We start from the raw sequence: 55232 nt of genomic DNA, 5'->3' as shown, positions 1-55232 counted from the left end.
TGATTTACGGTCACGAACCCACGGGTGTGGTGCTCGTACGCGGCGAATCCCGCGGCGTGGTCCCGATCGGCCAGGGAACCGGCGAGCATGTACGCGCCGACGAGCGCGAGGCTGGTGCCCTGCCCGGTGAGGAACGAGGGTGCGTACGCGGCGTCGCCCACCAGTGCGACCCTGCCGTCGGACCAACGGGGCATGCGGATCTGACTGACGACGTCGAAGAACACATCCTCCGCGTCGCGCAGGGCGGCCAGCATGCCCGGGATCTCCCATCCCGCGTCGGCGAAGACCGAGGCGACCAGGTCCCGTTGGGCCCGCGGGTTCCGGAACGCGTCGAACGGCGCTGCCGTGCGGGCGAAGTTCAAGAAGGCGTGCACGTCGTCGTTGTCCCCCACGGCGTAGAGCGCCGCGGCCCTGCCCGGGGTGTTCCACATGACGGTCTCGTGGGAGAGCCCGAAGGTGTTGCGCATGGTGAAGCCGGCGAAGCAGTAGCCGAGATAGCGGTGGAACCGCTCTTCGGGGCCGAACAGGAGCTCGCGGGTGCGCGAGTGCAGTCCGTCCGCGCCGAACACCATGTCGTACGTACGTCCGCCGCCCCCGCGGAAGGTGACGTCGACCCCGTGGCCGGACTGGTCGAGAGTGTCGATGGAGTCGCCGAACAAGAACTCCACGTCGTCGCGGACCGCCGTGTGGAGCGCGTCGGTCAGATCCCCGCGCCGCACCTCCAGGTCCTGTCCCCCGACACCGCCGGTGAGGTTGTGCGGGTGGACCGAGGCCACCTCTTTGCCGTCGCCGTCGAGGAAGGTCAGCCTGCGCAGATCGATGTGCGCGTCCCGCAGTCGCGGCAGGATTCCCATCCTGCGCACGACCTCAAGTGCGGTGCCGCGTACGTCGATGGGGTAGCCGCCGCAGCGCAACGCGTCCGCCTTCTCGACCACCGTCACCTCGAATCCGTAGCGGTTCAGCCAGAACGCGAGGGCGGGTCCCGCGACACCGGCCCCGGATATCAGGACCTTGCGCCTAGGCGCGGTGCGGGTGGCGCTCAACAGACCGGTGCGGTTCATGCGTTGACTCCTTTGCTCATGGTGCGGGTGACGAGCAGGGACAGTGCCGTGACGGCGCCGGCCACGACGAAGCCGGTGACGAAGGCCGATTCGGCCGGGATCTCCGATCCGGCGGACGTCCCGGCGGCGAGGAGCGCGCCACCGACCTGCGCGCCGACGGCGTAGCCGACCACGCGCGTCACCAGGACCAGGCTGGTGGCGATGCCGGTGTCGCCCGGGTCGACGGAGGTGGCGGTGCTGGTCACCATCGCCGTGACGCACAGGCCGTTGGCGAGTGAGATCGCCGCCTTGCCGATGACGAGGTGCCAGATCTCGGAGTGCGCGGCCGCCAGGGCGATCAGGGCGGCGGCCATGAGGAGGACCCCGGTGGTGACCACCGCGCGCGAGCCGAAGCGCCGCGCCCCCATTCCGCCGATCGGCCCGGCCAGCGACGCGGCCACGGCGCCCGGCAGCAGGAAGAAGCCGATCTCGGTGGCGCTGGCCCCGAATCCGTACGCGTCGGCGGAGACCGAGAAGAGCTGCGGGACGAGAAAGACCGCCACCGAGGTGCCGACGCAGATCACGAACGTCAGCACGCAGGACTTCCAGATCGCGGGCCGTGCCAGCATGCGCAGGTCGACCATGGGTGAGGCCGCGCGGCGCTCGACGGCGATCCAGCCGGTCGCGAAGGCGGCCAGGAGCACGATGAGGGCGCCGAGTACGAGTGGCGCCGAGCCGAGGTCGGGCGCGAGGCTGAGCACGAGCATGAGCGTGACCAGCGTCCCGCTCAACAGGACCAGGCCCGGCCAGTCGATCCTGGTGTCGTCCGAGCGGCCCGGCGGGTCACGCGGCATCAGCCTGTTCACCAGGACGGTCGCCCCGATGACCGCGATCGTCGGCAGCGCGAACATCCAGTGCCGGGACAGACCTTCCGCGACGGGGCCCGCTGACAGGGTGCCCGCCATGCCGCCGCCCACGAACAGCCCGCTGACCGTGCCGATGGCCACCTTCGACTCGCCCGCGGGGAGGTGTGCGCGCACCAGGATGAACGACAGGGGCAGCGCGCCCACCATCGCTCCCTGCAGCACCTGACCTAGCAGCAGCATCGGCAGGCTCGGCGCCACGGAGGACACCAGACCACCGACCGAGACCACCGCCATCAGCCGGATCAGGATCCGCTTCCCGCCGTAGCGGTCGCCCAACTTGCCTGCGACCGGCGTGACGAGGGCGCCGGTGACGAGGAGCACGATGCTGAGCAACGCCCCTTCGCTCGTGCTCATGCCCAGCTCGCGTTGCAGGAGCGGCAGCGTCGGCGTCACCACCGACTCCAGGGCGCCGGTGGCGACTGCCAGCAGGCCGAGGGCCACGACAGCGGCCTTTCCGACGCGGGCCGGTGGAGCCAGAGTTGCGGTCATGGACGTCCTTCCGTCATTGCCGGCGGTTCGTCATGGACAGGTCCGAGTCCGTGCCGCGGGGTGAACGCGGGGCATCCGCAGCCGAGTTGGCGCAGGCACGGCTCCGCCGGGCGGACGGGGTGCACGAGTTGGGCACCCTCCGAGCCAGTATTACACTACACCGTGCAGTGTAGGACGGTTAGGATGTGCCCATGCCGACCACGAAGACGCCGACCACCAAGACGCCGACCACCAAGACACTGCGCGAGGGGTCCACGCCGAAGCGGGCCGCGATCCTCTCGGCGGCCCGGGAACTGTTCCTCACCGACGGCTTCGACCGGTCCAGCGTCGACGCGGTCGCCGCCCGGGCCGGGGTGTCCAAGCGGACGGTTTACGACTACTTCGGCGATAAGCAGACGCTGTTGCGGGCCGTCGTGGACGCCGTCGGCCAGTCGCTGGTCACCTCGATCCAGCGCACGCTCGACGACACCCTCAGCGACGTCACCGAGGGCGCCGAACTCGAGGACGCCCTGGTCGCGTTCTCGATGCGCATCGCGACCGACATGCTCGGCTCGGCCGAGTACGCGACGCTGCAACGACTGGTCCGGGCGGAGTCCGGTCACCTGCCGCACCGGGACTACAACTCCATGGCCGACGCCCCCGACGAGGCGATCGCCGAGCGGTTCGCCGCCTTCGCCGCGGCCGGGCTGCTCGAGGTGCCCGACCCCCGGCTCGCCGCCGACCAGTTCATCGCGCTGACCTTCGGCGTCGCGCTGGACAGGCTCGGTTCCGCGAACGCCGCGGAGGACCCCCGCGTCCGGCCGCTCGTCGTCGAGGGCGTGCGGACGTTCCTGCGGGCGTACCGCACCGCGTAGGCCGGGGACGGCACGAACGAACAGGGCGTATGTCGCACCGAGTTCGGCACCGCCGCGGCCTGGCGAGATCTCGACGTGAACTGTCAGGCTGCGGCCAGGCGTCGAACGTCCGGCAGTCGGCGTCCGTATGACGGGGTGAGTTCGTGACCGCATCCCCGTCGTCCGGCGGGGCCGACCGCGGAAAGGCAGGGATCGACGATGCTTCGAGCAACCAGGTGGACGGCCCGGGGCGGTCTCCTCGCGGCCGGGACGGTCGCCGCCCTGCTGGCCGTGACCGCGCCCGCGGCCGCGAGCACGGCAGCGCTGTACTGCGGCGCCGGACGCGGGCTGACGGCCGAGAGCGCGATCCAGGGAGCGGTCGACGACGCCCGGAACTCGGCGAGCGGGGACGGCAGGTTCCAGTGCGAACTCGTCGGTGAACCGCAGGTCTTCGAGGTCTTCGACGACCCGTACTTCGGCCACATCTTCCGGGCCAGCGTGAACATGTCCTGCGAGTGACTCGCCGAGAGCCCGCTCTCGGCCGGCTTCGCGCAGGGCGGGCGCGATCGCTAGACGACCGCGCCCGCCGCACCACGTCGGTCACCGGCGAGTGGGGCGAGCCCGGTCACAGAACCTGCGCACCGCCGAGCGCCCGCAGTGCGGCGGTGGCCAGCGCGCTGTCGTCCTCCTCGGCGCTCGCCCAGACGACGTGCCCGTCGGGGCGGACCAGGGCGGCGCTCACCTGGGCCCAGGCGGCCGGGGCCCGGTACAGGGTTCCGGTGCGTACGGCGAGTCCGGGCCGCTCCAGGCCGGCGAGTCCGCTGCCCTCCGCCAGGGCGAGCAGGACGTGGGCATCGGTGCGCAGCACGGTGAACAGGCTGCCCTCGGAGTCGGTGAAGGCCAGATCGGGGGCGCGGGTGCCGGTGAGCCGATGGGCCGTCGGATCCGCCGGAGGGTAGGTGACGCCGAGTCCGGTGAGGCGTTCGGACAGGGCCAGGTTGAACTCGGGCTGGTCGGCGACCATGTCGCTCAGCAGCGAGCGCAGGTCCAGGTTCTCCGGCGTGAAGGCGGACATGAGGGCGGTCTGGGCGCGGCTGTGCTCCGCCAACTGGGCGCCGACGGGATGGCGTTCGGTGTGGTAGGTGTCCAGGAGCCCGTCGGCGGCCCGGCCGCCCAGCGTGGCGGCGAGCTTCCAGCCGAGGTTGTGGGCGTCCTGGATGCCCACGTTCATGCCGACGCCCCCCGCGGGGAAGTGCTGGTGGGCCGCGTCGCCCGCGAGCAGCACGCGCCCGCGTCGGTACTCCGAGGCCAGCCGGGTTGCGTTGCCGAAGCGGGAGAGCCACTCGGGATCCCGCATGCCGAAGTCCCCTCCGGCGATGGCGACGGTCTTGGCCCGCAGTTCCTCCAGGGTGAGGTCGCCGGGCCATGCGGTGGTGAGGCTGTCGGGGCTGACGCCGACCACGCGGTGTCGTCCGCCGGGCAGCGGTGCGAGCATCAGCCCGCCCCGGGGGCCGAAGGCACCGAAGCCCGGCCGCGGCGGGTCGTCGAGGAGGACGTCGCCGAGCCAGCCGAGCACGGTGGACGGGGTGCCGGGGAAGTCGATGCCGGCGGCGGTGCGGACGGTGCTGCGGGTGCCGTCGCAACCGACGACGTACGCGGCCCGGAGGTCGAACCGCCCCTCCTCCCCCGCCACTTGCACGGTCACCGAATCCGCGCGCTCGGTGAAACCGGTGACACGGTGCCCGCGCAGGATCCGTGCACCGAGCGCGAGCGCGTGCGCCTCCAGGAGTTCCTCGGTCCGGGCCTGGGGCAGGGCGAGGGTGTACGGGAAGGGGGTGCCCAGGCCCCGGAAGTCGAGCCGCTGGTCGAGCATGGCGAAGTGGCCGTTCGGGATCCGCACCCCCTCGTCGAGGAAGGCCCGATGCACGCCGCGCGATGCCAGCACCTCGATGGTGCGCGGGTGGATGGTGAGCGCCTTGGAGCGCCGATCGATCTCCGGACGCTCCTCGACGACTGTGACGGTCGCGCCGCCCCGCCGCAGTTCCGCGGCGAGCCAGAGGCCGACCGGCCCTCCCCCGGCGATGACAACTTGCTGCTCCATGAAGCCTCCCGAGCTCATTCTTGGTCACTGACCAATGCGTGTCGTCCGTAGTAAACTAGGTCAATGACCAAGAGGCAAGCGAGCGAGGACCGCGGGGCGCGTCTCGCCCCCGACACAGTGATCCGTACGGCACTGGAGCTGCTGGACGAGAAGGGCCTTGACACCCTGTCCACCCGGGCCGTCGCGGACCGGCTCGGCGTGCGGATGAACACCGTGCTGTGGCATGTGAAGACCAAGGCCCGGATGCTGGAACTGATGGCGGACGCCGTGGTCGGCGAGATCCCGCTCGACGCCCTGCCGGACCCCTGGGACGAGCGCGTCCGCGAACTGGCCCGCCGCTACCGAAGCGCCCTGCTCGCCCACCGCGACGGAGCCGCGCTGGTCGTCGGCACCAACGCCGCCGAACCGCACACCCTGCGCTTCGCCGATGCCCTGGTCGGTGCGCTGTTGGACGGCGGCCTCGACGACCGGGAGGCCGCCTGGACCACGTGGACGATCACGTACTTCGCCCTGGGGCTGACCCAAGAGGAACAGGCCACCGCCCAACAGTCCCTCGAGGGACGCCTGTCAGCCGCGGTCTCCGAAGCCGCCCACCCGGCCCTCCACCGCGTGCTCGCGCACTTGGGTGCGGAATCCTTCGGCGAACGCTTCGAGTTCGGGCTGTCCGCGATCCTCGCGAGGGCGTGAACGACGGTGAGCCGGCCGGCCGTTCACCGGACACCGGCGAAGTACCGCGTGTACGTCCCGGACATCGGCTCCGTGATCAGTTCATCGCGCGGTCGGCGGAGAGCCCGGCGCGTTCGCGTCGGCGCAACAGCGGCAGCACACGGGTGTAGAAGATCCGCATCTCCTCCCGGGTCGGCCAGCCCGAGAAGATGAACTCGCTGATCCCGGCCACCTTGTACTCGTAGAGATACGCCGCGACTTCCTCATAGCTGCCCACCACGCACAGGGCCGGTCCGCCGCGATAGGCCACGGCACCGGAGAACAGCATGGGAGAAAGCCAGTCGGATTCAGTGGACTCGGCCAGCCGGAAGGAAGTGTTCACCGCCACGGAGTCCGAGGCGGCCACGGCATCCGCGATCCGCTTGCGGTGTTCTTCGTCGGGATCGCGCATCATCTCGGCGAGGTCCGCCAACGCCTCCTCACGGGTTTCCCTCGCCAGCACATGCATGCGAGTTCCCACCCGGCCGCCCTGCGCCAGGACGGGCTTCGCCGCCGCGGCCAGCCCCTCGGGAGTGTCGCCGTACCGCAGCCAGCAGTCGCCGTGGTCCATGGCGGTCTGCTGTGCCACGTCGGATGCCCCGCTGACGTATATCTCGGGGCGGCCTCCGCCCTTGTATCCCAGGCCGATCTGCGCGTCCTTGACGCGATAGTGCTCGCCCTCGTAGGACAGCGGGGTCTCACCGCGCCAGAAGCGATGGAGAATGTCCAGGAACTCGTTGGAGCGTGCGTACCGCTCGTCGTGGGCGAGGAAGTCCCCGTAATACGCCTGCTCGGCCGGGGAGGTACCGGCGACCAGGTTGAGGGATATCCGCCCGTCCGACATCCACGAGACCGTGTTGACCACCTGGGCGAAGAGTGTCGGCGGGAGCAGCCCGGGACGGTAGGCCAGGAGGAACTTGACGCGTCGGGTCTCGCGGACCAGGGCGCCGAGCATCGGAAGCGGGTCGGGCATGTGGAAGCCGATCCCCATGAGGAGCGAGTCGACGCCCAGGCGGTCCGCTTCCTGCGCGAAGTCGACGATCCCATCGAAGTCGAGCCGGCCGATCCGGTATTTCCCCGACGCCTTCTGCTGCCCGCTGAGCGGCGAGTTCCAGTGCACCCTCAGCTCATTGGAGTCTGACTGCGGTTGGCGTGACAAGCCGCTGACGACCACGTTCTCACCTTCCGATCCCTCAAAGTCCGATGGTCCTGCTCCGTCAGCACCCGTGCGGTGCCGCCGAGTTCGACGCGCAGGTCCGGTCCCGCCGTGGCGGTGATCGTGGCGTGGCCGCCGAGGGCGTCGCCCATGTCGACGGCGATCCGGTGGACGCCCCGACCGGCCAGGTGCGCGGCGAGACAGGCCGTGCTGTTGGCGTTGGCGATGTCTTCCGGAACGCCGATCGAAGGGGCGAACATCCGGGCCGCGAGCGTGCCCTCGGGCGAAGGATCCGAGTGGACGTACGCGCCGAGGAGGCCGAACCGGTCGCAGGCCGTCCTGAGGCGGTCGAGGTCCGGGCGCAGCGCGGCGAGCGCGGCCCGGGTCGGGACCGGCGCCAGAAGGCGTTCGCGGCCAACGCCGGCGATCCGGACGTTCGGCCCGGCCTCGTCCGGCGCCAGACCGAGGGCCCGAAGGACGAGATCGCGCTCCTCTGCGGTGGGTTCGCGCAGGTCAACGGGCCCGGGGTCGAAGGCGGCGGTGATCAGCTCGCCGTCTCGCTCGGCCCGCCCGGCGAAGACGCGCCCACCGGCACGCAGGGTGGCCCGGTAGGGCCCCGCACCGCCGTGCAGTGCCGCGAGGAGGGCGAGGGCGGCGACCGTGCCGTGACCGCAGGCGGGCAGTTCCCCTTCCGCGGTGAAGAAGCGCAGCTCGGTCGTGCCGCCGGTGCGTCGTACGTACACGGCGTGCGAGGCCCCGTGGGCGGCGGGGATCCGGCGCCGTGCTTCGTCGCCCGGCGCCGGGCCGTCCACGTCGTCCTCCAGGACGACGGCCGTGGGGCTGCCGCCCGCGCCGCTCCGCAGGCAGGCGCGGACGACCGTCACGTTCGGCGTGCTCATAGAGCTCTCACTTCGCCTCCTCCAGCGTGGCGTACCCGGTGGCCGCCGCGGTCGCGCTCTTGTCGGCACCCTCCTGGAGCTGGAAGAGCGAGCCGAAGGGGCGCTCCGCGAGCGGAAGGCGCCAGGCCCCGGCCTCCACCCGTGCCGTGTCCGACACGCTGCCCCGCAGCAGTTTCACCCCGGGCTCGTTGTGGCCGGCGTGCGAGCCGAAGTGGATCGGGTAGGCGTCGGCAGCCCGGTAGGCCGGCAGGAAGGCGCGGCGGTACCGGTCGGAGCGGTTCGGCGACGAGTAGTGCAGGAGCAGGCAGTGGATGAAGACGACGCTGCCGGCGGGCGCCTCGATGGGCACGGCGAGCGCCGGGTCGGGGGCGTCGGCACCCGCCACCTTGCCGCGGAAGTAGCCGTCGACGTAGTGGTCGGCGAGGCCGCGCCGATGAGAGCCGGGGACGGCCTGGAGCGCGGAGTTCTCGGTGGTGGTGTCGTCCAGGTAGACGAGGGCCGTCACCAGGTCGGTGTTGGTGTGGGGGTAGTAGGCGAAGTCCTGGTGCCACTCCACGACACTGCCCACCTGCGGGGCCTTGAGGTGGAGCTTGCTGTAGTGGAACAGGATGTCGGGGCCGATGAGTGCCTCGACGTGGTCGAGCAGTTCGGGGTGGGCGGCGGCCCGCTCGAACGCGGAGTGCTGTTTGGTGGGCGACCAGATCCTGCGGGCCATGCCGTTGTCGCCCGGCTCCACTTCGGCGACGGAGCCGATGTCGGGGACGTCCAGGATCTCCGTGATGGCGGTGTTGAGCTCGGCGACCTCGCTCGGGTCGAAGAGCCGCTCGGCGACCGCGAAGCCGTTCTCGCGGTACTCCTTGACGAGCGCGTCTGTGTGGGGTGCGGACATTCGCGGGGTTCCTCTCTGCTGGGCGGCGGGAGTCCCGCCGCCGGCGCGGGTCCGGGACGTGCGGTCAGACAGCGGCTTCCGCGTGCTTGGCGACGGTGTCCTCGTAGATCTCACGGAAGAACATCGCGAGGATCTCCTGGACGTCGTCGATGTACTTGAACACCTGCTGGAAGTCCTCCTCGCTGAAGATCAGCTGGTGGAGGATGTCCCACATCTCCTGGGAGTGGTCTTCGGTCGCGTCGACGTGGAGGTGCGCGGCCTGGCCCTTGACGTTCTCCTTGCCGAGCCGCTTCTGGAGGTTGTCGACGATGGCCGGCTGGAGCTTGATCTGGGTGTACTCCACCAGGTAGTTGGAGACGACCGGGGCAAGGGCCGACTCGTGCTCCAGGGTGTAGTAGAAGAAGCCCTCGAAAAGGCGGGTGGAGAGGTAGGGCTCGGTGGCCTGGATCTCTTCCTCGGTGACACCGGCGGCCAGGGCGTCGCTGATGTACAGCTTGTCGTGGAGCATCTCGTCGGCCTGGTACTGCGCGTAGTCGCGCGCGGCCCTGGGCGCGACCTGGGCGATCTTGTAGATGGCCTTGGACTGGCTGACCCGGGAGAGGCGGATCCGCCACACGTGCTCGATGAGGGTGCGGCGGTAGTACGCCTGGTGGAGCTCGGGCTCGGTCAGGTGGGAGGCGAAGGGGACGGTGGCCTTCCACTCCGCCATCTTCTTGTCCAGGTAGCGGTCGAGCTCGGCCTTCTTCAGACGGCTCTGCTCCTCGTTGTAGAACGGCTTGGGGTGGGTGATCCCGGTGTTCTGTACGCGGTTCATCGCGTTCTCCTTCAAGAGAGGGTGCACGGAAGGACGTTCAAGGTCAGCGGTAGCGGACATGGAAATGCTCCGTCGCGTGTCGGTCGAGGAAGGCGGTCTCGGCGTCGAGCCGGTCGGCCGCCACGTCCCACAGGGCGTCCATCAGGCAGATCCCCCGGTCGGACGCCTCGAGTTCGGTTCCCTCCGTCACGTGGACGCGCAGGATCCGGGGCGGCCGGGTGGGCGGCTCGAAGCGGATCGCGTCCACGGTCCGCCCCTTCTCTCCGTACTTGCTGAGGAACACGGCCGCCCGGGTGGGTGCGCCGGTGCGCAGGGCCTCCAACTGGGAGGCGGCGGCGAGCCGGTCGTGGAAGGCGTCGCGCTCGCCGTCGGGCAGCAGCAGGGACTCGGTCCACAGGGCGAGGAGGGAGTGCCCGGTGACGGTCTGGACGCTGGCGTTGATGAGGCTGCCGCCCATCCGGGGGTTGATCTCGATGATCTCCCAGCGCTTCCTCGACTCCCAGTACTTGACCTCGACGTGGAAGGCGCCATCGGTCAGCCCGTGCCCCGCCAGCGCGGCGAGGCAGCGGGTGACGTGGTCGGCTCCCTCCAGGACGAGTTCGCGGTCGAGACTCACGGGCGGGCTGACCGACATCCCCTCCAGGACGGTCCGCTCCAGGCGTTCCACGCGGGCCTTCTCGTGGACGCACAGGTGGTGGATCCGGCCGTCGAGGACGACGGTCTCGAAGCTGAACTCCGGGCCCTCGACGTACTCCTCGACCAGGAAGTCGTACCGGTCCATGAAGATCGCCTTCATGCGCCGGTCGGCGCGCATCTGCTCCTGGATCGCGGGCAGGTCGGCCAGGTCGTCGACGTCGTCCAGGACGAAGGTCGCGAAGGACGAGGCACCGCGTACCGGCTTGACGAACCAGCGTGCCGAGGCGTCGAGTTCGGGGGTCGCGCCGGGGGCGACGCGGTGGACCCGCACCTCGCTCAGTCCCTCGGCGAAGAGGTGGCGGCGCAGCTCGTACTTGTCGAGGCAGAGGCGCAGCGCGGGCTCGGTGGAGTCGCGCGCGCCGAGCCGCTCGTTGAGCTCGGCCATCAGGAGCCGGTAGCCCTCGAAGGTGGCGAGGGCGGCCTCGACCCGGTAGCCCCGGTCGGCGAGCTCGCGTACGGCCTTCTGGACGTCGCCGGAGCGCAGTTCGGGCTCCTCGGTGACCACGCAGTCCGCCACGTGGCGGCGGCTCGCGTCCAGGGCCCCCGGTGTCTCCGGCTGGGAGCTGAGGCCGACCAGGGACAGGCCGAGCCCGGCGGTGGCCGCGGCGACCTCCTCGGCGTACGACTTGCCTTGGTGCATGAGAAGCAGGATCGCTGTCTTCATCGGTGCATCTCCTCGCAGTCCCCGGTGCCCTCAGCGCCGGCGGACCAGTTGGCGGACCGCGGTCTCGCGCCGGTGGGCGCGCAGGATGTCCACGAGCCGGGCGGCGCCGCCCTCACGGACCGGGTCGACGACGGGCAGTCCGGTATCGGCCTCGATCTTCTCGGCCTCCCGGCGGTAGTCCTCCTCGGTGAAGCCGATGCTGTTGACGCTGACGGCGGCGACCTTGGCGGGCCGTTCGAAGACGGAGAGCTCCTCGTTCATGCGGATGAGCTCGGGCAGGGGGATGATGGGCGTCTCCCAGACCTTGGTCCGCTCGGCGCCGAGGCGGTGGCAGAAGACCAGGGCGTGCGGCAGGGCGCCGTGGAGGATGGCGAGGGCGACACCGCTGAACCCGATGTGGTTGAGGGAGCCCTGGCCTTCCACGACGACCCATTCGCGGCCGGCGGCGGCCTCCATGACGACGTGTTCGACCGCGCCGGCCATGAAGTCGCCGGGCACGCCGTCGACCGCGACGCCGTGCCCCGAGATCAGCATGCCGGTCTGGCCGGTGGCGGCGAAGCCGGTGGAGATGCCGCGGCGATTGGCCTCGTTCCAGATCTCCAGGGCTGTGGTCTTCTTGCCGATGTTGGAGTCGCTGCCGCACGTGTGGACGACCCAGGTGTCCAGGTCCAGGACGCGGGCCCTGTTGAGCGGCACCGTCGGGGAGTCCTTGGTCTCCCAGACGGTGACGCCCTTCTCACGCACGGCACGGGCGATGTCCGGATCGTCGGCGAGGCGGTAGTGGATCGAGTTGATCAGGTGGAGGCCGCTGCGGACGGCCGCGAGAAGATGCGGCTTCCAGCCGGAGGGCAACTCGGCGGAGTGCAGGCCCTTGCCGATGACCATGACCTCGGGACGCAGAGGCAAGGCGTGCTCGACGCGGCCGACGATCGGGATCGCGCCGCCGTAGCCGAGGACCTCCTGGACGGTTTGGCCGGCCTTGCGGCTGTCGATCACGGCGACGCAGCGGTCCCCGCGGTAGCGGATCAGCGAGGCGGCGATCTTGCTCGTAAAGAGTCCGAAGCACCCCTCGGCGAACAGTACGAAGTTCTTGTCGACCAGCTCCGCATGGTTCAACTGGGCCACGTCTTCCTCCATGGACTCGACGGTTCGATTGCCGATGGCACGAGATGGTTCGGGCGCTCTACGCGACAGGCTCAGTCGTCAGGCGGTACTGCGCACGCGCCTGGCGCACGGCCTGCTCGATCTGCTCCTGGGTGCCGCCCCGGAAAAGGAAGCGGCCGCCCTGGAGCGTGGCGTACGAGCCGGGCCGGGAGACCAGAACCTCACCCGCCCTCGGCACCAACTCCCGGTACACATAGGGCACTTCACCAAGCAGCGGGGTGGCGGCGGTGACCTTCTGGGGCAACGGCTTCGGCCCTGGGATGATCAGCCAGCCGCCGCTCAGCTCCGGGTCGGGGACCGGCGGTTCCACCGGGCGCCCGAGCAGCACGTCGACCCACAGCCGGAAGAGATTCACGCCGTGGACGTCGTGGATGACGTACGGCACGTCGGCGCCGGGCACCCGGGCTCCGACCTCCAGGAACACCAGCTCGCCGCCGGTGTCGAAGAGTTCGAGGTGGAAGGCGGAGCTCCGCAGGCCGAGCGCGGTCAGGCAGCGCAGGGCGAAGTCCTCGCAGCGGCCGCGCACCACGGGGTCCGTCTGGAAGACGGAGCCGAGCGGTTCGCCCTGGAGCTCGAAGTCCAGGCAGGTGGAGACGTAGCGCGAGGTACACAGGAACAGCGGCTTGCCCGCCGCGTCCAGGACGCCGTCGACATGCAGGATCTCGCCCCGTACGAACTCCTCGACCTCGAGGTCGAGCAGGCTCCGTTCGGCGCACAGGGCCCGCAGCTCCTCGGCGGATGCGATCTCGCGCACTCCCTGGCTGGACGCCCCGCGCACGGGCTTGACGACCACGGGGTAGCCGAACTCCTCGGCGGTCGCGAGGATCTGGGCCTCGGTGCGACAGGACGCCCAACGCGGCACTCGGATGCCGGCCCGCGACACCGTCTCCTTCATGACGGTCTTGTCGCGGAACCGGGAGGTCTCCTCGGGGCCGGAGCCCGGGACGCGGTACCGCTCGCGCAGGGTCGCCGCGAGGTCGAGGAGCATTTCGGAGAAGGCGATGACGTGGTCGAACGGGCCCTCGTCGCGAACGATGACGTCGACGATCCCCAGCACGCCGTCCAGGTCCCCGAAGTCCGGTACGACGTGGACCCGTTCGGCGTCGGCGGGCACTCCGCTGCGGCCGCCCTCGTCGCAGACGTACGTGACGCGGTCGGTCTCCGGATCGAAGACGATCTCGGGAGCGGCGAGGCGGTTCTCCCAGCGCCGCTCGTCCTCGTACAAGGGCCAGCGGTTCAGGAACAGGATTGCGCCGGACATGGATGTCGTCCTAACGGTTCACAGAAGAAATGGAAGTGCCCGGCCGAGGCGGCCGGTTGACGGCGGCGGCGACGGTGTCGGCGGGCCTTTCGGAACCGGAGAATGAACGTGAACCTGAATCCCGGGAACGACCCCCGACGCGTTGTTCGCGCTGCCTCAGCCTGGCATGGGACCGGCCTGGCCAGAATAGGACCTAAGTCCCAGCGCCCGCGGCCGGGCAGCCCTCGATCCAGGAGACGAGATCCCCGGCAGTGGCGGGCCGGGCCCTGTCGCAGCCGGTCTCGGCGACGATGATCTGAGCGCCGGCGCGGCCGATACCGGGAATCATGTCGATCTCATCGATATCCATGTCGAGGCCATCGATATTCGTGTCGAGGCCATCGATATTCGTGTCGATGCCATCGATATTCGTGTCGATGCCATCGATATCCGTGTCCCGCTGGAGCCGGGCCGACAGCATGGTGATCCATGTGTCCAACTGACCGATCCCGGAAGCGAGATGGTCGATATCGTCCAGCGCCCGCGGGGCACGTTTCTCCGTTGATCGGCGCATTGACCATGGCCCGCCCGCCCCGGCGACAACGAAGATCCGGAACTCCTTGCGCAGGAAACGCCATGGGCAGATGGGCCTATTGCCCGTGCATCGCGCGGGACACAAACTTCCTACCGCACCCCCACCGTCGGAGGAGTGCTGTCGGCGTCAGGGAACCCTTTTCGAACTGCCGCCCCGACGACGAGGCACCAAGCGGTGGGATGGCATGTTCTCGCTCCGCGGATATCGCCGTTGCCGCGCGCGGCGGGGACACGGCCCTGCGACTGGGCTTCGAAATCGGACTGAATTCACGGGACAGGTGGTGGTGCTGCCGTGACGCAAGGGACAGAGACGGTACGGCGGGCGAGCTCCGAGGACTTCCGGGCCGCAATGGCCCGCTTCGCGGCCGGAGTCGTGGTGGTGACGACTCTGGGAGACGGCGGATTGCCGCGCGGCTTCACGGCGAGTTCGTTCTGCTCGGTGTCGCTGCACCCGCCACTGATCCTGGTCTGTCTGGCGAACTCGGCCGACTCGTTCGCCGCGTTCGCCTCCTGCGGGCGCTTCGCGGTGAGCGTGCTCGGCCCCGAACACAGGCCGCTGGCAGAGCGGTTCGCGACGAAAGGCGCCGACAAGTTCGCGTCGAAGGGCCTGTCCCGTACGCCCGGCGGACTGCCGACCGTGGCGGGCGCGCTCGTCGAGCTGGACTGCGAGGTGCACGCCAGGCACCCGGCCGGGGACCACATGATCCTGATCGGCCGGGTGGCGGGCGCGCGCCTGAGCGAGGCCGCGGGAACCCCCATGGTCTATTACGAGAAGTCCTTCCGGTTCCTGGCCTGAGCGAGGACCCGTACACCCGGCGGCATGGGCAGATGGACCTATTGCCCGCGCATCGCGCGGGACACAAACTTCATATCGCGCCCCCACCGCAGGAGGAGGGCTGTCGTGCGCGCCAGGATGCCCTTTCGAACTGCCGCCCCGACAACGAAGCGCCAAGCGGTGGGACGACATGTTCTCGCTCCGCGGATATCGCCGGCCCGGACGTCGAAGCGACATCGCTTGCACAGGTATCAGACGGCGAATGATGGGAAACGGGAGATACGAGGATGCTGCTGCAGGTTGATCCGGTCGATTCCTTTTCGGGAACGTTCCGCGTCCCTTCTTCGAAACCGGAGACACAACGGGCAATTCTGACCGGCACACTGGCCGATGGCACGTCACGGGTTTTCAACGATCTCCGTTGCGACGAGACGGAGACGATGAAGAACGCCTGCCGCGCCTTCGGTGCCAAGATAGTCGAGCACGACGGATTCCTGGAGATCCAGGGCATCGGGCAGTCGTTCCCGCACATCCGGCGCGTCATCCAGTCCCGCGGCTCGGGCCTGGTGTTCCGCATCGTGACGGCGCTGGCTTCCGTACAGCCGTCGCCGGTCGTGGTGACGGGCGACGCGACCCTGCGCAACCGCGTGATGGAGCCGCTGCTGCAGGCGCTGCGCGAACTCGGCGCGGACATCGAGTCGATCGTCAGCGACAACAAGGCCCCCGTCGTCAACTGGGGGCGCGGTCTGAAGGGCGGCACCTGCCGACTGCCGGGCGACATCAGCTCGCAGTTCATCACCGCCGTCCTGTTCGCCGCGCCACTGGCCGAGGGACCGGTGGAGATCGAGGTGACGGGCGAGGTCTACTCCCAGTCGTACATCCGGCAGACGCTGGCGAGCCTGTCTGACGCGGGCATCAAGGTCTCCGCTTCGGAGGACCTGCGTCACTACAAGGTGGAGCCCTCGTCCTACCAGGCCCAGGACGTCACCACGCACGAGGACTACACCTCGGCCTCGTATCTGCTGGCGGCCGCCGCGCTCTTCCCGGGCCGGACCGTCCTGACCAACGTGTACGGCGACAGCATGCAGGGCGAGTTCGCGATCGTCCCGATCCTGGAGCAGCTGGGGGTGAGCGTCACCTTCGACCGGGCCACCTCGTCGCTGACCGTCGACAACCCGCCGGGCAGCCTGTGCGGGGCCTTCGAGGTGGATGCGCGGGACTGCCCCAACATCGTGCCCACGCTCGCCGCCCTCGGGGCGTACGTGCAGGGCAGCCTGCGGGTGACCGGCGGACGCCTCACCCGCTTCCACAAGGCCTCACGCATCGAGGCCATGGCCGCCGAACTGAGCCGCGCGGGCGTGGACATCGAGGTCCTGTACGCCGACGGGGTCTGCGACGGCTTCGAGGTCCGCGGCGCGCGGACGTACCCCGGCGGAGTGACGCTGTCCAGTTGGGGCGACCACCGCATCTTCATGTCGCTGTTCGTGGCGGGCCTGCGGATGCGGTCCGCCAACCGGTTCTCGGGCTTCGAGGACGTCCGGCTCTCCTTTCCCACTTTCCTGGAGGAGTTCGCCAGGGCGGGAGTGCGGACCACGGCCGTCGAGGAGGAGAACGCGCCCGCCGAGGCCGTCGGCTGACCCCGGCAGCGATGTCGGCGCGCGGGCTGGATCTCATGCCCGCGCGCCCTGACGTGGCGCGGGCCCCGAACCCTCGAAGCCCCGAACCCTCGGAGCTTCGAAGCCCCGAACCCTCGGAGCTTCTGGGCTCCGGAGCCCAGAAGCTCCGGATCCCTCCCGATGAACGGCGCCTGCGCACGACCGTCCGCGTCCCCCGTTCAGGAAGTTCCCCCCGATGTCTCCCTCACCTGCCCGCCCCCGGCTGCGCGCCGACGTCTCCGGGTTGCCTCGCTACGTACCCGGCCGAGCCGCTCCCAGCGACCTGGTGGACAAGCTGTCGTCGAACGAGAACCCCTATCCCCCGCTGCCGTCGGTCGTCGCCGCGATGCGCGAGGAGTTGGGGCGCGTCAACCGCTATCCCGATCCGGCGGCCAGTGGACTGGTCACGGAGGTGTCCGCAGCCCTTGATGTGCCCTCGGAGCACCTCGTGCCGGGCACCGGATCTCTCGGGGTCGCCAAGGACCTGTTGCACGCCGCGGCCGGCGAAGGGGATGAAGTGCTGTTCGCCTGGCGCTCGTTCGAGGCGTACCCGCTTCTCGTCTGGGCCACCGGGGCAACTCCGGTGCGGATTCCGCTGCGTGACGAGCGACACGATCTGGAGGCCATGGCCGATGCGGTGACAGACCGCACTCGCCTGATCTTCGTGTGCAACCCCAACAACCCGACCGGCACGGCCGTGCACCGCGGTGAGCTCGGGCACTTCCTCGACCGGGTGCCCGGCCACGTGCTCGTGGTGCTCGACGAGGCGTACCGCGAGTTCGTCGACGACACCGATGTGCCCGACGGCATCGCGCTCTACCGCGACCGTCCCAACGTCGCCGTTCTGCGCACCTTCTCCAAGGCGTACGGGCTGGCGCGGCTGCGCGTCGGTTACGCGGTCGCGCATCCGCCGGTCGCGGCCGCGCTGCGGGCCTGCGCCGTGCCGTTCGGCGTCAGCGGTCTCGCCCAGGCCGCCGCCCGGGCCTCGCTGAACGCGGAATCCGAACTGCTTCAGCGGGTACGGACCCTGGTCGCCGAGCGTGCCCGGGTCACCCGTGCGCTGCGGGCCGCGGGCTGGGACGTTCCCGACAGCCAGGCCAACTTCGTCTGGCTGCGCCTCGGTTCGCGTACGCCGGCGTTCGCCGACGCGTGCGAGACGGCGGGAGTCATGGTGCGCCCCTTCGGCGACGAGGGGGTGCGGATCACCATCGGCACTCCCGAGGAGAACGACCGTCTGCTGAAGATCGCGGCCGCCCCGCGGGCGTAAGGCACCGGCGTTTTTGGACGGACCCGGGAATTCCGTCGAAACTTTTGGACACTCCCCGGAATTCCGTCAGCACCATTGGACGGATTCCGGAATTCCGTCACTGCACCCATGTCGCGCCGACCGCGGTCGCATTCCGGCCATGATCCTTGTTGAGACCTTCTTTCGACGAGTCTCGTGCGTGATTGACTCAAGCAATCCAAGATTTAAACCAAAAACACTAGCCAATTGCCCGCGCGAGCGTGTAGCTTTTGATCCGCGCTTGAGCAGTTTCAATCTACGCATCGAGCGTCAAGAGGGACGCCGTCGTCCGCCAGACACGCGCCGCTTTCCGGTGGCGCCACCCATTCTTTGCGGCGTCCCCATCTTCACCTACGAACAATCTGGCATGCTTGCACGGGGGAGATTGCATTGACGTCATGCCCACATGCGCTTTCTGGTGATCTGCCGCGCTCCGACATTCATGGCGAGTTTTTCAGAAAGAGATCCACCGACTCGGCAGTGAAAGTCGATCAACCCGGCGGAGTGATCACTCGGCCACTCACACGGCATAGCTCGACCGGAGGTTCGACGCCGCCCCGGCCCTTGCGCCGCGCGGTGCCGCAGACCCGCCCCCCACACCCCCTGACCTGGTACCCCCGCACCACGTCACGCCCGGACCCGTCTCCCCTCCCACCTCCCCCGGCGGCCACGCCGACGTCCTGCGCTCCCTGGCCCTTACGGCCAGGGTGGGCGAGATGTCGGGCCGCTGCCGTGCACGAAGTCCTTGAACGTTTTCTCTTATGCCCTTCGGGATAAGCGAGGAAGAGACAAGACGTGGAAGAAGCACCGGCCGAGAATCTCACCTGCCGGGAGTTAGGCGTACTCCGCCTGCTGGCCCTGGGGTTGAGCAATCGGCTCATCGCCCGGAAACTCGGCATATCCGAGAAGACCGCGAAGAACCATCTCAGCAGCATCTACTTGAAGATCGGCGCCACTGACCGCACTCAGGCCGCCCTCTACGCCCGGCACATCGGCCTGATCGGCCCCGGGGAAGCGGCTCCGTCCGCTCCGGCGTCCGTTCCCGCGCTCCAAGAAGATGCGCCGCCCGCCGGCCATGCCCTCACCGAACGTGAACGGGGCGTGCTCTGCCTGCTCGCCCTGGGGCTGAGCAATCGGCTCATCGCCCGGAAACTCGGCATATCCGAGAAGACCGTAAAGAACCATCTCAGCAGCATCTACTTGAAGATCGGCGCCACCCATCGCACTCAGGCCGCCCTCTACGCCCAATACGTCGGCCTCGCTTCCTGATGCCGGGCGCATCCGGGACCGCGACGACGTCGTCCGCGAACTGCCGTGCTCCGTCCGGCAGTTCGCGGACGACGCACGGGTCAGAGAAGCGGCCGACGGGCCCGGGCCGCCTCGATGTCCTGGACGTGCTCCTCGGCCCAGCGCCGCACGGCGCGGAGCGGCACGAGCAGAGAGCGGCCCAGCGGCGTCAGGGCGTATTCGACGCGAGGCGGGTTCTCGTCGTACTCGTGGCGGCTGACCAGACCGTCGGCCTCCAGGGAGCGCAGAGTTTCGGTCAGGACCTTTGGAGTGATGCCCCGGATATGCCCCTTCAGTTCGCTGAAGCGGCGAGGTCCGTCGTCGAGGGCGTTGACGACGAACACCGTCCAGCGGGCGCCGATGCGGTGCAGCACCGTGCGGCTCGGACAGGTCGCCGCCATCACGTTGTACGCCTTGCCCATGGCTGCCCCCAGTTTCGTTGAAGGTACCGGTATCAAATCCATACCGTTGCCCCCGATCCTACGAGGGGAGGGGCCTGTCGGGCCTGGAGGCCTCGGCGCACGAGGGCATCCCGAGCACACGCCACCACCCAGAGCCGGAGGGACAGCCAGTTGGACACCAGCAAGCAGTACCAGCAGAGCGAACGGACCGAGGAGGCGGCCGCGAAGGACACCGGAGGAGGGTTACCGGCCTGGCTGGTGGCCCGCGGCCTCATCCCCGAGACGAGCGCCAAACGCGTCTTCGCCGCCGCGACCTTCGTGAACCAGATAGGCAAGGGCCTCTTCATCGCCGGGGCCGCGCTGTTCTTCACCCGTTCCGTGGGCCTCCCGGTCTCCCAGGTCGGCTTCGCCCTCGGCGCCGCCGCCCTGATCGGACTCGCCGCGGGTATCCCCGTGGGCCGCCTGGCCGACCGGCGCGGCCCGCGCGAGGTGTTCCGGCTCGCGGTCATCGTGCAGGCCCTCGCCGTGGCGGGGCTGGTGTTCGTGCAGTCCTTCCTCTCGCTGATCGCGTTCGTGTGCGTGGTCGAGCTCGCCACCTCGGCCGGTACGGCCGCCCGCGGCCCGCTGACCCGCACCCTGGGCGCCCCGAATCCCACCCGCTACCGCTCCTACCTGCGCGCCCTCAACAACATCGCCGTGGGCTGCGGAGCCCTCGCGGCCGGCGTCGCCGTCCAGTTGGACACCAGGACCGCGTACGTGACCCTGATCCTCGGCACCGCCGCCACGTTCCTCGTCTCCGCGGCCCTCTCCTCCCGCATCCCGTCCATATCGCCGGTGAAGGCCCCGACGGAGGGCAGCCGCTGGCCGGCCCTCAAGGACAGGCCGTACGTGGTGCTCACCGCCCTCGACGGCATCATGACCATCCAGAACCAAGTGCTGATCTTCGCCCTACCGCTGTGGATCATCGGGCACACCGACGCGCCGCGATGGTTCGTCGGCGCGAGCGTGGCGGTCAACACCGCCCTCGTGGTCTGCCTGCAGGTACGGGTCAGCCGCGGCGTCGTCAACAACAGGGCGGCCGGCCGGGTGGCGCGCCGCGCGGGGGTGGCGTTCCTCCTCGCCACGGCCCTCATCGCGGCGGCGGGCGGCGCGCCCGGATGGGTCGCCGTCGTCGTCATCGTGCTCGGCGTGGTCGTCCACACGGTGGGCGAACTCTGGCACGCCGCCGCCGCGTTCGAGTTGTCCTTCGGCCTCGCCCCGGAGCACGCGCAGGGCCAGTACTCGGGTCTGTTCGCCATCGGCCAGGGCCTGTCCAACGCGGTCGGCCCGCCGCTGCTCGGCCTGCTCTGCATCGGCTGGGGAGAGCCGGGCTGGCTCGTCGTGGGGGCTCTCCTCCTCGTCGTCGGCCAGTTCGTGCCGCTCGTCGTGAACTGGTCCGACCGCACGCGTGCGCACAGCCCTGGCTGAGCGCCGTGCTACTCCGGCAAGCGGGTGCCCTCGGGGAGCCGGATCCCGAACTCCCCGCGCAGGACGGCGAGCACCTCGTCCGCGTCCGTGAGCTCGCGCTTCTTGCGGATGCCGTCGGCGGTCGTCTCGGTGAGGGTCCGTCCGGCGAGGGACAGATGGGTGTCGTCGAGGGTGCGCTGGGCGTACACGGAGCGGGAGAACGGCGAACGCGGGTGGGTGGCGATGTACCAGTTGATGACCTCGTAGTCGGGCCGCTCGAAGGGCTCGACCGTGAAGCCGTACTGGTCGTCCCAGCCGCTGGTCTCCGTACCGTGGGCCTGGAGCTTCCACGTGTGCAGCGGCCCGTCGTGGGGCGCGTGGACCAGCCGGTGGCGGCGCGGGGCGTCGTGCAGTTCGGCGCCGGCGGTCAGCGGGAGAGGTTCGAGCAGGGAGCCGAGGCTGCCGAAGCCGACGTCGGTCACGTACGGCACGGGCTCGCCGGGCACCTCGGTCAGCATCAGCATGTGGGTCCGCGGCCGGACGTCGCCGGGCTTCGCTCCGACGAGGACGCGCGCGGTGAGCAGGGTGACCTCGAAGCCGATGGCCTTGAGCACGGTGGCGAACAGGGTGTTGTGCTCGTAGCAGTAGCCGCCGCGCCCGCCGTGGACGAGCTTGGCCTCCAGGTCCGCCGGCGCGAGCGAGGGAGCGCTGCCGAGCACCGGGTCCAGGTTCTCGAACGGGATGCCGGTGACATGGGCGCGGTGCAGGGACCGCAACACGTCCAGGGTGGGCCGGCGCTCCCCCGACCAGCCGATGCGGTCGCAGTAGGCGTCAAGATCGATCGTCATGCGCTTACCGTACGCAAGCGGTTCGGACTCCACCTCGGTCTGCCGCCCGATCCGGTGCCCACCTGGTCCTAGGTCCGTCGTCCGAGGACTCGGCCGCCCCGCTCAGGCCCGGGGAGCCTTCGTGGCAACCGGCACCGGCCGGGCGTCCGCTCACAGCAGGCCCAGGTCCCGGGCTCGCAGAGCGGCCTGGGTGCGGTCACGCAGAGCCAGGCGGCCGAGGATGCGGGAGACGTGGTTCTTCACGGTGCCCTCGCTGAGGTAGAGCTGCGCGGCGATCTCCCGGTTCGTCCTGCCGCGCGCCACGAGCCGCAGGATGTCGATCTCGCGCGGGCTCAGGGCGACGGCCGGCTGCGCCGGTGGCCCCGGGGCGGGCAGGGAGGCTGCGAGGGAGCGGGTCACGGAGGCGTCGAGCTGTGTGACGCCCGCGTGCGCGAGGCGCACCGCGTGGGCGAGCTCGTCGGCCGGCAGGTCCTTGAGCAGATAGCCGCAGGCGCCCGCGCGCAGCGCCTGGACGACGTACTCCTCGTCGTCGAACGTCGTCAGCATCACCGCCCGGCACTCCGGCGCCTCGCCGCGCAGCACGGCGACCGCCTCGACGCCGTCCACGCCCGGCATCCGGACGTCCATCAGCACGATGTCCGGGCGCAGTTCGAGCACCTTCGCGACGGCGTCACGCCCGTCCACGGCCGTGCCGACGACCGTGATCCCCGGCCGGATGGAGAGCAGCGACGCGATGCCGTCCCTGATGAGCCGCTGGTCGTCCACGACGAGCACCCGCACCGGCGCCGCCGCTCCCTCGTCCTCGCTCATGGCGCCCCTCCCCCAGCGGTGCCGCGTGGCACCGTCACCGTCAGCCGCGTCCCCGTGTCCGGGCCGCTGTCGACGTGCACGCTCCCGCCCACCAGGTGTACCCGCTCCCGCATCCCGCGCAGCCCGAATCCCGTGGTGGCGCTGTCCGGGGCGAAGCCGCCGCCGTCGTCGCTGACCACGAGCCGCGCGGTGCGCTCGGACAGGTGGACCGTCACCGCCACGAGTGAAGCCCGCGCGTGGCGGCGGGCGTTGGTCAGCGCCTCCTGCGCGGCGCGGTACAGCGCGGTCAGCTCCGCCGTGCCGTAGCCGTCCTCGCTGCCGGTCACCTCCACGGTGACGCGGGGCCGTGCCTCGCCGTCGCGCGCGAGGTCCGCGAGTGCCGCTGCCAGCGGCTCGCGGGTCGTCTCGCCGCGCAGGGCCCGCACGGACTCCCGTACGTCGCCGAGTGCGCGCCTCACCGATTCCCTGGCCTCGTCGACCGCGCGCCTGGCGGCGTCGGGCTCCACGGTCCGGAACTCGGAAGCCATCTCCAACTGCACGGAGATCGCGGTGAGATGGTGCCCGAGGCTGTCGTGGAGATCGCGCGCGAGACGGTTGCGTTCGGCGGCCGCGGACAGCTCCGCGACCCGCGCGGCGTACGCCTCCAGAGCGCGCCGCCCACGCTGCTCTCCGACGGCGACGGCCGCCATGGAGAGCGCGAGGACCAGGCCTACGCAGAGCATCAGCAGGTCCGACACGTGCTCCAGGTCGCGGTACCAGCCCGGGGCGGTCAGCAGGTACCCGGTGAGGAGCCCGGCCACGCACAGCGCTCCCAGCGCGAGCGCCGTGCCGCGTCCGAAGGCGAAGTACGCGGTGAACGGCAGCAGCACGAAGAGCACTTGTGCCAGCCCCGACACGTCGAGGGCGACCACCGCCGCGATCAGACCGGCCCGCGCGAGCAGGACAGGCCACGCCCGGGCGAAGAGCCCGCGCCGCGCCACCACCTCCAGGGCGAACAGAGCCGCGAGCCCCGCGGCGAAGCCCGCCGTGCGCCACAGCGGCGGCCCGGCGTCGGGCGCGAGATCCGCCGCCACGTAGTAGAGGCCGCCGGTGAGCACCGCGGCGTACAGCAGTGGTGACACCCACGGCATGGGTGCGTACGACACCATGCGCCCCCTCCCGCGTGCCGCCCAGGTTAGGCGGGCGGCAGCCGACGGGCGAGGGTCCGGGGAGGGGCGCGACCGGGAGTGGCCGTTCGGCACGTGCCGAACGGCGCGACAGCGATGCTCAGTTGGGTGACGACCGGCGGCCGGACTCGCCGATCCGCACCTGCCGTCGCCGTTCGGCGGCTCCTAGCGTTCTCGGCCCCGGCTCGCGCGTTCCGGGCCGGACCGTCCTTCGACGCATTGGAGAGGCCTCATGCCAACCCCTCAGCCCGAAGAGAACCGGCAGCCCGCCCGTCCCGCCCGCATCGGCGCCCTGTCCGGCGCGTTGGCCGGGCTGCTCCTCGCCGTGCCCTCGCTCGCCGAGGCCTTCACCGGGGAGACCGCCGTGACCGGTTTCTTCCTCGCCCTGTCCCCCGCTTTCGCGCTGCCGCTGCTGGGCGCTCTGCACCAGCGCCAGAGCCCGGTCACCGGCCGCTTCGGGGAGACGGCCTACGTCGTCAACCTCATCGGCCTCGGTCTGTTCGGCGGGGCCGCGTTCACCTCGAACCTGGTGCTGTTCTATTTCGACGAATCCGTCGTCGAGGACACCCTCACGGGTCCCACGATCCCCACGCTCATCGGCTCCGCGGGCATCTTCGCCGTGGGCTGCGCCCTGTTCGGGGCGGCGACGGTCCGGGCACGGGTGTTCCCGCGGATCCCGTCATGGACGTACGCCACGGCGTTCCCGCTCTTCGCCTTCCTGATCGCCCTGCCCGAATCCGTGCTCACCAGCGCCCTGCACATCGTCGTCGGCGCCACGCTGGCCTGGTTCGCCGGCGCGCTGTGGAGGTCGGCCGGGACGGGGGTCTCGCGGGCGGATGAGCTCGCGGGGCGCACGGGTACGAGGTGAGGGTGGATGACCGGGGTGTGGGTCCGCCTACTCGTGTGTCCAGCCGCGAAGGGTGTCGCTGGTGTACTGGACCTCTTCCATGAGGCGGGTGGCCTCGATCACCAGGACTCCGTAGGGCCGGGCGGGATCAGCCAGCGGAAGGGTCCGCGCCTCGGCTTCCGCGGCGACCTCTCGACGGCGCGCCTGAGCGTCGTGGACCAGTCCGTTCAGATCCGCCGTCTGCCGGCCGAGGTCCGTCTCGTCCAGCGTGCTCAGCGCGAGGGCGATCTCCGACACCGCTTCGAGGAAGGCCGCGTACCGGTCCAGGAAGTGACGGTACTGGTAGTCGTTCTCCTCCTGCTGCCACTGGTCGAGGCTCCGCGTCAGGGAGGCCAGTTGTTGCAGGGTCCGTTCCAGGGCGTTCAGCACCGTCTCGTAGCCATGGAAGGTCGGATGACCGCGGTGGCGGCTCAGCAGCCGCCTCGGGTTGTAACGGACGCTCTCCTTCGCCGTGTTCAGGCCTGCCCTGGCCTGCTCGATCAGGCTGTCCGTCCGGGCGATGTCCTCGCGCCACCTCGTGATGGTGTCGCCCGCGGGCGCGCCCTCGCGCAGGGCCGGGTGCATGGCAGCGGTCAGGTCGTGGAGTGCGCGGGCGAGGATGCGGACGCTGTACTCGGCGCTGCGGTAGCGCAGCGGCGGGACAACGGTGACGTTCACGACCGTGCCGATGACGCAGCCGATGACGACCAGCAGCACGATCTGTCCCAGCTGCGTGATGCGGGTGGTGTTGTCGGTGGCGCTGCTGTAGGTGGCGAACGCGAAGAACGCCGCGGTGGCCACCTGCGATCCCTGCGCGCCCAGCACCCGTGACCGCCCGATCGCCAGGGCGATGAGCGTGACCAGGACGAAGGTCAGCAGGTCCGGTCCGGCGAGGAAGCCGAACACGGCCTGCACGGCCACCCCTGCGGCGACCGCGCCCACATATCGCAGGGACTGTGTCACGGACCGGTAGACCGTGACGTGCATGATCGTCACCGCGGAGAACGGCGCGAACGCCGGGGACCGCGCGTCCATGACGTACGAGGAGACCACCCACGCCAGCGAAGCCGCGAGCGTGCTCTTGGCCATCAGCAACAGGGCGTGCCGCTCGGAGCTGGGGTAGCGGACGGCCCGCTGCCACCACTGGATCGCCCGCACGCGCCGTCCCGGCTCCCGGGCGTCCGCGTCACTGTCCTCCACGCCGCACCTCCCTGTGACTCCACTCTCCCTGTTCCACAGGTGCCCAGCCGGTCACTCGCAACCGGCAGCACTCGGCACCGAAGGGGTGCGGGAGGTGACGTCGGTGATCGGGGCGCGGGTCACCTTTCCGCCTTGGGGGCGGTATCGGGGGCCCAGAGGAAGGAGAAGCGCTCCATGACGTTGCTGCGCTCAGTGTTGTGGAAGGCCGCGATCCGCCAGGTGTCGTCGGTGTCGCGGACGAGGGTGAAGGTCGTCACCTTCGAGAGTTCGTCCGCGCCGGGCTCGTCCCCGGTGTAGTCGGCGCCGCGGCTGGTGAGGACGGCGACGTCCTTGGTCAGGAAGCGCATGTCGAGGTACCTGGCGGCGAGCTTGCTGTCCTTGAGGAAGCCCTTGAAGAGTGCGCGGTGGCTCGCGGTGATGTCGGCGCGGCCCTCGTAGTGGCTGCCTATGTAGGTGGTGTACGTGCCGTTCTCGGTGAACTGGCGGCCGTACGCCTCCGCGTCACCGCGCTCCCAGGCGTCGGCGAGGGCGTCGAGGGTGGCGCAGACGGCCCTGCCGTCGCGGCGGTCGGCGTCGGCCGGGATCACCTCGCCGCAGGTTTCGGCGCCGGTGCGCTGCACATCGGAGGTGGCGTCGAGATAGAGATAGGTGCCGGTCGCGCCGAGGGCGAGGACGAGCGTGGCGACCAGAGCGGCGCGCTTGACGAGCTTTCGGTTCATGGTGAGGACTCCCCGTTCGGTGGTGGTGGATTGGTGGCGCGGTGGCGCGGTGGCGCGGTGGCGAGCCGCAGTGCTCCGGGCGGCGTGGTGGCCGGAGCTCGTTTCTGGCGCGTCGGAACTCCTCCTTACTCGGGCTTGTTGCCGACGGGGCCGCCGATCTCGTACGGCGTGGTGACGTTGTCGTACGCGAGGTGCATGACCATGCCGAGCTTGCTGTGCCAGAAGTTGTGGCAGTGGTCCATCCAGATGCCGGGGTTGTCGGCCTTGAAGGCGACCTGGACCGCCTCGCCCGGCCGGACGAGCACGGTGTCCTGCCACATCGGGCTGCCGGAGGCGCGCTTGCCGTTCTTGCTCAGCACCAGCATGTGGTGGCCGTGCAGATGCATCGGATGGTCCTCGCTCCCGCGGTTGACGAAGGTGGCGCGGGCGACGTCGCCTTCCTTGATCATCAGCATCGGGGTGTCCGGGAAAACATGGCCGTTGATGGTCTGCTTCAGCCCGAAGCTGCCGTCGTAGAAGCCCAGCCACTCGTCGAAGACGAGCTTGTACTCGCGGTCGAAGTCGCTGTCCGGGCCGAGCTCCGTCCTCTTCGGGCTGCCGTAGCCGTACGGATCGAATTCGGGGCCGCTCAGCTCCGCCCTCAACTCCCCCTTGCCGTCCGGGGAGTACACGATGCCCGCGTCCGGCGCGCTGTTGTCGGTCACCCGCACCGGGCCGTCGGGCATGGTGAATTCGACGTCCATCCGGTTGCCGCCCCCGAGCACCAGCTTCTTGCCCTTGAGCGCGGTCGGCTTGTGCACGTCCGTGCCGTCCAGGGCGGTGACCTTGTACGGGACGCCGTCGACGGCGAACTCGCGGGTGCCGCCGCTGGTGTTGGTGAGCCGTATCCGCACCTTCTCGCCCGGCTCCGCGCGGCGCCGCTCCAGCTCGTCCAAGGCGCCGAGAGCGGGCACCGTGCCCTGGTCGGTCTGCCAGTCGTGGGCGAGGACGCTGACGTCCCTGTCCACCGGCCGGGTCTGCTTCTTCGGCTCGATGATCAGGGCGCCGAACAGGCCTCGGTCGACCTGCTCGGAGGCTGCCTGATGGGAGTGGTACCAGCGGGTGCCGGACTCCTCCACGCGGAAGCGGTAGGTGAAGGACTTGCCGGGCAGCACCGCGTCCTGGGTGGCGCCGGCCACGCCGTCCTCGCCGTTGGGGACGTCGACGCCGTGCCAGTGGATGGTGACCGGGGTCTTGCCGGGCAGCTCATTGCGCAGCTTGATCTCGACCAGGTCGCCCTCGGTGACCCGCAGTTGGGGCCCGGGAACCTGGCCGTTGTACGTCCAGGCGTCGACCGTCCTGCCGGAGGCCAGCTTCACCTTCTTGGCCTGTGCGGTGAGGGAGAAGCGCCGGTCGGGCGTACCACTCCTGGGACCGCGCAGTTCGTCGACGGAGACCTGATCGGCACCGCCGGTGCCGGTGGCCATGTGGTGGTGGCCGGCCATGTCGTGGTGCTGCCCGGCGGCACCGCCGCCCCAGTCGACCTCACCCTTCATCATCGAGAAGGTGTGCGGGAGCCGACTGCCGGCGATCCCGTGACTGACCAGCCCCGCCACGGCGCCGAACACCACCACGCCCGTGCCGAGCCGGACCGCCAGTGCCCGTCGCCGCGGGATCTCACGGCCGGTGAGCAGGCGCTGCAGCCGCACGTTGGCGCGCCATACCAGCAGCCCGGCGACCGCGGCCGTGATCAACCCGTAGGCGCCGAGACTGATCCAGAACGACCGGTCCGGCGGCAGGACCATCTGCGCGAAGCAGCCGAGGCCGCCGAAGGCCGCGAGCCGGGGCGGCACGACATGGCGCGGGGCCCTGGCTCGCGACTGCTGCTCCAGTGGCACCGGCGCAGCCCGGTCGGGCAGCCGCACCCGGGCGGCGGACGCCAGCCACGGCACCGTCCAGGCGGTGGTGGCGATCGCGGCCGGGAGCAGCATGACGACGGTGGTGAACAGCCGCCGGTCGGCGACGAACACCCAGCCATGGCGGGCGAGCAGCCCGTACACGACGAGCCTGGCGGCGGTGAGCAGCAGGGCCACGGACACCAGCGCCAGCGCGATACAGGACATGCGCCGCATGCGGCCGACGGTGCGGCGGCCTTGCTGCAGGCCCGTCGTGACGGCGGCGAACAGCCAGGCTGGGAGCAGAACGATGCCCAGCGCGAGGTCGAGTCCGGATGCGGCGACGTACACGGCCGTCACCCCCGGCCCTGCGGCCGTCGGGCCGCGGTCGAGTGCGGCTGCGGCGGGCGTCCGCGCGGTCGGCGGATGTCGCGGACGGTCGGGTCGCCGAGGGCCCGGAGGAGGCGGCGCCCTGCTGCGGTGGTTTCGCTGATCTCAGGCATGCCGTCAGCGTGGCGATCACCGCACCGGCCAGGCATCCGCCGATCCTCGCTCCCTTCCTGCGCGGAAAGTTGCAGGACGGGCCATGCTGCGTACAACTATCGATTGACGCGTGCCCTTCCGCACCGCGGCTAGCCTGCAGCCATGACATGGGACACCCGCCTCAGGAACCACCTCCCGGAACGCCTGCGGCCGGTGGCGGGTGTTCTCGTGCCGCTGGCCCTCGCCGTGACCACGGCCGCCAGTGACGGGATTTCCGCGAGGTTCGACTACCTTCCCGTGCACCCGCCGCTCTTCGTGGCGATCCCGGTGGGGCTGCTCGTCGGTCTCGCGGCGTGGTTCCGTCAGCGCCGTCCCGCGCTGCTCCTGCTCGTCGCGCTGGGCGCCTACGTGGTGCTGTCGGCCTGGATCGCCGTGGTGTTCGCGCAGTACGCCCTGGCCGACCGCGCCCCCTCGTGGCGCCGGGTCGCCGTCGCCTCCACGGTCGCCGTCGCGGTGGTCGCCCCGCCCATCTGGCGGGGCGGCGGCTTTGACGCGGCGGTCATGAGCGTGGGCATCTGCGTCTTCCCGGCCCTGCTCGGCCTGTACACGGGCGCCCGCCGCCGCCTCATGGCCGAGCTGCGCGAGCGCGCCGAGCGGGCCGAGCGCGAGCAGCAGCAGCGGGTCCTGCAGGCCCGCAGCGACGAACGCGCCCAGATCGCCCGGGACATGCACGACGTCGTCACCCACCGCGTGTCCCTGATGGTGCTGCACGCGACCGCGCTCGAGGCGACCAAGGGCGCGTCGGCCGTCGACATCGGCAAGCAGATCGGCGCGATCGGCCGCGAGGCACTGACCGAGCTCCGCTCGCTGGTGGAGGTCCTGCACACCGCGTCCGAGGCCCCGCTCGCCCCGCAGCCCGGCCTGGCCGAGCTGGAGTCCCTGATCGCCGACTCCCGCAGCCTGGGGACGCCGGTCACCCTGGAGCTGACCGGAGAGCACGCCACCACCCGCCCACCCGAGCTGCCGGCCCTGATCGAGCACGCCGTCTACCGGGTGGTGCAGGAGGCCCTGACCAACGTCCACAAGCACGCCGCCGACGCCGAGACCCGCGTCCGGGTCCACTGCACGCGCCGACTGCTGCGCCTCACGGTGACCAACCAGCACGGTGTCGGCGCCACCCCCTCCGTCCTGCCCAGCGGTGGCCACGGCCTGCTCGGGATCGCCGAACGGATACGGCTCGTCGGAGGCGAACTCACCGCGGGACCGACCCCGGACGGCGGCTTCGAGATCGCCGCCGGGATCCCGCTGGACGACATACCCCAGAAGCCGCCCACCCACATGAAGGCCACGCGATGAGCGAGACGACGACCCGGGTACTGATCGTGGACGACGAATGGATGGTGCGCTCCATGCTCAGCACCATCATGGCGTCCGCCCCCGACATCGAAGTGGTGGGCGAGGCCTCCGACGGCAGTACGGCGGTGTCGATGGCCGCCGCCCTGGAGCCGGACGTCGTCCTGATGGACATCCGGATGCCCCGCTCCGACGGCCTGACCGCCACAGAGCGCCTCACCCGCTCGCCCCGCCCGCCGCGCGTCGTCGTGCTGACCACCTTCGACCTGGACGAATACGTCCAGACGGCGCTACGTCACGGGGCCGTCGGTTTCCTCCTGAAGGACGCCACCGCGGACGAGATGATCGCTGCGGTGCGCAGCGCGGCCCGCGGCGACGCGATGCTCTCCCCGAAGGTGACCCGCCGCCTCATCCGCCGCGTCACGCAGGACGCCGACGGCCCCTCCGCCGAGCGGCAGCGCCGCCGCTCGGAGGCCCGCAGTCGCCTGGAGGTCCTGACCGAGAAGGAGCGCGAGGTCCTGATCGCGCTGAGCGGCGGCCTCTCCAACACCGGCATCGCCGAGGCCCTGCGCATGAGCGAGGCCACCGCGAAGACCCACATCAGCCGGATCCTGTCGAAGCTCTCCCTCACCAACCGCGTCCAGGCGGCGATCCTGGCGCACCATGCGGGGCTCGTGGACTAGGGACTCCTGCGCTCTCCATCGATGGCGGTCCCCCCTCCCGGCGGGCTCTCTGGTTCTCGTCACACGGTTCCAACAGCCGCCGGAGGTACGTCAGTTGCGCCCGACCACTGCTGCCCGCGGGTCAGCGGATCCGTTCCAGGTGCACCGTGGGAGCCGGGGCCTGGCCGACCCGATGCCGTCACCGCCGCGTTGGTCTGCCACCGGCGCTTCTCCTGCGATTTCGCCGACTCCGTCGAACCGTGCAGGGCGCGGGGTTAGCGTGGCGGCCCATGAACGCAGCGATCCTCACCGTAGGTCTTGCCTTTGCCGGCTACCTCGTGACCTACCTGAACAGTCTGCGGCTGACACAACGGCAGGAGCGCCTGGCCCGGGTGAACCGTCAACTGAGCGAGTTCTACGGTCCTCTCCTCGCGCTGACCGAGATCAACAGCCGGGTGTACCACGCCTTCTCCGAGCGGCATCCTCGCCCGGACGGTAGATCGCCCCTGCAGCATGGCCCGGAGGAGATGCCGCTGACCGAGGAGGAACTGGCGGAGTGGCGGCTGTGGATCACCGAGGTATTCCTGCCCAACCACCGGGCCATGCGGGACATCCTGGTCAACAAGGCGGACCTTTTGTCGGAGTCGCACATGCCGCCGATACTGCTGGAGGTGTACGCGCACGCCTCCTGGCACGAGATCGTCGTGGCCAGGTGGGAACAGGGCGACCTCACCCTCGAACAGCCCCCGCACCCCTTCCCCATGAACGAGATACGCAGGTACGTCCGGGAGGGCTTCGACGGGCTCAAGGAAGAACAGGCCGCCCTGCTGGGACGCCGGCGACGGCGGAGCCCACCACAGGAGACGGCCTCTTGGCCGCACTCGGCTACTCCCAGTCGAGGCGGCCGTTGACCACGGGCGGCGGGTTGGAGTTGCCGGGACCGAGCCATCCCCGCCCGGCCTCGAAGGCTCCTCGGCGTTCTCGAAGGCTGACGCGCGGCGTCCACGAGCGCGGGCACTCCGGCTGCCGCCGTGCCCTCGTCACGGCCCCACGCTGCCGCGAACCGTGCCGGCTCAGCGGCGGCTTGGTGGGCGACGTACGCGGAGCCGAGGCGTTCCAGCTCGGCGGCCGCGGCAGCCGGCATCCAGGACGTCAGCGCACGCTCCGGCGCGCGCCGCAGCAACCGTCTGTCGGGCAGCCCCCGTTCCTCACGCTCCGCTCCCGTCCCCTCAGCCGCCCACTGTGCTGCCGGCGAGGGGCGCAGTGTCCGCTCCCGCCCCTTCGCGCATGCCCCGCAGGAGTTCCTCGACGGCTTCGTACGCGGTCCGTCGCGGTTGCCAGCCGAGTACCGCGTGAGCCCTCGTGCAGTCCAGCAGGGGGAGCCGCAGCACGGCGTCGAACAGCTGCGGGGAGGTGGGGACGAGGTGCAGTCCGTAGGCGGCCGCGAGCGCCGAGCGGGCCACACCGCGCGGCAGCGGAATCGTACGTGCCCGGAACAGCTCACCCAGTGTCCGGGCGTCGAGAACGGGTTCGGCCGCGAGGTTGAAGGGGCCTCGGGCGTCACCGAGGGCGGCGGCGACGAACGCACGGGCCGCGTCGTCGGTATGCAGGGTCTGGACCCGCAGCCCCGGAACGTCCGGAAGCAGAGGGAGGAGGGACGGGCGCACCAGATTCCCCGGCAGGAACCGGCCCCCGAACAGGCGTCGTTGCTCGCTCGCGGCCTGCTCCTTCAACAGGAAGGCCGGCCGCATCCGGGTCACCCGGATCTCGCGGTGCGCCTGCTCGAAGGCGTCCAACGCCCGCTCCAGGTACGCCTTTTCGCGACAGTACGACGCTTCGGGCCAGCCGTGCGTGGGCCACGACTCGTCGACGGCACGGTCCTTGGGGCCGGGTGAGTAGGCGCCGACGGACGAGGCGTGCACGAAGGCGGGCACGCGCGCCGCGGCGACGGCGCGCAGGAGGCGAACGCTGCCGACGACGTTGGTGCGCCAGGTCAGCGCGGGGTTGCGGGCGGGCTGCAGACGCCAGGCCAGATGGATCACCACATCGGCGCCGCGCAGGAGTTCGCCGAGTTCCTCCTCGTCGACGAGGTCGGTCGCCGTCCATGTGGTCTTCGGCGGCGACCAGCCCGGCGCCCTGCGGGCCAGCCCCAGGATCGACCCGACGCGTGGGTCCTCGGAGAGCTCACGCACCACGCTCGTCCCCACATTGCCGGTCGCTCCCGTGACGACGACGCGTGTGCCGTCCGAAGCGTGTGCCGCGTCCTGCCCCATGGGTGTTTCCTCCCGCCACATGCCGATATGTTCCGCTCAGGCATCGGCTCCGTCACGGGTTCCGTCACGCCGGCCCCGCGGGCCGACGGCACCCGCAGGAGCTCAGTTCACACTCTTGATGATGTGCGCCTCGGCGTCCGCCGACTCGACGACATGCGGCCCGTAAGCGAAAGGCCCCTCGCCGGGACGGAAAGCCGCAGCCGCCTCCGCTTCGAAGTCAGCGAACGCCTCCACTTCCAAGTCGTCTGTCCGGGTCCGGTCGTCGACCGGCTGACGATCCACACGCGACAGCGTGCGCTCCATGGCCACAGCGCCTCTTCCTCATGTTCCCGGTCGTCCCCGACCGATCGTCCGACGAGTCCCCCACGCTCACCGCGCCAAACAGCGGGTCAGCCGTTTCCGCGTTTCGACGCGGGGAACCCAGCGCCTCGCAGGACGACGGCTGAGACCGATCGGCTCCCTCGCCCAGTCGGTGGCCGCCACGGAAAACCCCGCCGAGAGTTGAGCAGGAGCCACTGCACGCCCCTCCCACGGAAGAGCAGGTGCCATGCCCTCCACCTCGCCTGTGACAGGTCCGGTCGATCTCCTGGTCGCGAACGCCCGACTGCTGGTCGTGGACGGTGAACGCGAGATCCCGGGCGGCTGGGTCGCCGTCACGGACGGCCGGGTCGCCGGCGTCGGCAGTGCCGGGAGCGAGCCGGATGCGCGAACAGTCGTGTCCGCGGCCGGACGCCTGGTCACTCCGGGCCTGATCAACACGCATCATCACATCTACCAGAACCTCACACGGTCCTACGCGCCTGCTGTCAACGGCACCCTGTTCGACTGGCTGACGACGCTCTACCCGCTGTGGGCCGCACTCGACGAGGAGGCCGTGTACGTATCGACGTACGTCGGTATGGCCGAACTCCTGATGGGCGGATGCACCGCCTCCTCCGACCACCTGTACGTCCATCCGCGCCCGCACCTCGTCGACGCCCAGATCCGCGCCGCCCGCGACATCGGCTTCCGCTTCCACGCCACCCGCGGTTCCATGACGCGCTCCGTGGACGACGGCGGACTGCCGCCACGCAGCGTCACCCAGGACATGGACACCGTGCTCGCCGACAGCGAGCGCCTCATCCACGCCCACCACGACCCCGAGCCGGGCGCGCTCATCCGCGTGGCGCTCGCGCCGTGCTCGCCGTTCTCGGTGACCAGGGAGCTCATGACGGCCACCGCGGAACTCGCCGAGCGTCACGGCGTACGTCTTCACACCCACCTCGCCGAGGACCGCGACGAGGACACGTACTGCCTGGAGACCTACGGGTGCCGACCGGTCGAGTACTTCGAGGACACCGGCTGGATGAACGACCGCGCATGGGTCGCGCACTGTGTCTACCCCAACGACGAGGAGCTGCGTCGCCTGGCCGCCGCAGGCGTCGGCGTGGCCCACTGCCCCAGCTCCAACATGCTCATCGGGGGCGGCACCGCCCGGGTCGAAGAGATGCGTGACCTCGGACTGCCCGTGGGGATCGGCTGCGACGGATCCGCCTCCACCGACCATGCCTCCCTGTGGCTGGAGACCCGTACCGCCCTGCTTCTGGGCCGCTACCGCAACGGTCCCGGCGCAATGACCGCACGCGACGCCCTCGATGTCGCCACCCGCGGTTCGGCCCGCTGCCTGGGCCGTGGCGACGAACTCGGCCACCTCCGCGCCGGAGCCTGCGCCGACCTCGTCGTCTGGGACCTCCACGAAGTCGCACGGGCCGGAGCGCTCAGCGACCCTGTGGAGGCCTGGTTGCGCTGCGGCCCCGCCCGGGCCTGGACCACCATCGTGGGCGGCCGCACCCTCGTCGACCGCGGCGAACCCCGCCTGCCCGGCCTGGCCGACGCCCTGCGCACGCACCACGCCATCGCCCAGCGCATGCAGCGACCCCACTGACCAAAACCTGTCCGCTTTGTGACGGCCCGAGCCGGCCGCACGATCCGCCGTGCCATGTCGGGCCCTGGAACAGCTTCCGGGAAACCTCATGAGGGCTGTCACCGTGGGTGCCGAACCTCCGGGGGCACCGCCAGCTGCAACGGCGTGGCCTTGGCGGCGTGCTCCGCTCCCGCCCACCACCCCGCGCCGTCCTCGATGCGGCGCAGCAGGACGCCTTCGCGGATGGCCCAGGGGCAGATCGTCACCGTGTCCAGGTCCAACAGTTTCATCACCGTGTGCCCAACGATCGCACCGGCCAGGCTCTGTGCGGCACGCGGCCGCGAGATTCCCGGGAGTTGGGCACGCTGCGTCGCGGACAGCTCGGCCAGCCGCTCCAGCGCCCGACGCAGGTCCAGGCAGTTCATCGTCCTGACCACGAACGGCCCGCCGCGTCCGGGAGCGGCCCCGCACAGCCGCGCCAGCTGCTGGAAGGTGCGCGATGTGGCCACCGCGGTGTGGGGCCCCTCCCAGCGAATACGGGCGGCCACGTCTCGCAGTTGGTGCCGCACCGACCGGCGCAGTTCCTTGATCTGGCGCTTCGTCGGTGGGTCGCCATGGCTGCCGAAGAACTGTCGGGTGAGCCGATTGGCGCCCAGCGGCAGCGAGGCCACGAAGCTCGGCAGCCGACCGCGTCCGAAGGCCACGTCGAGGGAGCCGCCGCCGATGTCCATCAGGACGAGCGGCCCTGCCTGCCAGCCCATCCAGCGCCGGGCTCCGAGGTACGTCAGCTCGGCCTCGTACTCGCCGGGCATGATGTGCAGCCGTACGCCGGTCTCCGCGTGCACCGCCCGCACGACGTCGTCCCTGTTGACCGCGTCCCTGATCACCGCCGTGGCGAAGGCGAGCGGCTCGGCCGCCTCCCACCGCAGCGCCTCCTGACGTGCCGCGGAAACCGTCTTCGCGAGCAGACCTACTGTCTCGTCGGCCAGTTCCTCACCCGGCCGCACATGGTCGGACAGGCGCAGCTTCCACTTGGCGGTGTGCACCGGCAGCGGCGCGCCGCCCTCGGTGTCGGCCGCCATCAGGCGCACCGTGTTCGACCCGACATCCACCACACTCAGCCGCATGAGTCCTCCCTGCCCTCCCCGTCCTCGCTACGCATCGCCATGCCGCATGCCTCGCGCTGTGCGCAGCGGACGGGCCAGGCGCGAGGCGCCCACGACCGTCACCGTCACGACCACCAGCACGGCAACCACAAGGAACTGCACGACGAAGGCCGCCGCCACCCGCACGGCGGCGAGGGCTTCGCGCGGCCGGTCCCCACCGCGTGGAGTGTGAGCGAACGCTTCGAACTGCTCGGTGAAATAGGCGTCCTGACACAGCTCCCGCTCAATCCCTCGCAGTACGCCGCGTTCCATCGGGTCGAGTGGCTGCTCTTGCACGGCCGACACCTTCTCCTCGGGGGTCGACCGAGTACCCCGCGACGAGCCGCGCAGGCCCCATCCAGCTGACCTCCTGCCTCAAGGCTGCCTCGGTCCGGACGCGGTCGGCCGTGCGCCGGGCGCCCTCGCCTCGGAGGGCTCTGAGGCGCCCCCGAGGCCTCTCTCAGCGATGCCGATGACGCGGCGCTACCGCTTCAGACACCGTCCTTGTGGCCGTTCGCGACGATCAGCCGCTCCATGCCCTCGTGCGCGCGGGTGGCCTCGGTGTTGCTCGCGTCATGGAACTTCCTGAGGTACTCGATGAGGACGCCCACGCATGTGTCCCGGCGGTCGTACTCCGCGTTGTCGACGAGCCGGTAGTCACTCGTGATCTCCCTCAACCGCCCGTCAGGAGTGGTGTACACCGGATGCCAGACCAGCTTCACGTCCGGGTTCAGCTCCTGGACCAGCCGCAGTTGCGGGACCTCCTGCGAGATGAGGACGCTCTCCGGAAGGTAGGAGCGCATGAAGATGTGCACGGGGCCGGTCGCGCGGGCCACGAAGGCCTTGGACAGGACGTTCCACATCGGTGTCTTCAACGCCCAGTCCGGGTGCAGCTTCAGGACGTTGAGCACGCTGCCGATCCTGGTCCGCTCCAGCGGCGTGTGGCCTTTTCCGTACGCGTAGTCGCTGGTCTCGATGCCGCCCGACCACAGAGCCATGGTGGGCGTCCCGATCTCCAGGTGCTCGGCCATGAGCCTGACGAACTCCTGGTACCAGGAGTTCGACGCACGGAGGTCCCGCTGCTCCTGGCGGACGTTCGTCTTCGCCATGGCCTCGGCGTTCAGCGCACCCTGCGAATCGACGCCGCCGAGCAGCAGTTGCCAGGCGTCGTCGGCCTCGGATTGAGGAATGCCCGCGGCCGTCGTCAGCTTCTGGTACGGCTCCCACTCGGGGTGCTCGGTGGGTCGCGTGGCGTAGTGCTCGCTCAGGTCGCCCGTCTGGCGCTGCAGCCAGCGCGTGACCGCCGCGTTTCCCGCACGCTGCTGAAGCGCGGCCAGACCCGTGGGGGGTGCCGCGCGCCGGGCGGCGGCCTGCGCTGTCGCCTGCGGCTCCGCCGGGTTCTGTCTCTCGCGCACGCTCGCCCTGCCCCTCCGCCCCGTCCCTCCGGTCGCTCCCGTCGACCCTAGGGGCGCGAGGGCGACGGGACGAGGTACGAAAGGGCAAACCCTGGGGCACGCTCCCCCGTGGTCGGGCTCCCTGGTCGGCAGGTCAGTTCCGGTCCACGGGGCGCCAACTCGGCCATATCGGCGGGGGGTTAACCCCACCCCGGATCCGGATGACCGCCCCATCGCGTCCACCCGCGGCGCACGGACATCGTGAGACGGCACACAGATGCCCCCTGACGAGCGAGGAAGCACACGTGATCAAGCACAGACGTGCACTGGTTGGTGCACTCACGGCGGTCATGGTGGCCGGTGTCGCGGTGGCCGCGCCGGCGGACGACGACGTGCCGCGGCAAAGCAGCGCGGCCATGGCCGCCGCCGCCGAATCCACCGGCTCCTCAGACCACTCCCGGCTGCGCGGAATCCTGCACCGGATCACCACGGTCGACGGCGCGCCCGGAGCGCTCGCCGAGGTGCGGGGCCGGCACGGCAGCGCGGTGCTGACCAGCGGTGTCGCGGACGTGAAGAGCCGTGCGCCGGTGCACCGCGACAGCAGGTTCCGGATCGGCAGCATGACCAAACCCTTCGTGGCGACGGTCGTGCTGCAGCTGGTCGGAGAGCGTCGCGTCGCCCTCGACGCGCCGGTGGAGCGGTACCTGCCCGGCGTCGTACGCGGACACGGCAACGACGGGCGGAGGATCACCGTTCGCCAACTGCTCCAGCACACCAGCGGCGTACCGGACTTCCTCGCCCATCTCCGCCCGCAGGACATCGTCAAGGACCCGCTCGAACGCCACGACGCTCAGGAACTCGTGGACATCGCGCTCGCCCACCCCCCGAACTTCGAGCCGGGCACCGACTGGCGCTATTCCAGCACGGGGTACCTGCTGGCCGCCATGATCATCGAGAAGGTGACCGGCCGTCCCTACGGCGAGGAGATCCACCGGCGCATCATCGCGCCGCTCGGTCTGCGCGAGACGTCCGTGCCGGGTGACGCCACGGGGATCCCCCGGCCGCATCCGCGCGGATACGTGCGGCCGGGCGAGGACGCGCCGCTCAGGGACATCACCGAGATCAGCCCCTCGGTCGGCGGCGCGAGCGGTGAGTTGATCTCCAGTGGTACGGACCTCAACCGGTTCCTGGACGCGCTGGTACGGGGGAAGCTGCTGCGCCCGGCCCAGCTTCGGGACATGATGAGGACCCAGCCGACCGGCAACTCGGACGGCCGGGCGTACGGCCTCGGCCTGGAGAGCAGGCCGCTGCCCTGCGGCGGTCTCTACTGGGGGCACACCGGCGACTTCCTGGGCTTCGAGACGGCCGGCGGTGCCACGGTGGACGGCAGGCAGGCGACGGTCATGGCCAACCTCGGCCCTGGCAGCTCGGACGCGCAGAGCGATGACATGCAAGCCGCCGTCCAGACGGCGCTCTGCAAGGGCCGCCCCTCGGCCACTCAGTAGCGATTCCGCCGCCGGTTGCCGGCGCTGCTGTTCCAGGCCATGGCGAGAACGTCCGGTTCTGCGGCACGTACTCGACACAGAGCTCGACACAGAGCGACAGAGGGCGCACCGCTCGACCACCCGTCACCTTCGCGCGGGCGCCGCCACGCCCAGGTCGTCACCACCCCCGAGAAGCTGCGGGCAACGGCCGACTGGATCAAGACCGCGCCCACCTCGAACTCGTGCGCGCACTAAACGACTTGGGAATCGCTCTTGCCGCGATACGTCAGGTAATGGCGCGGGAGGTATCGCTGGCCCGCGTCGCGCAGACGCATGCCGAGGCTCTCGACGTGCGGATCCGCGTGCTGCGCCAGCGTCGCGCGGTGCTCACTGCCGTCGCCAGAGGCGGCTCGACTCCCTGGAAGATGGGCGATAATCACCGGATTACCCAACTGTCCGCAGCCGAACGGCAGCACCTGATCGACGACTTCCTGACGTCCGTGTTCGACGGGCTGCACGGGCACCCCGCCTCCACCGGCGTCAGCCGCTCGCTGACTCCCGAGCTCCCGCACGATCTCGAACCCGAGCAGGCCCAGGCGTGGACAGAGCTGGCCGAACTGATCCAGGACCGTGATTTCCGCGCCACCCTTCAACGTCTGGCGCAGGACCTCGCGGTGGACCGGGCTCCGGACGACGCCACCGGCCTGCCCCGGATCCTCGCCGCTACGGCTCCGCAGGACCCCGAAGACCTCTACTGCCGCCTCGCGGACCGACTGGAGCAGGTGAACGAACCACACCGGGACCGATATTTGTCCCTGCTCGCCGTCGTCCACGGCTGGCACATGCCCGAGAGCCTGGCCCCCGCCCTCGCCTGGGTCCGCAAGGCCCAGCGCCTGCGAATGGCGCACCGGTGACACCTCTACGCACTCCTCCCTCCCCCGAACGTCCGGCAGCGCCAGCACCTTCCAGACCCCTGACCGACTACCACACGCTCATGCGGGTGCCCGGATTCTGGCGAATGGCCGCAACCGGCATGACGTCGAAACTGGCCGCCGACATGGCCAGCCTGAGCCTGCTCCTGCTGGTCAGCAGCTCCACGTCCTACGGGACCGCCGGACTGGCGGTGTCCTGCTCCACCCTGGGGCAGGGCCTGACCGCTCCGCTACGAGGCCGACTCATCGACCGATACCCGGCACGTCCGGTCCTGTTCGGAACGCTCCTGGCCTACCTCACCACCACCGCCGCCATGATCCTCACAGTGCGGTGCGCTGCCCCACGTGGTCATCTCGGCCATGACCGTCCTCGCAGTCGTGCTGGCGGCGAATACCGCTGTGTCGCCGACGCGTTCGGCCTCGGGCAGACGCCGGCTGGGGGTGCTGGCATCACCTGCGCTGCGTCGCGTCCTCGCCGCGGCCACGCAGATCTCCTCGGCGGACGTGCTCTTGGTCTGCCCGCTCGCCGGGCTCCTGATCGGATCACTCTTCGCCGCGTTGCGTACGACAGGCGGCGCACTGGCTCCGCGGAACCATGTCACCGAGACCATGTCCTGGCTCAGCACCTTCGACATGATCGGCGGTGCGGCGGGGGCTGCCGTGTTCGCCCGACTCGCCGACGCGGAGGGGAGCAAGACCGCCTTCGTCCTGGTTCCCGCACTGAGCTTGGTCGCTGCTGCGGTCAGCTGGCTCGGCCGGGCCAGGGAGCGTCAGCGACGGCGCCGGTCTTCTTGAACTCCATAGCCGAGGCACAGATGTTCAAGCAGCCCGAAGCGGGGGCTACGGGCGGGGCGGAGCGGCGTCGGGCCGGCCGGCCTGCCGGGTGAGCCGCCTGGTCGAGCAAGCCCGGCCCTCCCTGACGTTGACGACAACTCACGCGCGCCAGCGGTGCGTGTATCCCTCCGTCAACGGTCCGCCGAACAAGTCGAGTGCCTGCTTGACCGCAGCGGCCAACGGCAGCGGGTCGGCGTGCTCCGCCACCGCACGATGCCCGTCCAACAGGGCTCTGCCCAGTACGGGGGCCGCGCTCAGCAACCGGCGGGGCAGCCATTTGCCGATGCCCGTCCAGGCGCCGTGATGGGCGGTGACCAGGTCAGCCGCCTTACGCAGGACCTGGTCGGCGAGGGAAAGCTGTTCGTACCGGTTGTCCGGTGGGGTGTCGATCAGGTCGTCCAGGAAGCAGGTAAGGACATAGCGCCCGTGTTCCCACTCGGCTTCGGTGAGCGGTGGAGGCCCGGAGGCCAGGACCTCCTGGGCCAGCCGGCGCGCACGGGCCACATGCCCGTGCGGATCAGCCAGGGGCAGACCCTGGTCATAGACGAAGAGGACGGTTCCGCGGCGTCGGGCTCGGTCCCAAGCGAAGAACTCAGGTATGTCCGCAAGGGTGTTCAGGAACAACTCGACAATGCGGCCGTCGTGACGGATCACCTCCCGGCGGCTCGTATCCGAGTCGGGAAGGAGCACGGCCAGATCCAGATCGCTGGTCGCGGTGGCGCGGCCCTGGGCAGCGGAGCCTCCGAGCACGGCACCCAGGGCATGCGGAAAGCGCTCGGTGACCACACGGAGAGCTTGTGCTTCGACAGCTTCTCGATCATCCATGGATGCTCATCGTGCCAGCTCTCAGAAACAGATCGACAGGCACCGTCTGGCTGACGACGCAGTATCCACCGGCACTCGGTCCGAGGACCCCAAGGGTTCTCGAACACGCACGGTTCTCGAACACGCACAGGTGGAGCAAGCGCTGAGGTTCCGCGGGGAGGACGGGGTCTGTCGGTCGCAAGGGTGCGCGCGTACGGGCCGATGTCGCCCTCTGGCCGCCCTCAGCCAGTGGGGGCACCCCTGCGTCGGTCCTCTTCTGGAGACGGTGTGCGGTGCCACGAGGGGTCCCGGACAGGTCGGTGAACCGGATCAGGCGCGTAGCTTCCGTAGCAGCCGCCCAGGAACAGCAGCGGAATGGCCTGCGGGCCTGTGCCCATCGCCTCGACCGAGCCCGTGACGAACCAGTGGTCGCCCGCCTCCGTCTGGGCGTACAGGGCGCAGTCGACCCAGGCGACGGCGTCGGTCAGGACCGGGCAGCCCGACGGCGACCAGCCGTAGGGGGTCTGCCACCGCCTCGACGACTTCGCGGCGAACGCCTCGCACACGTCGCGCTGCCCGGCGCTCAGCACGTTGACGCAGAACCGGCCCGCCGCCCTGATGGCGGGCCAGGTCGTCGAGGTGCGCGCCGGCAGGAAGCCGACCAGCGGCGGGTCGAGCGACACCGAGGTGAAGGTGCCGACCACCATGCCGAGCGGAGCCGCGCCCGGCCGCGTCGGGGGCGCGGTGACCAGCGCGACTCCGGTGGGGTAACGGCCCAGTACCGTACGGAAGTTCATGACTCAGCGGGCTCTCTGCCGACGTCAGGTGGAGTAGTCGGCGTTGAGCCGCACATACCCCTCGGTGAGGTCGCACCCGTAGGCGGTGAACTCTCCGAGGGCGCTCCTGGTGATTCCCAGGTCGACGTGGAGCAGCACGTCACGGTTCCTGAGGTGTTCCACGACGCGCGCCAGCGTGTCGGGCCCCGGGCGTTCGGGGTAGACCTCCTGCGGTCCGAAGCGGATCCTGACCCGCTCGGGGACGATGTCGAGGTCGTCCTCGCACTTGCCCACCGCCATGGCGACCCGCCCCCAGTTGGGGTCGGCGCCGTGCACCGCGGTCTTCACCAGCGGTGAGTTCACCACCGCCTTGGCGACGCGTTTGGCCTGCGCGCTGTCGCGGGCCCCGGTGACCCGCACCTCGATCAGCTTGCCCGCGCCCTCGCCGTCCCTGGCGATGTCCTTGACCAGTTCCAACGCGACGGCCCCGAGGGCCTTTTCGAACTCCATCAGATCCACGGGGCCCGCGAGGCCGTTGGCGAAGACGGCCGCCGTGTCGCTGGTGGAGGTGTCCGTGTCGATGCTCAACGCGTTGAACGTGCGGTCCACGACACGGCGGAAGACGTCGTCGAGCACGACAGGACCGATCTGGGCGTCCGTACAGAAGAACGTGAGCAGCGTCGCCATGTTCGGCTCCATCATCCCCACGCCCTTCGCGATGCCGACCAGCGTCGCGTCGCCGCACCGCGCGCGGCGGATCTTCGGGCGCGTGTCGGTGGTCATGATGGCTTCGGCGGCCGCGTCGAAGTCGGCATCGGGGAACGGCCAGCTCAGGGACGCGAGATGGTCGCGCAGGCGGGGCATCGGGTAGCGGTGTCCGATCAGCCCCGTCGAGGCGATCAACAGGTCGTTCTCGTCGGCCTCGATCGCCTCGGCCACACGTCGGCGCACTTCACGGGCGTCCTCCAGGCCTTCCGCGCCGGTGGCGACATTGGCGTTGCCGGACAGGACGACGACGCCGCGCGAGGTGCGGTCGGCGATCGCCTCCCGAGTGATCAGAGTGCTGGGCCCGGCGAAACGCGAGCGGGTGAGCACGGCACTCGCGGCGGCGGGCACCTCCGATGCGATCACGGCGAAGTCCGCGTGCGCGTCCTTGATGCCGGCGTGACCGTGGTGAACGAGGAATCCCTGAGGCGAGAGGGGTCCCTGAGGGGAAGAGAACGGCATCGGCACGGACTTGTCCTTCCGGTCGCGGATGGCCGGGGCACGGAGGGCCGGGGCACGGGAGGCCGGATGGCGGGCGGCCCCCTCGCCGGTGGCGCGATCGGCCACCTGCCGGGTCACCGTGGCACACAGATCCTGCCGGTCGCCGGACGATTCGCTTGAACTCCCTTGATCGGGGGACGACCGGCTTGACCGTCGCTCTACCCGATGGCAAGCGTCCGCACCGAGGCGGCGTTCCCGGGCGCGGGGACGGCGTTGTCCAGGGCGTGCCGGATGGCTTCCTTGACCAGCGGGTGCACAAAGCGCAGCCGTTCGGAGGAGGAGGGGTCGGTCGAGGCTGAGGGGCCGGTCGAGTCGGTGGAGTCGGTGGTGTCGGACTGCAGGAGGCCGCCGTGCAGGGCCACCAGGACGTTCTCCAGAGGCACCCCTTCACGGCGCATCATCGCCTCGACGACCCGTCGTTCACAGCTGCCCTCCATGACCGCGCAGAAGTCGATGACCCGGCGGACCCCGGCCGGCACGGTCGAAAGACGCTGCAGGATCACGTCGGCGAGCTCATGGGGGATGGCGGTGGCCGGGCACCGGTCGATGCCGTGCTTCAAGGACCTCAGCAAGTAGACCAGGAAGTACGGGTTGCCCGCGGTGCGGACGTGCAGTTGGTGCAGCAGCTTCGGTTCCGGTGGCCGCCCCAGGAAGCTCGCCACGAGCGCTCCGGTGGCCGCGAGGTCCAGACCGTCGAGCCGGATCCGGCGTGCGTCCGTCGACTGGAGGATCACGGCTGCGGCGCGCCGCAGTTCGGCGTCGCACGCGAGCCGGAACGTACGGGTGGTCACGACCAGCAGGACGGGGGCACAGCGCAGTTGCTCCATGAACAGCCGCAGCAGCGCCAGCGACGGCGCGTCGGCGCGGTCCAGGTCCTCCAGCATGATGACCGTGGGCTCACGGACCACCCGCACCAGCGCCTGGCACACGGCGTCGTGCAGCTTGAAACGTGCGTCCTTGGAGAGCGAATCGGCCACGGGGCAGTCGTCCGACGCGTGGCCGTGCCGGTCCTTCGCGTCGCAGCACAGCTCCGTGTCGCAGCACAGCTCGCGGACGAGGCTCGTGACGCTGTGCCGGATCCAGCCGGGCAACTGGCGCGCGCGTTCGGGCCACAGCGCGCAGACCTGCCGCAGCAGTGTCGTCCACGGCCAGTAGTCCGGCTTGTCCTCGCTCTCCGAGCACGAGGTCCAGAGGGTGTGCACCTCCTCCGGAACCGCGTGTGCCAGCTCGGACAACAACCGTGTCTTGCCGCTGCCCGCCTCCCCGACGACGAAGGCCACCCGGCCCGAGGTCCGGAAGGAGTCCGACGCGGACCGCAGCAGGCTCCGCAGTTCCTCCTCGCGCCCGACGAGCGCCGGCTGCACGTCCGGGCTCGCCCCTTGCCCCGCCTCCACACCCCGTCCGTCGGCCGGGGCCGCGGCTCCCGGCCGGGGAATCGTGACGCGGAGTCCGTCGTGCACGCGGTCCAACCCGCTGTCCTGGCACAGGATCGCCGCGTGCAGCGCCACCAGTTCCTTGCCGGGATCGGTGCCGAGTTCGTCGGCCAGGGCGCGGCGCGTCTGTTCGTACGTACGCAGCGCGTCAGCCTGTCGACCGCACCGGTACTGCGTGTGCATCAACAGCGCGATCAGCCGCTCGCGCAGGGGGTTGCGCTTGGCCTCCAGCTCAAGCGTGTGCAGGGTGTCCTCTTCGTGGCCGAGGCGCAGCGCGCAGTGGGCCCACGACTCGACGGCTCCGAGCCTGAGCTGGTCGAGGCGTGCGGCCTCCTGGACGGCGAAGTCGTACGCGCTCAGCTCCTCGTAGGGCGGGCCTGCCCAGCTCTTCAGGGCGGCGCTGAGCGTGGTGTGGGCTTCGTGGTGGGCGGCCTCGCGCACCAGGCGGCGTCCGTCCGCCGCGGCCTGCTCGAAGCGGTGGACGTCGACGTGCCGGGGATCGAGTACGAGTGCGTACCCCGGCGGTTGGTAGAGCAGCCCGGGCGTCGAGCCGTCGGGAAGGGTGCAGTCGGCGAGGAGCCTGCGCAGGCGCGAGACGTAGGACTGCAGCGTCGCCAGGGCGGCGGGAGGCGGCGACTCGCCCCAGATCTGGGACACGATGGAGTCGACGGACACCACGCTGCCCGCTCTGGACAGCAGCAGCGCGAAGACGGCTCGCTGGCGTGGTGGCCCCAACTCCAGTTCTCTGCCGCCGCTTTGGACGGACAGGAAACCCATGGCGCTGATCGCCGAGGGCGATTCGGCCGGGCCACGCGCATCGGCACCGGACTCATGGCTGGTCTGCTTCACTGCGTCACCCGATCTTCTCTGCTTGGCGTGGGGCGGCTCGACCGTGCGGGAACGGAGCTGTGCGAGTGCTCGGGGCCGGGGCGGGGAGCGTCGCGCTCGATCCGGGAGCGTTCACGCGCCCGCCAGGAGCGTCACGCGCCTGCCCGGTGCGTCACGCGCCCGCCGGGAGCGCTCTCCCGCCGAAGAACCGAGCCGCGCTGTCCCCTCGTCCTGCAGCGCGGCTCGTCTGTGTAGTCGTACGTCGCAAGGGGCCGTGGGATTCAACGGGCGGTAAGTCCTGCCGCCGGAATCGGCCAGAACACGACACGGTGGAGGAGACGGACGGCTCCTCCATCGGCCGACTCCGCCCTGCCGCCCCTCGCATCGGCTCGCACTCCTCGGCCCCCGACCACGGGCCGCACCGCAGCCGTGCCGGGCTCGCCGCCAGGCCTCGACTCGCGCCGCACTCCCTTGAGCTTCGCCTGCCGACGCGCGGGCAGGCGCCGTGGGCTCCCCGCGGAATCTGACCGGAAAGCGCGGCGCCCGTGTTCACACGGGCCCCACCCGCCCTCGTCCCAGCCACCCACAGGGCCCGTGCAAGGGGACCGTCCACTCCGCCACAAGGCCGGATCGGCACAGTGGCGCTTGCTTCGCCGGACCGCCCTTCGGCTCCACGTGGCCCACGCGTCTTCGGCTCCACGTGGCCCACGCGCCGGGCGGCCGTCCGGCGCCCTCACCCATCGCTCTGACGCAGAGGAACCGTCATGTCTCGTGTCTCCACCGCTCCGAGCACCAACCCGACCACCGCGCACGCCCTGTTGCGACGCCTCCACGACCACGGCGTACGCACCGTGTTCGGAGTGGTCGGCCGCGAAGCCGCGTCGATCCTCTTCGACGAGGAGGACGGCGTCGACTTCGTGCTGACCCGGCACGAGTTCACCGCCGGCGTCGCCGCCGACGTGCTGGCCCGCATCAGCGGACGGCCTCAGGCGTGCTGGGCCACGCTGGGCCCCGGGATGACCAATCTCTCCACGGGGGTGGCCACCTCCGTACTCGACCGGTCACCGGTCATCGCGCTCGCCGCCCAGTCCGAGTCGCACGACATCTTCCCCAACGACACGCACCAGTGCCTGGAGTCGGTGGCGGTCATGCGGCCGATGACCAAGTACGCGGCGGAGCTCCGACGGCCCGACGACATCACCGACCTGGTGGACTCGGCGGTGGCGGCGGCCATGACCGAGCCGGTCGGGCCCAGCTTCATCTCCCTGCCCGTCGACCTGCTGGGCAGCGAGATCGACAGCTCGCTCCCCCACCCGAGGGCCGGTACCCCTGCCAAGCCCCTCGGGACGGTCGAGGACGGCTGGCAGGAGGCCGCCCGCAAGGCGGCCGACCTGCTCGGCTCGGCGCGGCACCCCGTGCTCGTCGTCGGCGCCGCCGCGATCCGGTCCGGGGCGGTCCCCGCGATCCGCGCGCTGGCCGAGCGGTTGAACATCCCGGTCATCACCACGTACATCGCCAAGGGCGTGCTGCCCCACGGGCACGAGCTGAACTACGGCGCCGTCACCGGTTACATGGACGGCATCCTGTCCTTCCCCGCCCTGGACACCCTGTTCGGTCCCGCCGACCTCGTCCTGACCCTCGGCTACGACTACGCCGAGGACCTGCGGCCCTCGATGTGGCAGCGCGGCGTCGACAAGAGCACGATCCGTGTGTCGCCCACGGCCAACCCCGTTCCGCGGGTCTACCGCCCGGACGTGGACGTCGTCACCGACGTCCTGGCCTTCGTCGAACACCTCGACCGTCGCACGGCCGCCCTCGCCGCCAAGGTCGCCCACGACATCACGCCGCTGCGGGAACGGATCGCCGAGTTCCTCGCCGATCCCGAGCACTACGACGACGGGCTGCGGGTGCACCAGGTGATGGACACCATGAACACCGTCATGGCGGAGACCGCGGAGTCGGGCGAGGGCACCATCGTCTCCGACATCGGGTTCTTCCGACACTACGGGGTGCTCTTCGCCCGGGCCGACCAGCCCTTCGGATTCCTCACCTCCGCCGGCTGCTCCAGCTTCGGCTACGGCATCCCCGCGGCCATCGGCGCCCAGCTCGCCCGGCCCGGGCAGCCCACGTTCCTCATCGCGGGAGACGGCGGCTTCCACTCGAACAGCGCCGACCTGGAGACCATGGCCCGGCTCAACCTGCCCATCGTCACCGTGGTCGTCAACAACGACACCAACGGGTTGATCGAGCTCTACCAGAACATCGGCCACCACCGTTCCTACGACCCCGCCGTGAAGTTCACCGGCGTCGACTTCACCGCGCTCGCCCGCGCCAACGGCGTCGAGGCCACCCGCGCCAACAGCCGTGAGGAGCTCCTCGCGGCCCTGCGCAAGGGTGCGGGCCTCGGCCGGCCGTTCCTGGTCGAAGTGCCGGTGAACTACGACTTCCAAGCCGGCGGCTTCGGCGCCCTGAGCATCTGATGACGGCGCAGCCCCTTCCCCCCGCCGTCGGCTTCCTCGCCACGGTCCATCTGGACGGCGGCCGGCCCCTCCGGCCGGTCTTCGCCACCCGCGGCGACCGGGCCGAGCATCAGGAGCGGACCGGCGACCAGCACCTGCACGCCGTCCTCCTGCACTCCGGTGCCCCGGACCGGGCACTGGCCCGAGCACACGGCAGGACCCTCCTGCTCGCCGGAGAGCTGTACAACCGCGACGAGTTGCGCGGCCTGCTCCCCGGCGACAGCCCGCCGGACGACGACGCCGCGCTCGCCCTCGCGCTCTTCGGCCGCTACGACGTGCACGCCTTCCGGCTCCTCAACGGGCGGTACGCCGCGCTGGTCGCCGCCCCGGGCCGCGTTCTGCTCGCCACGGACCACGCCGGATCGGTGCCTCTGTACGCGTCGGTCGCCCCGGGCCACGCGCTGGCGGCGACGGAGGCCAAGGTGCTGCGGAGCGCACCGCCCGGTCGGTCCACGGCCGCCCGGCCGGTCCGCCGGCTGCCCGGTGTCCACCAGGTCCCGGCCGGCACCGTGGCCGACATCGAGCTGTCCACCGGCGAGCGCGTCGACCACCGCACCTGGATGCCGCCGTTGGGCCGCCGCACCGTCCCGGAGGAAGCGGCGGCGGAGTCCGTGCGGCACGTCCTTGAGCGGGCGGTGAGAGCCCGCAGCGGGCCGGGCACCCCCCTGGTGGTGCTCTCCGGAGGCATCGACTCCTCGTCGGTCGCGGCGCTCGCCGCCCGGCCGTCGGCCTGGCCGATCGACACCGTCTCCATGGGCACCGAGGAGGCCGACGAGTTCCCGCAGGCCCGTGTGGTGGCCCGGCACATCGGGTCGGCCCACAGGGAGATCACCGTCCGGACCGATGACCTGCTGCGGCAGCTTCCGCACGCGGTGTGGGCGGCCGAGTGCCCCGACCCCGACATCATCGAGTACCTGCTGCCGCTGGCCGCGCTGTATCTGCGCCTGGAGGGCGCCGGCCGGCGCGTCCTCACCGGATACGGCGCCGACATCCCGCTCGGCGGCATGCACCGCGAGAGCCGCCTGCCGGAACTCGACACGGCCGTCTGCCGCGACATGGCCACCTTCGACGGTCTCAACGAGCTGACGCCGACCCTCTCGGGCATCGGCGGCCACTGGTCCACCCACCCCTACTGGGACCGCGACGTCCTCGACACCCTGGTGTCGCTCGAGGCCGGGCTCAAGCACCGCCACGGGCAGGACAAGTGGGCCCTGCGCGCCGCCATGCGCGACGTCCTGCCCCACGCGGTCGTCACCCGGCCCAAGCTCGGCGTGCACGAGGGGTCGGGTACCACATCGGCCTTCTCCCGGCTCCTCACCGACGCCGGTGTCCCGCGGGAACGCCTGCGCCACGCCAAACGGCTGGTGGTACAGGAGGTCTTCGACCAGGTCGTGGCCGAGGGACGGCACCCGGACGACGTGGCGATCGACGCGGTGGCGGAGCTGGTCGGCGCGGAGGCGGCGACCCTCGTACACCCGGTCCCGCGACGACCCCGAACGTGACCACCACAACCACACCAGACGAGGGCCGCACCGTGGAACGCATCGACACCACCATCTCGCCCCGCTACGCGCAGATCCCCACGTTCATGCGCCTCCCGCACGACCCGTCACCGCAAGGCAGGGACGTCGTCGTCATCGGCGCCCCCTACGACGGCGGCACCAGCTACCGGCCCGGCGCGCGCTTCGGCCCGCGAGCGGTACGCAACGAGTCCGGCCTCATCCACGGCGTGGGCATCGACCGCGGTCCCGGCACCTTCGACCTCATCGACTGCGCCGATGCCGGGGACATCGACCTGACCCCGTTCAACATGCACATCGCCATGAACACCGCACAGGAGCGGCTCGGCGAACTCCTCGCCCACAACGCCGCGTTCCTCATGATCGGCGGCGACCACTCACTGACCCTGGCCGGTCTGCGCGCCGTGTCGGCCGAGCACGGCCCCGTCGCCGTACTGCACCTCGACGCCCACTCCGACACCAACCCCGCCTTCTACGGCGGCGAGTACCACCACGGCACACCGTTCCGGCACGCCATCGACGAGAAGCTCGTCGACCCGCGGCGCATGGTCCAGATCGGGATCAGGGGCCACAACCCCCGGCCGGACTCCCTCGACTACGCCCGCGGGCACGGCGTGCGCATCGTCACCGCCGACGAGTTCTGCTCGCTCGGCGCCGAGGCCACCGGGCGCCTGGTCCGCGAGACCGTGGGCGACTCACCCGTCTATGTGTCGGTGGACATCGACGTCGTGGACCCGGCGTTCGCGCCGGGCACGGGCACGCCGGCCCCCGGCGGCCCCACCTCGCGCGAGGTGCTCGCCCTGCTGCGCGGCGTCGGCGATCTGCGCCCCGTGGGCCTCGACGTCATGGAGGTCTCGCCGCTCTACGACCACGGGGGCATCACCGCCGTCCTGGCCACCGAGATCGGGGCCGAGCTCCTGTACCAGTACGCCCGCGCACGCACCCGCACCCGTGCCCTCACCCGAGAAGGGAATTCGACATGACCGTGCTGAACTGCTCCGCGTACTCCGCGGATCTGCTCGCTCTCGCCGCACGACTGCCCCGAACACCCCGCAGGGACCTGTACGGCTTCTTCGACGAGGCACGACGGGCCGCCGCGCGGCTCCCCGGGCAACTGGCCGCCGCACTGGACGAGTTCAACGACCGGGGCAATGACGCCGGCCATCTCCTGCTGCGCGGCCTGCCGGTGGAGGCGGACGACGCCCTGCCGCCCACCCCCACGAGCACGCCCGCGCCGGTGGACCGCCCGCTGCTGAACCAGGAGGCCATGCTCGCGATCGTCGGCCGCCGCCTCGGCCTGCACACCGGCTACCGCGAACTGCGCTCCGCGAGCGTGTACCACGACGTCTACCCCTCGCCCGGCGCGCACCACCTCTCGTCGGAGACCTCGGAGACCCTCCTCGAGTTCCACACCGAGATGGCCTACCACGTGCGCCAGCCCAACTACGTGTTGCTCGCCTGCTCCCGCGCGGACCACGAGCGACAGGCCGCCACCCTCGTGGGCTCGATCCGCAGGGCGCTGCCGCTCGTACCCGACGACGTCCGCGCGCACCTCTTCGACAGGCCCGTGCCCTGCTGCGTGGACGTCGCCTTCCGCGGCGGCGTCGAGGACCCCGGCGCCATCGCCGACGTCAAGCCTCTCTACGGGGACCCGAGCGACCCCTACCTCGGGTACGACCGCGAGCTGCTGGCCCCGCGGGACCCCGCCGACATCGAGGCCGTCGCGGTGCTGTCGAAGGCTCTCGACGAGGTGCGCGAAGCGGTGCGCCTGGTCCCCGGCGACCTGCTGATCGTGGACAACTTCCGCACGACCCACGCGCGCACCCCCTTCGTGCCGCGCTGGGACGGCAAGGACCGGTGGCTGCACCGGGTCTACGTACGGACCGACCGCAACGGCCAGCTCTCCGGCGGGGAACGGGCGGGCGACGTCGTCGACTTCGCGCCGCGGCACTGAGACCGCCGTACGCGCATCCAAAGGGGGGCCGCCGATGGGCGGCCCCCCTCAAGCCCGTGTACTCCATGGCCATCCCGTGTACTCCATGGCCATGACGCCCTACGAGAAGAACAGCGGCTTGCCCGCGTAGTAGTCGTCGACCGCCTCGCCCATGCTCGTCCGCGACGGCGGATGGAAGACGACGGCCTGGGCGGCGGACGCCAGGTAGGCGATTCTCGGGGAGCCGATGAAGGCCATGCCGCCCAGCATCTCCACCGCCTGGGCGACGGCCCTGGTGATGATGTCCTGCACGGAGAAGCGGGTGAACAGGGAGGCCGCCGCGCAGTCGTTGCCGAGGTCGCCGTCCGTGATCCTGCGGGCGATCCCTTCCACCAGGTACGCGGCCGACTCGATGAGCAGGCACAGCCGGGCCCGGTCCGCCGCCGATCCGCGTCGGTCGCACAGCACGAGATCGACCAGCGCGCTCGCGACGCCCGTGTACGAGGCGGCGACGATCATCTGGAACCAGATCACGCCCGCTTCGTTGAGCTCGTCCAGTTTCTCGGCGGCGTTCGGGGGTGTGCGGAGGATGTGTTCCGCCTCGACCGGCACGTCGTCGAGGCGGACCTCGTGGCTCTCCGCAGCGGCCAACGGGAAGGTGGACCAGAAGTCGTGGACGGAGATGCCCGGCGTATCGGCGGGGAGTACCAGCAGACCCATCTCGCTCCGGCCGTCGTTCCCGCGCAGGGCGACGCTCGCGGTCAGCAGGTCCATCGACCGCGACAGGCTGCACGGCTTCTTCGATCCCGTGACGAGATAGCCGCCGCTGACTTCCCGCGCCTCGACGGTGGGGCTGAGGATGCCGCGGCCCGAGCGGCCTTCCGCGAAGCCGGAGGCGATGAGCGAGCGGTTCTTCGCGACCGTGTCCAGTACGCGGGTGTGGAAGCGGGTGTTGCTCTCGTACAGCGGGCCGACGGCGAAGAGCATGCCGACCGAGAAGTGGTGCATGGCGGTCGCCACCGCGAGGGACGGCGCGAGCGACGCCAGTGCGCGGATCACCCTGACGGCGTCGAGCGCGGACGCCCCGATGCCGCCGTGCGAGCGGGGCACCAGGAGATTGCCGCCGCCGTGCTCCTTGAACAGCGCGATCGCGGGACTCCCCGGCGACTCGAGGCGCTCGAAGGGCTCGTCGGCGAGGCGGTCGGCGAGACCCGGCAGGAGCCGTTCACAGGTCTCGCGGTCACGTTGCAGGAACTTCACGGCCTTTCACGTCCTTCGGTGGTCCAGTCAGTTGTCTACGAGGTTCATCAGGAAGGGCGGGTATCGCTCGCCGTGGACGGCGGAGGCCGGCACCGCGCGCTCCACGGCGGCCAGTTCCGCGGCGGACAGCTCGACGAAGGCGGCGGCGACGTTCTCCTCCAGGTGGTCACGGCGCCCGGTGCCCGGGATGGCCACGACGTCGTCGCCCTGGTGGTGGAGCCAGGCCAGCGCGAGCTGCGCGAGCGTCAGACCGCGCGGCGCGGCCACCGGACGCAGGCTCTCCAAGAGGGCCAGGTTGCGTGTGAAGTGGGGGTCGGAGAACCGCGGGAGGCCGTGCCGGAAGTCCGCCGCGTGGTCCAGCTCGGCGAGCGAGCCGACCCGGCCGGTCAGGAAGCCCCGCCCGAGCGGGCACGACGCGATGATGCCGATGCCCAACTCCCGGCAGGTCGGCACGACTTCGGCCTCGATGCCCCGGCTCCACAGCGACCACTCGCTCTGCACGGCGGTGATCGGGTGCACGGCGTGGGCCCGCCGGATGGTGTCCGCGCAGACCTCGGACAGACACAGATGCCGCACCTTGCCCTCGCCGACCAGCTCCGAAAGAGCGGAGACGGCCTCCTCGACGCGCTCTCCGGGTGCCGCCCAGTGCTTGACGTACAGGTCGAGGTGGTCGACGCCGAGCCGGCGCAGCGAGCCGTGGCAGCGCCGCCGGATGTACTCCCGGTCCCCACGCACCCCGAGGAACCCCCCGTCGCGGTCCCGCTCCAGGCCGACCTTCGTGGAGATCAGCACCCGTTCCCGCCGGCCCGCGACGGCCCTCCCCAGCAGCCGCTCCCCCTCGCCGAGCCCCTGGACGTCGGCGGTGTCCAGCAGGGTGATCCCCCGGTCGATCGCACGACGTACGGTGTCGACGGCCTCGGCGGGGTCGGCGCGGGCGTAGAAGGACGTCATGCTCAGACAGCCCAACCCCTGGGCGGGGAGCGTCAGTTCGCCCAAGGAGCGAAGCGGCAGCCGCGACTTCGGCTCAAACGCCTGCGGCTGCGGCTGCGGCTGCGAGCTCACCACGAGTCGATGTGCAGCACCCGCTCAAGGGGTTGCCGCGGGGCGGGGCCGAACTCCGTGCCGATGGAGAACGCCGTGGGGATCAGCGCGGCCTGGACGACGCCGTCGGGTATGCCGAGCAGCTCGGCGATCTCCTTCTCGTACATCAGGTGCAGCGTGGTCCACGCGGTGCCGAGGCGGCGCGCCCGCGCGGCGAGCATGTAGCTCCAGGCGGCCTGGATGATCGACCCCCACATGCCCGCCTCGTTGTATTCGGGGGCCTCGTTCACATCGATGCACGGGAGGACGAGGACGGGCACCTCGCCCATCGTCTCGCCGAGGTGCGCGACGCTGCTGCCCACGCGCTTCTGCACGGCGTGACGCTCGGGATCTTCGGGATAGAGCGTTCCGCACGCCCCGTCGGAGTTCAGATAGGTGGCCACCGCGCGCCGGTAGTACCGACCGATCTCGGCCCGCTGTTCCTTGTCCGTCACGACGATCCAGTGCCAGGTCTGCCGGTTGCTCCCCGACGGGGCCTGCAGCGCGACGCGGATGCATTCCTTGACGAGGTCCAGGGGCACCGGACGCTTCAGGTCCAGCCTCTTGCGCACCGAGCGGGTGGTCGTGAGGAGTTCGTCCGGGGTGAGGTTCATGACCGACATGGGGGTCCTTTCTAGGAACTCCGGGAACGCCAGGGACTCTTGGAACTCTGGGAAGTCTGGGAACGGACCCGGGAACGGGCCTGGGAGCGGATCCGGCCGTCGGGCTCGACGCGTTCGAGGACCGACCGCAGGCCGTCGGCCAGCGCGTCCGCCGTGCCGCGGTCC

52 protein-coding genes (2 of these 52 only partly in view) are annotated in these 55232 nt (G+C 70.6%); 20 read left to right on the top strand and 32 right to left on the bottom strand.

The window, feature by feature from the left end; translation table 11 throughout:
- Positions 1 to 1061, bottom strand: the 5' portion of a protein-coding gene (locus ACZ4D5_RS33450; RefSeq protein WP_467776229.1) for an FAD-dependent monooxygenase. The gene continues 160 nt to the left of window position 1, outside the view; only the first 1061 of its 1221 coding nucleotides appear in the window; it begins with the start codon at positions 1059 to 1061; the stop codon falls past the left edge of the window.
- Positions 1058 to 2455: an MFS transporter gene (locus ACZ4D5_RS33445; RefSeq protein ID WP_467776228.1), complete on the bottom strand. Its 1398-nt coding sequence runs from the start codon at positions 2453 to 2455 to the stop codon at positions 1058 to 1060. Before ACZ4D5_RS33445 ends, ACZ4D5_RS33450 begins: the two co-directional genes overlap by 4 nt.
- A gap of 191 nt (positions 2456 to 2646) precedes the next feature.
- Between ACZ4D5_RS33445 and ACZ4D5_RS33440 the strand changes: the two genes are divergently transcribed.
- Positions 2647 to 3309 carry a TetR/AcrR family transcriptional regulator gene (locus ACZ4D5_RS33440; RefSeq protein WP_467776227.1) on the top strand — a complete coding sequence of 221 codons (663 nt, stop codon included), beginning with the start codon at positions 2647 to 2649 and terminating at the stop codon, positions 3307 to 3309.
- A 198-nt stretch (positions 3310 to 3507) separates the two neighbouring features.
- On the top strand, positions 3508 to 3807 hold the full coding sequence (locus tag ACZ4D5_RS33435) for a hypothetical protein (protein WP_467776226.1): 300 nt from the start codon (positions 3508 to 3510) through the stop codon (positions 3805 to 3807).
- 106 nt (positions 3808 to 3913) lie between these two features.
- Here ACZ4D5_RS33435 and ACZ4D5_RS33430 read toward each other — a convergent pair whose 3' ends face one another.
- Positions 3914 to 5389, bottom strand: coding sequence for an FAD-dependent monooxygenase (locus tag ACZ4D5_RS33430; protein ID WP_467776225.1), 1476 nt, complete (start codon positions 5387 to 5389; stop codon positions 3914 to 3916).
- Between the two features lie 63 nt (positions 5390 to 5452).
- Here ACZ4D5_RS33430 and ACZ4D5_RS33425 point away from each other — a divergent pair, with 63 nt between their 5' ends.
- Entirely contained in the window at positions 5453 to 6076 is a 624-nt protein-coding gene (locus tag ACZ4D5_RS33425) for a TetR/AcrR family transcriptional regulator C-terminal domain-containing protein (protein WP_467776224.1), read from the top strand.
- Positions 6077 to 6152: 76 nt separating this feature from the next.
- Here ACZ4D5_RS33425 and ACZ4D5_RS33420 read toward each other — a convergent pair whose 3' ends face one another.
- The 8 genes from ACZ4D5_RS33420 to ACZ4D5_RS33385 form a co-directional block, all read right to left on the bottom strand.
- The gene (locus tag ACZ4D5_RS33420) at positions 6153 to 7214 is read right to left on the bottom strand and encodes an LLM class flavin-dependent oxidoreductase (RefSeq protein WP_467776223.1); all 1062 of its coding nucleotides are present in this window, start codon (positions 7212 to 7214) and stop codon (positions 6153 to 6155) included.
- A gap of 2 nt (positions 7215 to 7216) precedes the next feature.
- Positions 7217 to 8149, bottom strand: a complete 933-nt coding sequence (locus ACZ4D5_RS33415) for a PhzF family phenazine biosynthesis protein (RefSeq protein WP_467776222.1) — start codon at positions 8147 to 8149, stop codon at positions 7217 to 7219.
- Positions 8150 to 8156: 7 nt separating this feature from the next.
- Complete coding sequence (locus ACZ4D5_RS33410; RefSeq protein ID WP_467776221.1) at positions 8157 to 9038, bottom strand: phytanoyl-CoA dioxygenase family protein; 882 nt, start codon at positions 9036 to 9038, stop codon at positions 8157 to 8159.
- Positions 9039 to 9102: 64 nt separating this feature from the next.
- The gene (locus ACZ4D5_RS33405; protein WP_467776220.1) at positions 9103 to 9852 is read right to left on the bottom strand and encodes an iron-containing redox enzyme family protein; all 750 of its coding nucleotides are present in this window, start codon (positions 9850 to 9852) and stop codon (positions 9103 to 9105) included.
- 43 nt (positions 9853 to 9895) lie between these two features.
- On the bottom strand, positions 9896 to 11212 hold the full coding sequence (locus ACZ4D5_RS33400) for an ATP-grasp domain-containing protein (RefSeq protein ID WP_467776219.1): 1317 nt from the start codon (positions 11210 to 11212) through the stop codon (positions 9896 to 9898).
- A 30-nt stretch (positions 11213 to 11242) separates the two neighbouring features.
- On the bottom strand, positions 11243 to 12349 hold the full coding sequence (locus ACZ4D5_RS33395; RefSeq protein ID WP_467776218.1) for a DUF1611 domain-containing protein: 1107 nt from the start codon (positions 12347 to 12349) through the stop codon (positions 11243 to 11245).
- 46 nt (positions 12350 to 12395) lie between these two features.
- The gene (locus ACZ4D5_RS33390) at positions 12396 to 13637 is read right to left on the bottom strand and encodes an ATP-grasp domain-containing protein (RefSeq protein ID WP_467776217.1); all 1242 of its coding nucleotides are present in this window, start codon (positions 13635 to 13637) and stop codon (positions 12396 to 12398) included.
- Positions 13638 to 13830: 193 nt separating this feature from the next.
- Positions 13831 to 14190: a hypothetical protein gene (locus tag ACZ4D5_RS33385; protein WP_467776216.1), complete on the bottom strand. Its 360-nt coding sequence runs from the start codon at positions 14188 to 14190 to the stop codon at positions 13831 to 13833.
- 312 nt (positions 14191 to 14502) lie between these two features.
- On the opposite strand from ACZ4D5_RS33385, the gene ACZ4D5_RS33380 reads away from it, so the two are divergent.
- The 4 genes from ACZ4D5_RS33380 (at position 14503) to ACZ4D5_RS33365 (ending at position 19194) form a co-directional block, all read left to right on the top strand.
- The gene (locus ACZ4D5_RS33380; protein WP_467776215.1) at positions 14503 to 15006 is read left to right on the top strand and encodes a flavin reductase family protein; all 504 of its coding nucleotides are present in this window, start codon (positions 14503 to 14505) and stop codon (positions 15004 to 15006) included.
- Positions 15007 to 15272: 266 nt separating this feature from the next.
- Positions 15273 to 16622, top strand: coding sequence for a 3-phosphoshikimate 1-carboxyvinyltransferase (gene aroA / locus ACZ4D5_RS33375; protein ID WP_467776214.1), 1350 nt, complete (start codon positions 15273 to 15275; stop codon positions 16620 to 16622).
- Between the two features lie 214 nt (positions 16623 to 16836).
- Positions 16837 to 17907 carry a histidinol-phosphate transaminase gene (gene hisC, locus ACZ4D5_RS33370; RefSeq protein WP_467776213.1) on the top strand — a complete coding sequence of 357 codons (1071 nt, stop codon included), beginning with the start codon at positions 16837 to 16839 and terminating at the stop codon, positions 17905 to 17907.
- An 813-nt stretch (positions 17908 to 18720) separates the two neighbouring features.
- Positions 18721 to 19194, top strand: a complete 474-nt coding sequence (locus ACZ4D5_RS33365) for a helix-turn-helix domain-containing protein (RefSeq protein WP_467776212.1) — start codon at positions 18721 to 18723, stop codon at positions 19192 to 19194.
- An 80-nt stretch (positions 19195 to 19274) separates the two neighbouring features.
- On the opposite strand, the gene ACZ4D5_RS33360 is transcribed toward ACZ4D5_RS33365, so the two are convergent.
- Complete coding sequence (locus ACZ4D5_RS33360) at positions 19275 to 19634, bottom strand: winged helix-turn-helix transcriptional regulator (protein WP_467776211.1); 360 nt, start codon at positions 19632 to 19634, stop codon at positions 19275 to 19277.
- Positions 19635 to 19784: 150 nt separating this feature from the next.
- On the opposite strand from ACZ4D5_RS33360, the gene ACZ4D5_RS33355 reads away from it, so the two are divergent.
- On the top strand, positions 19785 to 21080 hold the full coding sequence (locus ACZ4D5_RS33355; RefSeq protein ID WP_467776210.1) for an MFS transporter: 1296 nt from the start codon (positions 19785 to 19787) through the stop codon (positions 21078 to 21080).
- Positions 21081 to 21088: 8 nt separating this feature from the next.
- Here ACZ4D5_RS33355 and ACZ4D5_RS33350 read toward each other — a convergent pair whose 3' ends face one another.
- The 3 genes from ACZ4D5_RS33350 to ACZ4D5_RS33340 form a co-directional block, all read right to left on the bottom strand.
- Positions 21089 to 21907, bottom strand: coding sequence for an arylamine N-acetyltransferase family protein (locus tag ACZ4D5_RS33350; protein ID WP_467776209.1), 819 nt, complete (start codon positions 21905 to 21907; stop codon positions 21089 to 21091).
- A gap of 150 nt (positions 21908 to 22057) precedes the next feature.
- Positions 22058 to 22717 carry a response regulator gene (locus ACZ4D5_RS33345; RefSeq protein WP_467776208.1) on the bottom strand — a complete coding sequence of 220 codons (660 nt, stop codon included), beginning with the start codon at positions 22715 to 22717 and terminating at the stop codon, positions 22058 to 22060.
- Positions 22714 to 23865, bottom strand: coding sequence for a sensor histidine kinase (locus tag ACZ4D5_RS33340; protein WP_467776207.1), 1152 nt, complete (start codon positions 23863 to 23865; stop codon positions 22714 to 22716). The genes ACZ4D5_RS33345 and ACZ4D5_RS33340 overlap by 4 nt, the downstream gene beginning before the upstream one ends.
- A gap of 250 nt (positions 23866 to 24115) precedes the next feature.
- On the opposite strand from ACZ4D5_RS33340, the gene ACZ4D5_RS33335 reads away from it, so the two are divergent.
- Entirely contained in the window at positions 24116 to 24751 is a 636-nt protein-coding gene (locus ACZ4D5_RS33335) for a hypothetical protein (protein ID WP_467776206.1), read from the top strand.
- Between the two features lie 27 nt (positions 24752 to 24778).
- On the opposite strand, the gene ACZ4D5_RS33330 is transcribed toward ACZ4D5_RS33335, so the two are convergent.
- The 4 genes from ACZ4D5_RS33330 to ACZ4D5_RS33315 form a co-directional block, all read right to left on the bottom strand.
- Positions 24779 to 25969: an aromatic acid exporter family protein gene (locus ACZ4D5_RS33330; protein ID WP_467776205.1), complete on the bottom strand. Its 1191-nt coding sequence runs from the start codon at positions 25967 to 25969 to the stop codon at positions 24779 to 24781.
- A gap of 119 nt (positions 25970 to 26088) precedes the next feature.
- On the bottom strand, positions 26089 to 26688 hold the full coding sequence (locus ACZ4D5_RS33325) for an SgcJ/EcaC family oxidoreductase (RefSeq protein ID WP_467776204.1): 600 nt from the start codon (positions 26686 to 26688) through the stop codon (positions 26089 to 26091).
- A 125-nt stretch (positions 26689 to 26813) separates the two neighbouring features.
- Positions 26814 to 28913, bottom strand: a complete 2100-nt coding sequence (locus ACZ4D5_RS33320) for a multicopper oxidase family protein (RefSeq protein WP_467776203.1) — start codon at positions 28911 to 28913, stop codon at positions 26814 to 26816.
- Between the two features lie 5 nt (positions 28914 to 28918).
- Complete coding sequence (locus ACZ4D5_RS33315) at positions 28919 to 29065, bottom strand: hypothetical protein (RefSeq protein ID WP_467776202.1); 147 nt, start codon at positions 29063 to 29065, stop codon at positions 28919 to 28921.
- A gap of 142 nt (positions 29066 to 29207) precedes the next feature.
- Here ACZ4D5_RS33315 and ACZ4D5_RS33310 point away from each other — a divergent pair, with 142 nt between their 5' ends.
- From ACZ4D5_RS33310 to ACZ4D5_RS33300, 3 genes are all read left to right on the top strand, one after another.
- Entirely contained in the window at positions 29208 to 30401 is a 1194-nt protein-coding gene (locus ACZ4D5_RS33310; protein ID WP_467776201.1) for a sensor histidine kinase, read from the top strand.
- Positions 30398 to 31081, top strand: coding sequence for a response regulator (locus ACZ4D5_RS33305; protein WP_467776200.1), 684 nt, complete (start codon positions 30398 to 30400; stop codon positions 31079 to 31081). The genes ACZ4D5_RS33310 and ACZ4D5_RS33305 overlap by 4 nt, the downstream gene beginning before the upstream one ends.
- Before the next feature lie 269 nt (positions 31082 to 31350).
- Complete coding sequence (locus ACZ4D5_RS33300) at positions 31351 to 31971, top strand: hypothetical protein (protein ID WP_467776199.1); 621 nt, start codon at positions 31351 to 31353, stop codon at positions 31969 to 31971.
- Between the two features lie 318 nt (positions 31972 to 32289).
- Here the strand turns inward: ACZ4D5_RS33300 and ACZ4D5_RS33295 are convergent, their stop codons facing one another.
- Both ACZ4D5_RS33295 and ACZ4D5_RS33290 read right to left on the bottom strand, forming a co-directional pair.
- A complete protein-coding gene (locus ACZ4D5_RS33295; protein ID WP_467776198.1) occupies positions 32290 to 33333 on the bottom strand; it encodes an NAD-dependent epimerase/dehydratase family protein in 1044 nt (347 codons plus the stop codon).
- Between the two features lie 102 nt (positions 33334 to 33435).
- Complete coding sequence (locus ACZ4D5_RS33290) at positions 33436 to 33636, bottom strand: hypothetical protein (protein WP_467776197.1); 201 nt, start codon at positions 33634 to 33636, stop codon at positions 33436 to 33438.
- 244 nt (positions 33637 to 33880) lie between these two features.
- Between ACZ4D5_RS33290 and ACZ4D5_RS33285 the strand changes: the two genes are divergently transcribed.
- Positions 33881 to 35257 (top strand): 8-oxoguanine deaminase, encoded by a 1377-nt coding sequence (locus ACZ4D5_RS33285; protein ID WP_467776196.1) that lies wholly within the window; start codon positions 33881 to 33883, stop codon positions 35255 to 35257.
- A 98-nt stretch (positions 35258 to 35355) separates the two neighbouring features.
- On the opposite strand, the gene ACZ4D5_RS33280 is transcribed toward ACZ4D5_RS33285, so the two are convergent.
- From ACZ4D5_RS33280 to ACZ4D5_RS33270, 3 genes are all read right to left on the bottom strand, one after another.
- Positions 35356 to 36363, bottom strand: a complete 1008-nt coding sequence (locus ACZ4D5_RS33280) for a Ppx/GppA family phosphatase (protein WP_467776195.1) — start codon at positions 36361 to 36363, stop codon at positions 35356 to 35358.
- A gap of 27 nt (positions 36364 to 36390) precedes the next feature.
- Positions 36391 to 36678, bottom strand: a complete 288-nt coding sequence (locus tag ACZ4D5_RS33275) for a hypothetical protein (RefSeq protein WP_467776194.1) — start codon at positions 36676 to 36678, stop codon at positions 36391 to 36393.
- Between the two features lie 194 nt (positions 36679 to 36872).
- Positions 36873 to 37796, bottom strand: a complete 924-nt coding sequence (locus tag ACZ4D5_RS33270; RefSeq protein ID WP_467776193.1) for a hypothetical protein — start codon at positions 37794 to 37796, stop codon at positions 36873 to 36875.
- 284 nt (positions 37797 to 38080) lie between these two features.
- On the opposite strand from ACZ4D5_RS33270, the gene ACZ4D5_RS33265 reads away from it, so the two are divergent.
- From ACZ4D5_RS33265 to ACZ4D5_RS33255, 3 genes are all read left to right on the top strand, one after another.
- Entirely contained in the window at positions 38081 to 39280 is a 1200-nt protein-coding gene (locus tag ACZ4D5_RS33265; protein ID WP_467776192.1) for a serine hydrolase domain-containing protein, read from the top strand.
- 272 nt (positions 39281 to 39552) lie between these two features.
- Entirely contained in the window at positions 39553 to 40173 is a 621-nt protein-coding gene (locus ACZ4D5_RS33260) for a hypothetical protein (RefSeq protein ID WP_467776191.1), read from the top strand.
- Positions 40174 to 40551: 378 nt separating this feature from the next.
- Entirely contained in the window at positions 40552 to 40986 is a 435-nt protein-coding gene (locus ACZ4D5_RS33255; protein WP_467776190.1) for a hypothetical protein, read from the top strand.
- A gap of 138 nt (positions 40987 to 41124) precedes the next feature.
- Here the strand turns inward: ACZ4D5_RS33255 and ACZ4D5_RS33250 are convergent, their stop codons facing one another.
- The 4 genes from ACZ4D5_RS33250 to ACZ4D5_RS33235 form a co-directional block, all read right to left on the bottom strand.
- The gene (locus ACZ4D5_RS33250) at positions 41125 to 41850 is read right to left on the bottom strand and encodes a nucleotidyltransferase domain-containing protein (protein WP_467776189.1); all 726 of its coding nucleotides are present in this window, start codon (positions 41848 to 41850) and stop codon (positions 41125 to 41127) included.
- A 221-nt stretch (positions 41851 to 42071) separates the two neighbouring features.
- The gene (locus ACZ4D5_RS33245; RefSeq protein WP_467776188.1) at positions 42072 to 42626 is read right to left on the bottom strand and encodes a flavin reductase family protein; all 555 of its coding nucleotides are present in this window, start codon (positions 42624 to 42626) and stop codon (positions 42072 to 42074) included.
- Positions 42627 to 42650: 24 nt separating this feature from the next.
- Positions 42651 to 43832: a bifunctional glutamate N-acetyltransferase/amino-acid acetyltransferase ArgJ gene (gene argJ / locus ACZ4D5_RS33240; RefSeq protein WP_467776378.1), complete on the bottom strand. Its 1182-nt coding sequence runs from the start codon at positions 43830 to 43832 to the stop codon at positions 42651 to 42653.
- A gap of 197 nt (positions 43833 to 44029) precedes the next feature.
- Positions 44030 to 46153, bottom strand: a complete 2124-nt coding sequence (locus ACZ4D5_RS33235; RefSeq protein ID WP_467776187.1) for a BTAD domain-containing putative transcriptional regulator — start codon at positions 46151 to 46153, stop codon at positions 44030 to 44032.
- A 743-nt stretch (positions 46154 to 46896) separates the two neighbouring features.
- On the opposite strand from ACZ4D5_RS33235, the gene ACZ4D5_RS33230 reads away from it, so the two are divergent.
- The 4 genes from ACZ4D5_RS33230 to cs1 are packed head-to-tail and all read left to right on the top strand — an operon-like array spanning position 46897 to position 52125.
- Positions 46897 to 48612, top strand: a complete 1716-nt coding sequence (locus ACZ4D5_RS33230; protein ID WP_467776186.1) for a thiamine pyrophosphate-binding protein — start codon at positions 46897 to 46899, stop codon at positions 48610 to 48612.
- The gene (locus ACZ4D5_RS33225; RefSeq protein WP_467776185.1) at positions 48612 to 50153 is read left to right on the top strand and encodes an asparagine synthase-related protein; all 1542 of its coding nucleotides are present in this window, start codon (positions 48612 to 48614) and stop codon (positions 50151 to 50153) included. Before ACZ4D5_RS33230 ends, ACZ4D5_RS33225 begins: the two co-directional genes overlap by 1 nt.
- Positions 50154 to 50185: 32 nt before the next feature.
- Entirely contained in the window at positions 50186 to 51154 is a 969-nt protein-coding gene (gene speB, locus ACZ4D5_RS33220) for an agmatinase (protein ID WP_467776377.1), read from the top strand.
- Positions 51151 to 52125 carry a clavaminate synthase Cs1 gene (gene cs1 / locus ACZ4D5_RS33215; RefSeq protein ID WP_467776184.1) on the top strand — a complete coding sequence of 325 codons (975 nt, stop codon included), beginning with the start codon at positions 51151 to 51153 and terminating at the stop codon, positions 52123 to 52125. Before speB ends, cs1 begins: the two co-directional genes overlap by 4 nt.
- 99 nt (positions 52126 to 52224) lie before the next feature.
- Here the strand turns inward: cs1 and ACZ4D5_RS33210 are convergent, their stop codons facing one another.
- The 4 genes in view from ACZ4D5_RS33210 to ACZ4D5_RS33195 are tightly spaced (at most 27 nt apart) and all read right to left on the bottom strand, a layout consistent with a single transcriptional unit that may run on beyond the window.
- Positions 52225 to 53364 carry an acyl-CoA dehydrogenase gene (locus ACZ4D5_RS33210; RefSeq protein WP_467776183.1) on the bottom strand — a complete coding sequence of 380 codons (1140 nt, stop codon included), beginning with the start codon at positions 53362 to 53364 and terminating at the stop codon, positions 52225 to 52227.
- A 27-nt stretch (positions 53365 to 53391) separates the two neighbouring features.
- Entirely contained in the window at positions 53392 to 54426 is a 1035-nt protein-coding gene (locus ACZ4D5_RS33205) for an aldo/keto reductase (RefSeq protein ID WP_467776182.1), read from the bottom strand.
- Complete coding sequence (locus tag ACZ4D5_RS33200; RefSeq protein ID WP_467776181.1) at positions 54423 to 55067, bottom strand: nitroreductase family protein; 645 nt, start codon at positions 55065 to 55067, stop codon at positions 54423 to 54425. The genes ACZ4D5_RS33205 and ACZ4D5_RS33200 overlap by 4 nt, the downstream gene beginning before the upstream one ends.
- 11 nt (positions 55068 to 55078) lie before the next feature.
- Positions 55079 to 55232, bottom strand: partial view of an aminotransferase family protein gene (locus ACZ4D5_RS33195; protein WP_467776180.1) — the 3' portion only. Its footprint extends 1289 nt past the window's final position; only the last 154 of its 1443 coding nucleotides appear in the window; the start codon falls outside the window, past its right edge; it ends in the stop codon at positions 55079 to 55081.

The sequence above is a fragment of the Streptomyces sp. NPDC025651 genome, assembly GCF_055558735.1.
Note: the sequence above shows the minus strand (reverse complement) of the source record. Positions and strands in the feature narration are given on the sequence as shown.

What these genes read in the sequence shown, in the direction of transcription:
- ACZ4D5_RS33305 (WP_467776200.1), top strand. Translation starts at nt 30,398, where the DNA reads ATGAGCGAGACGACGACCCGGGTACTGATCGTGGACGACGAATGGATG.
- ACZ4D5_RS33260 (WP_467776191.1), top strand. Translation starts at nt 39,553, where the DNA reads ATGGCGCGGGAGGTATCGCTGGCCCGCGTCGCGCAGACGCATGCCGAG.
- ACZ4D5_RS33295 (WP_467776198.1), bottom strand. Translation starts at nt 33,333, where the DNA reads ATGGGGCAGGACGCGGCACACGCTTCGGACGGCACACGCGTCGTCGTC.
- ACZ4D5_RS33430 (WP_467776225.1), bottom strand. Translation starts at nt 5,389, where the DNA reads ATGGAGCAGCAAGTTGTCATCGCCGGGGGAGGGCCGGTCGGCCTCTGG.
- hisC (WP_467776213.1), top strand. Translation starts at nt 16,837, where the DNA reads ATGTCTCCCTCACCTGCCCGCCCCCGGCTGCGCGCCGACGTCTCCGGG.
- ACZ4D5_RS33280 (WP_467776195.1), bottom strand. Translation starts at nt 36,363, where the DNA reads ATGCGGCTGAGTGTGGTGGATGTCGGGTCGAACACGGTGCGCCTGATG.
- ACZ4D5_RS33440 (WP_467776227.1), top strand. Translation starts at nt 2,647, where the DNA reads ATGCCGACCACGAAGACGCCGACCACCAAGACGCCGACCACCAAGACA.
- ACZ4D5_RS33350 (WP_467776209.1), bottom strand. Translation starts at nt 21,907, where the DNA reads ATGACGATCGATCTTGACGCCTACTGCGACCGCATCGGCTGGTCGGGG.
- ACZ4D5_RS33335 (WP_467776206.1), top strand. Translation starts at nt 24,116, where the DNA reads ATGCCAACCCCTCAGCCCGAAGAGAACCGGCAGCCCGCCCGTCCCGCC.
- ACZ4D5_RS33410 (WP_467776221.1), bottom strand. Translation starts at nt 9,038, where the DNA reads ATGTCCGCACCCCACACAGACGCGCTCGTCAAGGAGTACCGCGAGAAC.
- ACZ4D5_RS33245 (WP_467776188.1), bottom strand. Translation starts at nt 42,626, where the DNA reads ATGAACTTCCGTACGGTACTGGGCCGTTACCCCACCGGAGTCGCGCTG.
- ACZ4D5_RS33445 (WP_467776228.1), bottom strand. Translation starts at nt 2,455, where the DNA reads ATGACCGCAACTCTGGCTCCACCGGCCCGCGTCGGAAAGGCCGCTGTC.
- ACZ4D5_RS33230 (WP_467776186.1), top strand. Translation starts at nt 46,897, where the DNA reads ATGTCTCGTGTCTCCACCGCTCCGAGCACCAACCCGACCACCGCGCAC.
- ACZ4D5_RS33425 (WP_467776224.1), top strand. Translation starts at nt 5,453, where the DNA reads ATGACCAAGAGGCAAGCGAGCGAGGACCGCGGGGCGCGTCTCGCCCCC.
- ACZ4D5_RS33290 (WP_467776197.1), bottom strand. Translation starts at nt 33,636, where the DNA reads ATGGAGCGCACGCTGTCGCGTGTGGATCGTCAGCCGGTCGACGACCGG.
- ACZ4D5_RS33390 (WP_467776217.1), bottom strand. Translation starts at nt 13,637, where the DNA reads ATGTCCGGCGCAATCCTGTTCCTGAACCGCTGGCCCTTGTACGAGGAC.
- ACZ4D5_RS33300 (WP_467776199.1), top strand. Translation starts at nt 31,351, where the DNA reads ATGAACGCAGCGATCCTCACCGTAGGTCTTGCCTTTGCCGGCTACCTC.
- ACZ4D5_RS33340 (WP_467776207.1), bottom strand. Translation starts at nt 23,865, where the DNA reads ATGGTGTCGTACGCACCCATGCCGTGGGTGTCACCACTGCTGTACGCC.
- ACZ4D5_RS33415 (WP_467776222.1), bottom strand. Translation starts at nt 8,149, where the DNA reads ATGAGCACGCCGAACGTGACGGTCGTCCGCGCCTGCCTGCGGAGCGGC.
- ACZ4D5_RS33345 (WP_467776208.1), bottom strand. Translation starts at nt 22,717, where the DNA reads ATGAGCGAGGACGAGGGAGCGGCGGCGCCGGTGCGGGTGCTCGTCGTG.
- ACZ4D5_RS33225 (WP_467776185.1), top strand. Translation starts at nt 48,612, where the DNA reads ATGACGGCGCAGCCCCTTCCCCCCGCCGTCGGCTTCCTCGCCACGGTC.
- ACZ4D5_RS33360 (WP_467776211.1), bottom strand. Translation starts at nt 19,634, where the DNA reads ATGGGCAAGGCGTACAACGTGATGGCGGCGACCTGTCCGAGCCGCACG.
- argJ (WP_467776378.1), bottom strand. Translation starts at nt 43,832, where the DNA reads ATGCCGTTCTCTTCCCCTCAGGGACCCCTCTCGCCTCAGGGATTCCTC.
- ACZ4D5_RS33200 (WP_467776181.1), bottom strand. Translation starts at nt 55,067, where the DNA reads ATGTCGGTCATGAACCTCACCCCGGACGAACTCCTCACGACCACCCGC.
- ACZ4D5_RS33385 (WP_467776216.1), bottom strand. Translation starts at nt 14,190, where the DNA reads ATGCGCCGATCAACGGAGAAACGTGCCCCGCGGGCGCTGGACGATATC.
- ACZ4D5_RS33255 (WP_467776190.1), top strand. Translation starts at nt 40,552, where the DNA reads ATGACCGTCCTCGCAGTCGTGCTGGCGGCGAATACCGCTGTGTCGCCG.
- ACZ4D5_RS33325 (WP_467776204.1), bottom strand. Translation starts at nt 26,688, where the DNA reads ATGAACCGAAAGCTCGTCAAGCGCGCCGCTCTGGTCGCCACGCTCGTC.
- ACZ4D5_RS33250 (WP_467776189.1), bottom strand. Translation starts at nt 41,850, where the DNA reads ATGGATGATCGAGAAGCTGTCGAAGCACAAGCTCTCCGTGTGGTCACC.
- aroA (WP_467776214.1), top strand. Translation starts at nt 15,273, where the DNA reads ATGCTGCTGCAGGTTGATCCGGTCGATTCCTTTTCGGGAACGTTCCGC.
- ACZ4D5_RS33400 (WP_467776219.1), bottom strand. Translation starts at nt 11,212, where the DNA reads ATGAAGACAGCGATCCTGCTTCTCATGCACCAAGGCAAGTCGTACGCC.
- ACZ4D5_RS33435 (WP_467776226.1), top strand. Translation starts at nt 3,508, where the DNA reads ATGCTTCGAGCAACCAGGTGGACGGCCCGGGGCGGTCTCCTCGCGGCC.
- cs1 (WP_467776184.1), top strand. Translation starts at nt 51,151, where the DNA reads ATGACCGTGCTGAACTGCTCCGCGTACTCCGCGGATCTGCTCGCTCTC.
- ACZ4D5_RS33315 (WP_467776202.1), bottom strand. Translation starts at nt 29,065, where the DNA reads ATGCCTGAGATCAGCGAAACCACCGCAGCAGGGCGCCGCCTCCTCCGG.
- ACZ4D5_RS33310 (WP_467776201.1), top strand. Translation starts at nt 29,208, where the DNA reads ATGACATGGGACACCCGCCTCAGGAACCACCTCCCGGAACGCCTGCGG.
- ACZ4D5_RS33285 (WP_467776196.1), top strand. Translation starts at nt 33,881, where the DNA reads ATGCCCTCCACCTCGCCTGTGACAGGTCCGGTCGATCTCCTGGTCGCG.
- ACZ4D5_RS33405 (WP_467776220.1), bottom strand. Translation starts at nt 9,852, where the DNA reads ATGAACCGCGTACAGAACACCGGGATCACCCACCCCAAGCCGTTCTAC.
- ACZ4D5_RS33395 (WP_467776218.1), bottom strand. Translation starts at nt 12,349, where the DNA reads ATGGAGGAAGACGTGGCCCAGTTGAACCATGCGGAGCTGGTCGACAAG.